General features: G+C 45.4%; 41 protein-coding genes. 23 read left to right on the top strand and 18 right to left on the bottom strand.

All coding sequences use genetic code 11. The features are described 5' to 3' along the window. Nucleotides 1–63: 63 nt before the first annotated feature. The 3 genes from BCV39_RS20300 to erpA form a co-directional block, all read right to left on the bottom strand. Nucleotides 64–3,153 carry an efflux RND transporter permease subunit gene (locus BCV39_RS20300; protein ID WP_102433059.1) on the bottom strand — a complete coding sequence of 1,030 codons (3,090 nt, stop codon included), beginning with the start codon at nt 3,151–3,153 and terminating at the stop codon, nt 64–66. Nucleotides 3,154–3,163: 10 nt separating this feature from the next. Next, nucleotides 3,164–4,288: an efflux RND transporter periplasmic adaptor subunit gene (locus BCV39_RS20295; protein WP_102433058.1), complete on the bottom strand. Its 1,125-nt coding sequence runs from the start codon at nt 4,286–4,288 to the stop codon at nt 3,164–3,166. 375 nt (nt 4,289–4,663) lie between these two features. Beyond that, nucleotides 4,664–5,005 (bottom strand): iron-sulfur cluster insertion protein ErpA, encoded by a 342-nt coding sequence (gene erpA / locus BCV39_RS20290; protein ID WP_004734539.1) that lies wholly within the window; start codon nt 5,003–5,005, stop codon nt 4,664–4,666. 296 nt (nt 5,006–5,301) lie between these two features. Here erpA and hemL point away from each other — a divergent pair, with 296 nt between their 5' ends. After that, nucleotides 5,302–6,597, top strand: coding sequence for a glutamate-1-semialdehyde 2,1-aminomutase (gene hemL, locus BCV39_RS20285; RefSeq protein ID WP_048605689.1), 1,296 nt, complete (start codon nt 5,302–5,304; stop codon nt 6,595–6,597). A 141-nt stretch (nt 6,598–6,738) separates the two neighbouring features. Here the strand turns inward: hemL and BCV39_RS23455 are convergent, their stop codons facing one another. Beyond that, on the bottom strand, nt 6,739–6,864 hold the full coding sequence (locus BCV39_RS23455) for a hypothetical protein (protein ID WP_048658168.1): 126 nt from the start codon (nt 6,862–6,864) through the stop codon (nt 6,739–6,741). A 76-nt stretch (nt 6,865–6,940) separates the two neighbouring features. Between BCV39_RS23455 and BCV39_RS20280 the strand changes: the two genes are divergently transcribed. The 13 genes from BCV39_RS20280 to BCV39_RS20220 all read left to right on the top strand — a co-directional run bounded on the left by BCV39_RS20280 (nt 6,941) and on the right by BCV39_RS20220 (nt 28,089). Further along, nucleotides 6,941–8,026 carry an AI-2E family transporter gene (locus BCV39_RS20280; RefSeq protein WP_102433057.1) on the top strand — a complete coding sequence of 362 codons (1,086 nt, stop codon included), beginning with the start codon at nt 6,941–6,943 and terminating at the stop codon, nt 8,024–8,026. A gap of 110 nt (nt 8,027–8,136) precedes the next feature. Then, nucleotides 8,137–9,159 (top strand): 16S rRNA (guanine(1207)-N(2))-methyltransferase RsmC, encoded by a 1,023-nt coding sequence (gene rsmC / locus BCV39_RS20275; RefSeq protein ID WP_102433056.1) that lies wholly within the window; start codon nt 8,137–8,139, stop codon nt 9,157–9,159. A gap of 216 nt (nt 9,160–9,375) precedes the next feature. Continuing rightward, nucleotides 9,376–12,765, top strand: a complete 3,390-nt coding sequence (locus BCV39_RS20270) for a response regulator (RefSeq protein WP_055319598.1) — start codon at nt 9,376–9,378, stop codon at nt 12,763–12,765. A gap of 712 nt (nt 12,766–13,477) precedes the next feature. Then, nucleotides 13,478–15,160 (top strand): ABC transporter substrate-binding protein, encoded by a 1,683-nt coding sequence (locus BCV39_RS20265; protein WP_017056650.1) that lies wholly within the window; start codon nt 13,478–13,480, stop codon nt 15,158–15,160. 169 nt (nt 15,161–15,329) lie between these two features. Continuing rightward, nucleotides 15,330–16,316, top strand: coding sequence for an ABC transporter permease (locus BCV39_RS20260; RefSeq protein WP_017633262.1), 987 nt, complete (start codon nt 15,330–15,332; stop codon nt 16,314–16,316). Between the two features lie 2 nt (nt 16,317–16,318). Beyond that, nucleotides 16,319–17,344 carry an ABC transporter permease gene (locus tag BCV39_RS20255; RefSeq protein WP_017056648.1) on the top strand — a complete coding sequence of 342 codons (1,026 nt, stop codon included), beginning with the start codon at nt 16,319–16,321 and terminating at the stop codon, nt 17,342–17,344. A 2-nt stretch (nt 17,345–17,346) separates the two neighbouring features. Beyond that, the gene (locus BCV39_RS20250) at nt 17,347–18,330 is read left to right on the top strand and encodes an ABC transporter ATP-binding protein (RefSeq protein WP_048605693.1); all 984 of its coding nucleotides are present in this window, start codon (nt 17,347–17,349) and stop codon (nt 18,328–18,330) included. A gap of 87 nt (nt 18,331–18,417) precedes the next feature. Continuing rightward, nucleotides 18,418–19,413: an ABC transporter ATP-binding protein gene (locus BCV39_RS20245; protein ID WP_048605696.1), complete on the top strand. Its 996-nt coding sequence runs from the start codon at nt 18,418–18,420 to the stop codon at nt 19,411–19,413. 99 nt (nt 19,414–19,512) lie between these two features. Then, entirely contained in the window at nt 19,513–21,234 is a 1,722-nt protein-coding gene (locus BCV39_RS20240; RefSeq protein ID WP_102433055.1) for a glycoside hydrolase family 9 protein, read from the top strand. Between the two features lie 2 nt (nt 21,235–21,236). After that, nucleotides 21,237–22,121, top strand: coding sequence for an N-acetylglucosamine kinase (locus tag BCV39_RS20235; protein ID WP_102433054.1), 885 nt, complete (start codon nt 21,237–21,239; stop codon nt 22,119–22,121). A 12-nt stretch (nt 22,122–22,133) separates the two neighbouring features. Beyond that, nucleotides 22,134–24,068 carry a family 20 glycosylhydrolase gene (locus tag BCV39_RS20230; RefSeq protein ID WP_102433053.1) on the top strand — a complete coding sequence of 645 codons (1,935 nt, stop codon included), beginning with the start codon at nt 22,134–22,136 and terminating at the stop codon, nt 24,066–24,068. A 128-nt stretch (nt 24,069–24,196) separates the two neighbouring features. Further along, entirely contained in the window at nt 24,197–26,602 is a 2,406-nt protein-coding gene (locus BCV39_RS20225) for a N,N'-diacetylchitobiose phosphorylase (RefSeq protein ID WP_102433052.1), read from the top strand. A gap of 74 nt (nt 26,603–26,676) precedes the next feature. Beyond that, nucleotides 26,677–28,089 (top strand): phosphoglucomutase/phosphomannomutase family protein, encoded by a 1,413-nt coding sequence (locus BCV39_RS20220; protein WP_102433051.1) that lies wholly within the window; start codon nt 26,677–26,679, stop codon nt 28,087–28,089. Nucleotides 28,090–28,262: 173 nt separating this feature from the next. Here BCV39_RS20220 and BCV39_RS20215 read toward each other — a convergent pair whose 3' ends face one another. The 10 genes from BCV39_RS20215 to hrpB form a co-directional block, all read right to left on the bottom strand. After that, the gene (locus BCV39_RS20215) at nt 28,263–29,291 is read right to left on the bottom strand and encodes an ABC transporter ATP-binding protein (protein WP_048664518.1); all 1,029 of its coding nucleotides are present in this window, start codon (nt 29,289–29,291) and stop codon (nt 28,263–28,265) included. Beyond that, a complete protein-coding gene (locus BCV39_RS20210) occupies nt 29,291–30,916 on the bottom strand; it encodes an iron ABC transporter permease (protein WP_048658179.1) in 1,626 nt (541 codons plus the stop codon). Before BCV39_RS20210 ends, BCV39_RS20215 begins: the two co-directional genes overlap by 1 nt. A gap of 244 nt (nt 30,917–31,160) precedes the next feature. Further along, entirely contained in the window at nt 31,161–32,174 is a 1,014-nt protein-coding gene (locus tag BCV39_RS20205; protein ID WP_102433050.1) for a Fe(3+) ABC transporter substrate-binding protein, read from the bottom strand. Nucleotides 32,175–32,469: 295 nt separating this feature from the next. Further along, entirely contained in the window at nt 32,470–33,699 is a 1,230-nt protein-coding gene (locus tag BCV39_RS20200; protein WP_102433049.1) for an ammonium transporter, read from the bottom strand. Nucleotides 33,700–33,726: 27 nt separating this feature from the next. Further along, nucleotides 33,727–34,065: a P-II family nitrogen regulator gene (gene glnK, locus BCV39_RS20195; RefSeq protein ID WP_004738200.1), complete on the bottom strand. Its 339-nt coding sequence runs from the start codon at nt 34,063–34,065 to the stop codon at nt 33,727–33,729. 239 nt (nt 34,066–34,304) lie between these two features. After that, entirely contained in the window at nt 34,305–34,673 is a 369-nt protein-coding gene (locus BCV39_RS20190) for a YacL family protein (RefSeq protein ID WP_076655080.1), read from the bottom strand. A gap of 267 nt (nt 34,674–34,940) precedes the next feature. Then, a complete protein-coding gene (acnB, locus tag BCV39_RS20185) occupies nt 34,941–37,529 on the bottom strand; it encodes a bifunctional aconitate hydratase 2/2-methylisocitrate dehydratase (RefSeq protein WP_057622291.1) in 2,589 nt (862 codons plus the stop codon). A 272-nt stretch (nt 37,530–37,801) separates the two neighbouring features. Next, a complete protein-coding gene (locus tag BCV39_RS20180) occupies nt 37,802–40,135 on the bottom strand; it encodes a patatin-like phospholipase family protein (RefSeq protein WP_102433048.1) in 2,334 nt (777 codons plus the stop codon). 38 nt (nt 40,136–40,173) lie between these two features. Beyond that, a complete protein-coding gene (gene mrcB, locus BCV39_RS20175) occupies nt 40,174–42,573 on the bottom strand; it encodes a penicillin-binding protein 1B (protein WP_055319610.1) in 2,400 nt (799 codons plus the stop codon). Then, complete coding sequence (gene hrpB / locus BCV39_RS20170; RefSeq protein WP_102433047.1) at nt 42,570–45,068, bottom strand: ATP-dependent helicase HrpB; 2,499 nt, start codon at nt 45,066–45,068, stop codon at nt 42,570–42,572. Before hrpB ends, mrcB begins: the two co-directional genes overlap by 4 nt. 34 nt (nt 45,069–45,102) lie before the next feature. On the opposite strand from hrpB, the gene sfsA reads away from it, so the two are divergent. From sfsA to panC, 7 genes are all read left to right on the top strand, one after another. Then, nucleotides 45,103–45,828, top strand: coding sequence for a DNA/RNA nuclease SfsA (sfsA, locus tag BCV39_RS20165; RefSeq protein WP_102433046.1), 726 nt, complete (start codon nt 45,103–45,105; stop codon nt 45,826–45,828). 135 nt (nt 45,829–45,963) lie between these two features. Continuing rightward, nucleotides 45,964–46,410 (top strand): RNA polymerase-binding protein DksA, encoded by a 447-nt coding sequence (gene dksA, locus BCV39_RS20160; RefSeq protein WP_004738189.1) that lies wholly within the window; start codon nt 45,964–45,966, stop codon nt 46,408–46,410. 146 nt (nt 46,411–46,556) lie between these two features. Further along, nucleotides 46,557–47,432 carry a tRNA glutamyl-Q(34) synthetase GluQRS gene (gene gluQRS / locus BCV39_RS20155; protein WP_048658186.1) on the top strand — a complete coding sequence of 292 codons (876 nt, stop codon included), beginning with the start codon at nt 46,557–46,559 and terminating at the stop codon, nt 47,430–47,432. Nucleotides 47,433–47,615: 183 nt separating this feature from the next. Then, nucleotides 47,616–48,971 (top strand): polynucleotide adenylyltransferase PcnB, encoded by a 1,356-nt coding sequence (gene pcnB, locus BCV39_RS20150; RefSeq protein WP_019819797.1) that lies wholly within the window; start codon nt 47,616–47,618, stop codon nt 48,969–48,971. Next, entirely contained in the window at nt 48,968–49,453 is a 486-nt protein-coding gene (gene folK / locus BCV39_RS20145; protein ID WP_004735459.1) for a 2-amino-4-hydroxy-6-hydroxymethyldihydropteridine diphosphokinase, read from the top strand. The genes pcnB and folK overlap by 4 nt, the downstream gene beginning before the upstream one ends. 22 nt (nt 49,454–49,475) lie before the next feature. Continuing rightward, nucleotides 49,476–50,270: a 3-methyl-2-oxobutanoate hydroxymethyltransferase gene (panB, locus tag BCV39_RS20140; protein ID WP_017059433.1), complete on the top strand. Its 795-nt coding sequence runs from the start codon at nt 49,476–49,478 to the stop codon at nt 50,268–50,270. Nucleotides 50,271–50,278: 8 nt separating this feature from the next. After that, nucleotides 50,279–51,169 carry a pantoate--beta-alanine ligase gene (panC, locus tag BCV39_RS20135; RefSeq protein WP_048658188.1) on the top strand — a complete coding sequence of 297 codons (891 nt, stop codon included), beginning with the start codon at nt 50,279–50,281 and terminating at the stop codon, nt 51,167–51,169. Nucleotides 51,170–51,274: 105 nt separating this feature from the next. Here the strand turns inward: panC and BCV39_RS20130 are convergent, their stop codons facing one another. The 3 genes from BCV39_RS20130 to BCV39_RS20120 all read right to left on the bottom strand — a co-directional run bounded on the left by BCV39_RS20130 (nt 51,275) and on the right by BCV39_RS20120 (nt 54,930). Beyond that, entirely contained in the window at nt 51,275–52,045 is a 771-nt protein-coding gene (locus tag BCV39_RS20130) for an ABC transporter permease (protein ID WP_010435987.1), read from the bottom strand. Between the two features lies 1 nt (nt 52,046). Continuing rightward, nucleotides 52,047–52,964 carry an ABC transporter ATP-binding protein gene (locus BCV39_RS20125; RefSeq protein ID WP_048658189.1) on the bottom strand — a complete coding sequence of 306 codons (918 nt, stop codon included), beginning with the start codon at nt 52,962–52,964 and terminating at the stop codon, nt 52,047–52,049. 334 nt (nt 52,965–53,298) lie between these two features. Continuing rightward, nucleotides 53,299–54,930, bottom strand: coding sequence for a SulP family inorganic anion transporter (locus BCV39_RS20120; RefSeq protein WP_170960822.1), 1,632 nt, complete (start codon nt 54,928–54,930; stop codon nt 53,299–53,301). 286 nt (nt 54,931–55,216) lie between these two features. Between BCV39_RS20120 and can the strand changes: the two genes are divergently transcribed. Beyond that, nucleotides 55,217–55,885, top strand: a complete 669-nt coding sequence (gene can, locus BCV39_RS20115) for a carbonate dehydratase (RefSeq protein WP_048658190.1) — start codon at nt 55,217–55,219, stop codon at nt 55,883–55,885. A 75-nt stretch (nt 55,886–55,960) separates the two neighbouring features. On the opposite strand, the gene hpt is transcribed toward can, so the two are convergent. After that, nucleotides 55,961–56,491, bottom strand: coding sequence for a hypoxanthine phosphoribosyltransferase (gene hpt, locus BCV39_RS20110; protein ID WP_060982661.1), 531 nt, complete (start codon nt 56,489–56,491; stop codon nt 55,961–55,963). A gap of 336 nt (nt 56,492–56,827) precedes the next feature. Here hpt and BCV39_RS20105 point away from each other — a divergent pair, with 336 nt between their 5' ends. Beyond that, nucleotides 56,828–57,433, top strand: a complete 606-nt coding sequence (locus BCV39_RS20105) for a LuxR/HapR/OpaR family quorum-sensing transcriptional regulator (protein ID WP_019824386.1) — start codon at nt 56,828–56,830, stop codon at nt 57,431–57,433. Nucleotides 57,434–57,450: the final 17 nt, after the last annotated feature.

Below are 57,450 nucleotides of genomic sequence, written 5' to 3'. Positions count from 1 at the left end.
TCTTAACTGATCGGCATTACCCACCAAGGCGCTCTTTTTATGTTCATCGAACCACTGTATCTACTATTTTTCCGGCTTCTTATCTCGCCCTAACATTAATAAACAAGGAGTCAGTACCAAGGTCAATACCGTGGCGAATGCTAAGCCTCCCGCAATTGCCGTAGCGAGTTGCGACCACCATTGCGTGCTCGGCGCACCAAATTCTATCTTTTGATTAATCAAGTCGATATTCATTTCTAGCACCATCGGCATCAAACCTAAAATGGTGGTGACCGTCGTGAGCATTACTGGCCTTAAACGCTGAACACCGGTTCTCAGAATCGCATCTCGCTTATCCAAGCCTCTTTTAATCAATTGGTTATAAGTATCGATCAGCACGATGTTGTTATTCACCACTATACCTGCCAGCGCAATCACCCCAATACCGGACATCACGATGCCAAACGGGCGCTGGAAGATAAGTAAACCAACGAACACACCAACCGTTGAGAACAACACTGCACTTAGAATCAAGAACGCCTGATAGAAACTATTGAACTGAGTAATCAGAATTAAAGCCATCACCGCTAGTGCCACCAAGAACGCGCTTTGTAAAAAGGCTGACGAGTTCTCTTGTTCTTCGTTTTGGCCACGGATACGAAATTCCACGCTACTCGGCAGCCCTAGCTCACTTAATGCTTGTTCGATCTTTGGTAGTTCCAGCGCAAGGTTATAGCCTTCTTCCATATCCGCCATGATGTTCACCACACGCTTACCATCGAGACGTTTAATCGTATCTTGCTTATGGTCGGGAACAATCTGAGCAAAGTTGGTGATCGGCACCAAGCCAGCTGGCGTTTTCACTCTCAGCTGGTCAAAGCGTCCAATATCCCTTTTATCATTCGGGTAACGCACCAAGATATCGACCTCTTCTGATGAATCATCAGGCAAGTAATCACCAATCTTTAATCCATTAGTGACGAACTGAACGGTATTGCCGACCAAGGTCGCGTCAGCTGCAAAACGGGCGGCATCATCGCGGCGGATATCCACCTTCCAATCGATGCCATCTTTACTCGCAGTGTCGCTGATATTGGTCAGTGCTTGATTGCCATCAGCCCAGTTTCTCACAATTTTTGCGGCCTGATTAAGTTGCTCAGGTGTTTTAGCAGAAAGCTCGATGACCAAGTCATTTTCAACCGGAGGTCCTGCATCAGGGAACTTGTATTCAATCTCGACACCAGCGTATTGATCGGTTTGCACCTTTAATTCATCAATGATCGCTTTAACACTGCGGCGGTATTGCCAATCGACGGGCGTTATCGAAATCAAACCAATCTGGTCGTCACCACCGGTTCGCGTATAAACGGTATCGAACTCATCATGATTCAGCATCATCTGTTCAATATCGCGCATGATGTCATCTTTTTCTTGAATAGAAAGATCGCCATGAGAGCGAACTTTGACATTAAAGAATGGCGGATCAACTTCAGGGAAGAATTCAGCACCGAGCCCCGCTTTTGAATACGTGAAACCAACCGCAACCGCGAGCAGTATCGCACTACAAAGAATCTTAAAGGGGTGCTTAATCGCAATAGAAAGTGTGTGGTAATACGCCTTGGTTAAGCCTGTCGCCTGTGAGAAATCCCCATTATGCAAAGCCACCATTCGAGCTTGGCTTTTAGACGATACGTATTGAGGTTTGCCAATCAAACCACCTAACACGGGCACAAACAACAGCGCCATAATCAATGAGGCAGTTAACGTTGCGATCAGAGTTAGTGGCAGGAATTTCATGAATTCGCCTGTTACATCTGGCCAAAAAAGGAGTGGAGCAAACGCCGCTAAAGTTGTAGCGGTTGATGCCGTTATTGGCCATGCCATTCGCTTAGCCGCATCTCGATAGGCTGCTTTACGCCCTTCCCCTTCTTGCATCCGCCTATCGGCAAATTCAGTTACCACAATCGCACCGTCAACCAACATCCCGACCGCCATAATCAAAGAGAACAGCACCACTATGTTAACGGTTAAGCCAAATACAGACAGAACCAATAGTCCGGTCAAGAATGAACCCGGAATTGAAATGCCGACTAACAAAGCAGTACGCACGCCAAGAATCGCGATGATTACGATCACCACCAGGATGATGGCGGATAGAATATTGTTTTGCAGATCATTAAGCATGATCTTCACATCTTTCGATTCATCCCAGGTGTATTTGACCAACAGGTTATTTGGCCATTCTGCTTGCTGCTGAGCCCCGGCCATTACAGCTTTGACTAACTCAACCGTTTCGATGATGTTCTCGCCTGCACGCTTTTTGATATCCAACACCACCGCAGATTTACCATCTAAACGCGCAAAACTCTCTGGATCTCGAAACGCTCGACGAACAGTAGCCACATCACCAAATGTCACCACTTGCTTACCATCCACTTTGATAGGTAGCTCAAGCACATCCTTTAAGGAATTAAACACCGAAGGGACTTTGACCGAAAAACGACCATAGCCCGTATCAACAAAACCCGCGGCAACCACTCGGTTGTTCAAAGCGATCAGGTTGTAGATATCCGCTTGATCTAGGCTGTAACTCTCCATCAATAGCGGGTCAACGATGATTTCAACGATATCCTCCCTATCACCCGCAATATCGACCTCTAATATCTGGCGATAGCTTTCGAGTTTATCTCCCACTTCTCGGGCAATTTGTACGATAGTACGTTCCGGTACAGTCCCGAACAGCACAACAGAAAGTACTGGCTGCTCAGAAGCGAGTGTGACTTCATTTACGGTCGGTTCATCACTGTCTTCTGGTAGCTTTGGTTTGGCGAGATCAACGGCATCACGCACATCCGCCATTGCCTTTGTTAGATCGACTCCAACGTTAAACTCCAACACCACAGAGGCGTGGCCTTCCGCTGCGGTTGCAGTCATCTCTTTTACGCCCTCAATCGACCTTAATTCTTGCTCGATAGGCCTAACCAATAAACGTTCGGCATCGGTTGGCGAGATCCCTTGGTGCCCGACTGAAACGTAGATAATCGGGATGGTAATGTCAGGGCTCGACTCTTTGGGTATCGTGATATAGGTAATGACACCTGCAACCAAGATGAGCGCCAAAAGAGAGAGCATTGTTCGAGCACGAGACAAGGCTGCATCAATAATTGAATACATCAGTTATCTCCTACTCAGTTGTTACGTTTGAGAGTTCAGCACCTTGCTCAACCGCAATCACCGAATCACCATCACGCACAAACCCTTGTCCGACGGTGATGATATCGACCCGTTGACCTAAACCTGTGAGCCACACACCATCTTGCTCTGCCTTCACTAGTTGAATACCGACAAATTTCACAACTGGTGAGTCATCGACTGAAACCAACGTTTTGACCCCAAGGTTACCCGCCTCATCCAAAGCCAACATCGCAGGTGTGACTTTGATAGCATCCCTTGTTTCGAGGTTGAGCTTCACTTCAGCGCTGACACCTGCAGGCAGTAGGCCTTCAGAGTTATCGATTTCAATTTCGATTGGAAAAGTATTAGTTGAGGCCGAAGAAATTCGAGACACATAACGCAAGCGCCCTTCCACCTCTTCTCTTCCTAGCAAGCGAACCAAGGCAGACTGGTTAACTAACAAATGCTGGATATGACGTTCACTGACATCGGCCTCAATAACCAAAGGATCAAGGTCAATCACGCCCGCAACCGGATCGCCAACCCCAACAAAGTCACCCAACTCGACCATCAAATCTTGAACCACACCCGAAAAAGGCGAGCTAATAACGGTATTCTTTAAAGCCAATTCCGCATTGCGCATCATGGCTTTTGCTTCCGTTAACGAAGCCTCTGCTGTGGTGTAGGCGATCTCACCTTGCAGACCTCTTTTCTTCAGTGATTGCGCTGCTTTGAACTCTTTCTGCTTTAAACGATACAGAGCCGTTGCACGCTCTAACTGTATTTCCAAGTCACCTTTATCAATCTGAGCAATAGCCTGCCCTGCTTTAACCGCATCGCCTTTCACAACGTTCAATCGAACAATCTTTCCCGCGACTTCCGCGCCTAATCGAGCATGCCTATCGGGTGCCGTTCGACCGTATAAATCAATGGTTTTAAAGGTGGGTGATGAGGTGAAGGTTTGAAAGGAAACTTTGGCTAACGGGATTTCTGTCGCTTTTTTCTCTGGCGACTCTTCTGCCTGCCCCACCCCTAAACCAAGCCAGATAGACAACAACATCACTAAAATCAGAGACACCAGCCACGGCTGTTTCAGTTTCTGAAAAAGTGGTGAGTTAGAAGATAGAGTGGGCATAACAAATCCTTTTGTCCGATGTGATTAAGGCGCGCTAAATGGCTTAACACTGTCATGTGCAACTTCCTGATACACATAGGTAACCTTAACAGACCAAAATCAAACGAAGTTGGACGCTATCGACAGTTTAAAAAATATGCCGTGTACTAAAAATGTCAAAATAGAGGGTTGGAATGGTTTTAAAAGCAATGACTTAATATGTCTTATCAATTTTGAAGCTGCGTGAAAAACAAGTGCCTTGTTCAGAACCGAGCTTTGTTATGAAGAGAAATTTGGGGATATAAAAACAAAAACGCCGAACATAAGTTCGGCGTTTACAACCTTATGGTGTAGCTTTCAGCTAAAGCTGTCTTTTAACTCTAGCTATCTTTCAAGCTATACGCTGAATGATGCGCCACAACCACATGTTGTTGTAGCGTTCGGGTTGTTCACAAAGAAGCGTGCGCCTTCTAGGCCTTCTGTGTAATCAACCATGCCGCCCATAAGGTATTGTAGGCTCATTGGGTCAACAACCAGCGTTACACCGCTATTTACAATCGTAGTGTCGCCATCATTTACTTTTTCATCAAATGTGAAGCCGTATTGGAAACCACTACAACCACCACCTGTAATGTATACACGTAGTTTTAGTTCTGGGTTTTCTTCTTCAGCGATTAGCGTTTGTACGCGGGTAGCTGCTGCATCAGAAAAAGACAATGGGATATTTACTTCGCTCACGACAACCTCTCTTACCTGTGTCAAAAACAACATGATACAAATCTAATTCGAGACCATAGTTGTTGAGTATTTTCTTATATTCGGGTGATTATCTAATACCTGACTGAAACGTTCAAGTATTCACCACCGGATCCTTCCTTTTACTGTTGTAAACTCGTCAATATCTGGCAATTAAAACGTGTAACAACACAAAACAACCAGATTCGGGTGATTATCTGGGCGAAAGCATTCCTAGTTGGATTAGGGATAGGTACAATGCGTGCCAATTGGTCCGACAGTCAAAAGAGGATATATCAATGACCAAATCAGCAGAGCTGTACGAAAAAGCACAGCAAACTATTCCTGGTGGCGTAAACTCTCCAGTTCGTGCATTCAATGGCGTAGGTGGTTCTCCAATCTTCGTTGAACGCGCTGATGGCCCACTTATTTTTGATGCTGATGGTAAAGCATATATCGATTACGTTGGCTCTTGGGGTCCAATGATCCTTGGTCACAACCACGTTGTTATCCGTGATGCGGTTATTGAAGCAGCTCAACGCGGCCTTAGCTTCGGTGCTCCAACCGAAACTGAAATCAAAATGGCTGAGCTTGTATCTGAGATGGTTCCATCAATGGAACAGCTACGTATGGTGAGCTCAGGTACAGAAGCAACAATGAGTGCGATTCGTCTTGCTCGTGGCTTCACTGGTCGTGACAAAATTCTTAAGTTTGAAGGCTGCTACCACGGCCACGCAGACAGCCTACTTGTAAAAGCCGGTTCTGGTGCACTGACTTTAGGTCAGCCAAGCTCACCAGGCGTTCCAGCTGATTTTGCTAAGCACACACTGACTGCAACCTTCAACAACCTAGATTCAGTACGTGAGCTGTTCGCAGCAAACAAAGGCGAGATCTCGTGCATCATCGTTGAGCCAGTTGCGGGCAACATGAACTGTATCCCACCAGTAGAGGGCTTCCACGAAGGTCTACGTGAAATCTGTGACCAAGAAGGTGCATTGCTAATCTTTGATGAAGTAATGACAGGTTTCCGCGTTGCTGAAGGCTGTGCGCAGGCTTACTACAACATCAAGCCAGATCTAACGTGTCTTGGTAAAGTTATCGGCGGCGGTATGCCTGTGGGTGCTTTTGGTGGTCGTAAGGAAGTGATGCAATACATCGCACCAACAGGCCCGGTTTACCAAGCAGGCACGCTTTCAGGTAACCCTGTTGCAATGGCTGCTGGCTACGCGTGTTTGAACCTTCTACGAGAAGAAGGCAACGAAAAACGTCTAGCTTCAAAAACTAAGCAACTGGCAAATGGCTTCAAGCAACTTGCTGACAAGCACGGTATCCCGATGCTAGTACACCAAGTTGGCGGTATGTTTGGTTTCTTCTTCACAGACCAAGAAACGGTGACGTGCTACGAAGATGTAACTAAGTGTGATGTAGAACGCTTCAAGCGCTTCTTCCACCTAATGCTGGATCACGGTGTTTACCTTGCACCTTCAGCATTCGAAGCAAGCTTTACTTCTCTTGCTCATGGTTCAAAAGAGCTAGATGCGACACTAGAAGCCGCTGACCGCTCTCTTGCGATCATTGCTGCTGAAAGCAAATAATCGAAAGCACTTTCTAAGTCGCTAACCGATTGAATTTAGGGCTGCATTAACGCAGCCCTTTTTAATGCATCAACTTAGTCAGCCTCAAGTCTTTCCGCTTGGATTACCCGTCAATTTGTTCGGAAATTTAACGAAAAGCGTCTAACGTTCCCAGAAAAGGAAAACCAACAACATCAGCGTACCAAGGAACATTCTGAACCAAGGGATCTCTTTTTTTGTTTGCTGTTGTTCGTCTTGGCATTTCTTATCTTTATCACAGCATCCCATAATCAAAACTCCTCATTGCTAACTCTCTGTTTTGCAGCCATTATAAACTCAGAACGCAAATATAGAGACCATTACCGTGTCAGAAAAAATTAAAATCAATTCCAGCCACTGGGTGATCATCATCGCCCTACTTGCGGCGGCTTATGCTTGTTACTTGCTTATTGAGCCGTACGTTAACTCAATTGTGATGGCCTTTATCATTTCACTATTGATGTTCCCAATCCATGAGTGGCTTGAAAAAAAGATACCCAATAAAGAAAACATCGTCTCTTTGCTGTCTTGTATCATCCTGACTTTCATTATTGTTATCCCTTTATTGGCAGTATTCGCAGCAATTGTTCAGCAAGGTTCCCTGCTCTCTCAGAACACTTACCAATGGGTAACACACGGCGGCATTCAAACTCTGTTCGCACACCCCTTGGTGGTCAAAGCGCTGTCATTCGTGAACAACTACCTGCCTTTCGACAATATTGAACCACAAGCCATCGCACAGAAGGTGGGTGAGTTCGCGACAAGCTTCGGCTCTAAACTGGTTGGTATCAGTGCGAAAATCTTAGGTGACGCGACCAATTTCTTAATGGACTTCTTCTTGATGTTGTTTGTTCTGTTCTTCTTATTAAGAGATCACGACAAAATCATCAGTGTGGTTCGTCATATTCTTCCGCTATCTCGTAGCCAAGAAGACAAGCTTCTAACAGAGATAGAACAAGTATCGAAATCAGCAGTAATGGGCTCATTCTTAACAGCAATCGCGCAAGGTTTTGCCGGCGGTTTAGGTATGTGGATTGCAGGTTTCCCAGGCCTATTCTGGGGCACTATGATGGGCTTTGCCTCATTCATCCCTGTAGTGGGAACAGCACTAATCTGGATCCCAGCGGCGACCTACTTGTTCCTAACTGGTGATACTACGTGGGCAATTTTCCTAACGGTTTACTGCGTGGCAATTGTTGGATCAATTGACAACCTTCTGCGTCCGCTTCTAATGCAAGGCAGCGCAGGCATGAACACCCTAATGATTTTCTTCTCACTACTGGGTGGTATTCAACTGTTTGGCCTAATTGGTCTTATCTACGGCCCACTGATTTTTGCGATTACTATCGTCCTATTCAACATCTACGATGAAGAGTTTAAGGACTTTTTAAACCAGCAAGACAAGAGTTAAACCGCTCTTCAATCACTTACTTGCCGAACGAGTATTAAACACTTCAAGCTTTGGGCGGATTATGCGAAAATCCGCCCTCATTTTTTGCTAACGATTCAATAGAGTGTCCTATGTCAGCTTATATTGCCCCAAGCCAGATTGCTGAGCGCCAACTTGCCTACTTTGAAGGCAAACATGTTTTAGTTGCCGGTGAGGCTGAAGACTTATTCCCTGTTGAATTAGCCAAGCATTGTGAATCTGTCTCTGTGTTCACCTCTAATTACAGCTACTACCGTCAGCTTGAAGGTTATAGCAGCATCCAACGTTTTTACGGTGCTGAGTTTACCGAAGAGACCAAAGCTGACTTAGTGATGCTCTACTGGCCGAAAGCCAAAGCGGAAGCGGAATTTCTGTTGGCGATGTTATTTGCCAAGCTAGGCAAAGATACCGAAATCGTCGTGGTTGGTGAGAACCGCTCAGGCGTGAAAAGCATCGAGAAGATGTTTGCGCCTTACGGCAAAGTCGTTAAATACGATTCAGCACGTCGCTGCTCTTTCTACTGGGGTCAATGCTTCGAGCAACCACAAGCGTTCAACTTACAAGACTGGTTTAAGACCTACACGGTTAACATTGATGAGCAACCTCTCACGGTAAAAAGCCTTCCAGGCGTCTTCAGTCACGGTCAATTCGATGTCGGTAGCCAACTTCTGTTGGATACTCTGCCAAAACTAAAAGGCAAGGTACTGGATTTTGGTTGTGGTGCAGGCGTCTTAGGCGCGGTAATGGCATCTCGTAACCCAGATATTGAGCTAGAAATGTGCGACATCAGTGCATTTGCCGTAGCATCAAGCCAAGCCACACTGGAAGCGAATGGTTTAACTGGTAAAGTCTTCGCGTCAGATGTCTATTCTGATACAGCACAAGACTACCAATTCATCATCAGTAACCCACCATTCCATTCAGGTTTAGACACTAGCTATAGCGCGACTGAGACCCTACTAGCTCAGGCCCCTACGCATTTGAAGCGCTCTGGTGAGATGATTATTGTCGCAAACAGTTTCTTAAAATACATCCCAATTATTGAGCAAGCGTTTGGAAAATGCGCGACTCTAAATAAGACCACCAAATTCGCGATCTACCACGCAAGTAAGTAGCCTCTCTAGCACAGCGCAGTGTCATTATCTGCGCTGTCTGTTCATATTTTTATCAAAACTCTATAAAAGTGAGCTTTTGCACACGCTTTAAATACCACTTACTTGTCAAAGTAAAAAAACTCGTTAATTTCGTTAAATTGGAAACCATTAATTCTATTCTCTGTACTTGTTTTCGCCCCTTTTAGCAGTACATCAAAGGAAAGTAGTACCCAATTTATGTTTAGATTTTATCGTAAGCAGAAGTTTAAGCGCCTTCAAAATACCCTAATGCTGGCATTTCTTGTCCTCAGTATTACCCCAGTGACACTTATCGCGATCTTTTTCCTTCAATCGCACAGTCAGGACCTTCAGGAACAAAGCACCTCACACCTTGTTTCAGTCCGTGATACTAAGCAGCAACAGATTGTCGACTACCTACAAGCTCAAGAATCCCAAGTGATGGGCTTTGTTCGCTCTGAACTAGCCAATGCCAGTGGCGGCCGATTCTATGGTTTGATCAATGCATTCCAACGTCTAGGGTTAGATATTGACGAAGCACGCAGTAATGCGCAGCAACGCTACATTCAAGGATCGGGCGATCAAATCAAAACATCGATTCTTCCTGAATCCAGTAGCTTCATTGGCAGTGAGCGTTACCGCCTACTGCACAAGCGCTACCATAACGCTTACCTAGAGTTGCTTAAACGCTCCGATTTTGACGATATTCTATTGGTTGATATCAACGGTAACGTTGCTTACTCCGTCTTTAAAAATGACGATTACGGCACTAACTTGCTGACAGGTAAATACAAAGATTCAAACCTAGGCGTTACCTTTCAACGGCTCGCTAAAGATGTCACCGATCGCCGTAAGTCTAATGAGGATTACACGCCTGTTATTGTCTCGGACTTTAAAGACGAGAACGGTAAACAGACCGCATGGCTAGGTGCACCTATCGTTCAACAGGGCTACCTACACAGTTACGCGATGTTTAGATTACCTATCAACGGCATTACTAAGCTGATTGCGGATCTCAACAAGAGTTCGAATATTCAAACACTGCTTGTAGGTGATGATCACCTGCCGCGTAGCCTTGCTCATTCACAAGAATCTATCAACTTGAGCTTAGATGTTGTCGATAAAGCATTGGCTGGCGAAACAGCGGTTGGCACCTTCGACAACACCCTAGATCAAGCGATCATCGCAGCATATACACCAATTGAGCTGAAATACGCAACATGGGCTCTTGTCGTAGAGCTGCCAGAAAAAGAGGCGTTTGCTCGTATTCATCAGTTAGAAAAGATCTTCGTGATCGTGATGCTAACGGCGATCATTCTGGTAGTCGTTGCATCGCACTATCTGTCTAACTTCATCACATCCCCACTACTCAAACTGACGTGGGCTGCCGAGAAAGTATCTGCGGGTGATCTCGATGAAACCATGATCAATACCGAGCGCAAAGATGAAATAGGCCGGCTCGCGGTGAGCTTCGAGAGAATGCAGCGCTCGATTCGTGAAAAAATGCAGCTCATCAAAAACCAAAACGATGAACTTGAAGACAACCTTAAGACAATTCAAAAGCAAAACGAAGAGTTGCAACTGGCGAACAAACTTAAAGATGAGTTCCTAGCTACTACTTCACACGAATTGAGAACACCACTGCATGGCATGGTGGGTATTGCTGAAGCACTGATATCCGGTGCGAATGGCCCCATCCCTGCTAACCAGAAGTATCAGTTGGATATCATCATCAATAGCGGTCAGCGATTAGCAACCTTGGTTGATGATCTGCTTGATTATCACAAGATGCGCTATGGCAGCTTAGACATTAAGAAATCAGCTGTTGATTTATCTGCAGCCACCAGCTTGGTCCTAGAGTTATCTCATCATCTATTGGGCAATAAACCAATCCGCATCATTAACCAAGTCCCAAGTGATTTAGGGCTAGTCTCATCGGATCCTCAACGACTTGAGCAAGTGATGTATAACTTAGTTGGCAATGCCATCAAGTACACCTCTGAAGGTAAGATTGTTATCTCTGCCAGCGTTATCGATGACAACATTCGTGTACAAGTTGTCGATACAGGCCAAGGTATACCGGCCGAGTACCTTGAGCACATCTTTGAACCATTGATTCAAGCAGGCCAAGATGCGAGTAACTACCGCCAAGGTGCAGGGCTTGGATTATCGATCAGTCGTCAGTTGATCGAGCTAATGGGCGGTTCACTGTACGTAAGTAGCCAACCAATGCTTGGCACTACGTTTAGCTTTACCCTGCCCCTAGCTACTCAAGATGAGCTGGACAGTTACAACGAATCTGGTCATTACTCGCACTTCCAAGCGCCCGATTTAATAGATAACAGCCAACAAGAAAACAGTGTTATCAGTGAAAACCCAGATGGCCCGTTACTGGTTATCGCCGATGATGAGCCGGTTAACCTGCGAGTATTAGACAGCTTCTTGAAGTTAGAAGGTTATCGAGTACGTACTGCATGTGACGGTCCGGAAACCATTGAACTGATTGAAAAAGAGAAGCCAGAGCTGCTTCTGCTCGATATCATGATGCCAGGTATGAGCGGCTATCAGGTTTGTGAAGCTCTGAGAAAGCAATATGACCATGCTCAATTGCCAATCATCATGCTAACGGCACTCAACCAGGCAGAAGACCGTGTTCGAGGTTTCGAAGCAGGTGCCAATGACTACTTGTCTAAACCGTTCAACAAACAAGAACTGGCGGCTCGAATTACAGCGCATCTATCAGCAAGTAAAGCCGAACAGAGACGCCTTGAAAATGACCAACTGCAACTCGAGCTCAAACACAGAGCTATGGTTGAAGCTAACTTGTTAGAAACTCAAGGGCGCTTATTAGAGCAACTAGAATCGGCACCTGAAGCCATCATCTGTATTCGTGATGACCAACGTATTCGCTTTGCCAACGAAGCGGCGGCAAAACTATTCAGACGCGGACAGGAACAACTTAAGCGCTCTATGGCCGACGAGATCATTGCGCCTAAATACCTCAAGGTAGAACAAGCCCACTACTGCGGTGACATTGATATCTATATAGATGACACACGTCAGCGCATACCAAGTGACATCCTTAAGCTGCCTGAAGGTTCAGGGCTCGACACCATGTATATCTTCAATGTAGGTGGTGGTGTTAACTCCAACCGAATCAATAACCTTGAAACAGCGGTTGAGGCTCTCTCTAGTTATGCCTTTGAAGGCGACAAAGATAAGTTGCAGCAACTGAAAGAGCTTGGCGGAGAATTTACTCGTCTTGCTGACAAGGCAACCGGTGAAGGTAAAAACAAGCAAGAGTTGATGCGCGAGGTGCTGGTCGATGCGATGACGAATGCCATCATCTACTGGGAATCGGTGACTGGTGAAACCAAGTTTGCTTTCGCAGAGAAAAGTGGTTTGTGGCGGGTCTACTTAGACCGCAGTACGCTACAAACGCGAACGCTAGACAAATATCTACGCGTAGAAACGCTACCGAAAACGCCTCGCTGGCGAACGGTACTGAGCTCAATCGAATTCATACTGGAACACTGTAAAGAACAGACGCCAGAAAGGACGCATATTGAGATGCTAAGAGATAAGCTGCAGAAACTACTGACCAGTTAATCCCTGAACCAACATCACGATACTTAGAGTAATGGAGCCCACCTAGCGTGGGCTTTTTTTGTACGTACTTTTCTCACTCAAAGCACAATATCGTCAATCCAAATACACTTTTTTCACTGCTTTAAACAAGCAAAATGACACGTTACTCAAGCTTAAACAATCACCAATCCAATCGCTATTTTGAGTCCTATTCTTGGCTGAATTTCACATTCCTCCGACTCTTTGTTGCAGTTTGAGAAGCGAGTCACAACAGAACGGCAGATTTAATTTTCTAGGGAAATTTAACGTAAAACTGGTAAGTGACCGAGATCTACAATTATACCAACGCATGGTAAAGCATTATAATAAAAAGCCTTTAAAGTTAGTGACCACTTACAACCAACAATTACCACAAAACCAAATGCGAGTCACATCACCTTAACAATTACGCACAAAAAACCACCAAAGCAACCCATTTTGACGTTAATGACGTGGGATTATCTAATTTTAACGTTTTTGACGGGAAACGAGTTTGATTAATTCATCGATAAGGTGTTTTCTTACTCCTGCCAAAGGCCTACAGGCCACTCTTACCACTTCTCAGAATCAACGATGAATCTGGAGCAACGAAGAAGAGGTAGGCCTTTAACCAGAGTGTGTATCTACTAAACAATTTAGCGACAGATAACATTCAATCCATTAGTGAAATGAAAGCAAATAGTAAGGAACAGCTATGCTTGCCAATATAAAAAAAACAGCAATAGCAACAGCAATTATTGCAACTGCTACAACAGGTTTTGCATCAGTAGCAACAGCTGCAGAACGCAGTGAACTGACCGTTCACCCGAAAGAGTACACTACATTCGTACGTAACTTTAACCCGTACCTTGGTGCTACTAACCTACATACTACAACTGACTTCATGTATGAGCCGCTAGTAGTATTTAACGAAATGCACGGTAACACTCCAGTGTTCCGTCTAGCTGAAAACTTCAAGATGTCAGATGATCTGATGAGCGTTGTTTTCGACATTCGTAAGGGTGTTAAATGGTCTGACGGAGAAACTTTCTCTGCTGATGATGTTGTTTTTTCTTTCAACCTTGTAAAAGAGAAGCCAGAGCTTGACCAATCTGGTATCAACTCTTGGGTAACTTCTGTAGAAAAACTGAACGACAACCAAGTTAAGTTCACCCTAACAGAAGCAAACTCAAACGTACCTTATGAGATTGCTAAAGTACCTGTAGTACCTAAGCACATCTGGAAAGACGTTAAAGATCCATCAACGTTTACCAATGAGAATCCGGTAGGTTCTGGTCCATTTACAGAAATCGATACGTTTACAGCGCAACTATACATCCAGTGTGCAAACCCAAACTACTGGGATGCAGACAACCTAGATGTTGACTGTCTACGTGTTCCACAAATTGCGAACAACGACCAATTCCTAGGTAAAGTTGTAAACAGTGAAATGGACTGGACGTCTTCTTTCGTTCCTGATATCGACCGTACATACGCAGCAGCTAGCCCTAAACACCACTACTGGTACCCGCCAGCAGGCACACAAGCATTCATCGTTAACTTCAAGCACCCTGATGCTGCGAAGCATGAAGCATTGAGCAACGTTGATTTCCGTCGTGCTTTCTCTATGGCTCTTGACCGTCAAACTATCATCGACATCGCATTCTACGGCGGCGGTACTGTGAACGATTTCGCATCAGGTCTTGGCTACGCGTTTGAAGCTTGGTCTGATGAAAAAACTCACGATAAGTACAAAGGCTTCAACACATACAACGCTGAAGGCGCGAAGAAGCTTCTTGCTGACGCTGGCTTCAAAGATGTAAACAAAGATGGTTTTGTTGACACTCCATCAGGCAAGTCTTTTGAACTAATGATTCAATCGCCAAACGGCTGGACTGACTTCAACAACACAGTTCAACTAGCGGTAGAACAGCTGAACGAAATCGGTATTAAAGCGAAAGCTCGTACACCTGACTTCTCTGTTTACAACCAAGCAATGCTTGAAGGTACATACGACGTAGCATACACAAACTACTTCCACGGTGCGGATCCATACACGTACTGGAATAGTGCTTACAACTCATCACTACAATCTGGTGATGGTATGCCTCGTTTCGCTATGCACTTCTACAAAAACGACAAGCTAGATGGTCTTCTAAACAGCTTCTACAAAACAGCTGATAAGAACGAGCAGCTAGATATTGCACACGGTATTCAGCAAATCATCGCTGCAGACCAAGTGACAATCCCTGTGATGTCTGGTGCTTACATGTACCAATACAACACAACTCGCTTCACTGGCTGGTGGAACGAAGAAAATCCAAAAGGCCGTCCAAACATTTGGGCTGGTATTCCAGAGCGTCTACTTCATGTACTGGACCTAAAACCAGTTAAATAAGTAATCGTTCAATCCTTGCGGCGTAACCTCTTACGCCGCTTATAAAAATCCCCACACTCTCAATTGAAAGTATGGCGCTAGTCGTCAGGGGATTTTTCGTTCCAAATTTCGCTAGGAGCGACCTGAATCCAGAAACAGGGAAACAATCTGGGTGAGTAAGGTGTGAGTTATGGGTTATTTTTTAAGACGTTTGTCATTTTATTTTGTCGCGCTATTAGTTGCTGCGACGTTAAACTTTATTATTCCAAGAGCAATGCCTGGTGACCCCGTTACCATGATGTTTGCGAACGCTTCTGTACAAGTTACTCCAGAGCGTATTGCTGCAATGAAAGAACTATTAGGCTTCGTTGATGGTGGCCTACTGGTTCAATACGTAGCGTACATGAAGAACATTCTTAGCTGGGAACTTGGTACATCAATTCAATTCTACCCACTTTCTGTAAACACACTGTTGGGTGGAGCATTCGGTTGGTCGCTTTTCTTAGCCGGCACCGCAGTTATTCTTTCTTTCTCGATTGGTTCGATCCTAGGTATTTTCGCAGCGTGGAAACGCGGCAGTAAATACGATGCCTTCGTAACGCCAGGGATGCTGATTCTACAAGCTGTTCCTCAAGTTGTTATCGCGATGATTGCACTATTTACCTTTGCAATTGGCTTGAAGTGGTTCCCAACCGGTTATGCCTACACCGCAGGTACCATGCCTGATTGGACAAGCTGGGCATTCATCAAAGATGTCGCTTACCACGCCTTCTTACCATTGTTCTGTGCTTCTGTTGTTCAAATTGGTGGCTTCCTAGTAAACATGCGTAACAACATGATCAACCTATTAGCCGAAGACTACATCACCATGGCGAAAGGCAAAGGCCTGAGCGAAAACCGAGTAGTATTCAACTACGCAGCTCGTAACGCGATGCTACCAAGTGTGACAGCCCTTTCAATGTCGCTAGGTATGGCAATCGGTGGTCAGTTAATTATCGAAATCATCTTTAACTATCCAGGTCTTGGCAGCGTACTTTTCAACGCAATTAACGCTCGTGACTACCAAGTACTGCAAGGTCAGCTGCTTATCATGACGCTATTCATGCTGTTCTTTAACCTAGTTGCAGACATGCTTTACGTTGTTCTTGACCCTCGTCTTCGTAAGGGTGGTAAATAATCATGAAAGACTTTCTAAAACTCATTTGGCGTAACCCGATGGCCCTAACAGGCGTCATCATCCTAAGTATTTTTATTCTTGGCGCGATTGCAGCTCCATTAATCACCAAACATGTACCAGACAAGCGTACAGGTAATCCACACGAATACCCTGGCTTCGTCGTTAAATCAGCACAAACTAACCCTGATGGCTGGGTTGCTCAAAACCTAGCAGATGACCGTCGTACATTGATTATGTCTAAAAAGGCAGACCACGTACTTGGTACAACTCGTATGGGTCGTGACGTTTGGTCTCAAGTGGTATACGGCGCACGCGTATCTCTTGCTGTAGGTTTTGGTGCGGGTCTAACCGTATGTCTATTAGCAACCGTTATTGGTGTTTCTGCAGGCTACTTCGGCGGCCGTGTCGATGACGTTCTAACCGCAGCAATGAACATCATGTTGGTTATTCCTCAATACCCATTGTTGTTCGTAGTAGCAGCCTTTATCGGTGAGGCTGGGCCACTCACCATAACCTTGGTTATCGGCTTTATGTCCTGGGCTTGGGGCGCTCGTGTTGTTCGCTCCCAGACCTTGGCACTGCGTGAAAAAGAGTTTGTAAAAGCCGCTGAAGTTTTGGGTGAATCTTCATTCCGCATCATCTTCGTAGAGATTCTGCCAAACCTTATCTCTATCGTTGGCGCAAGCTTCATCGGTTCGGTGATGTACGCAATCATGATGGAAGCAACGATCTCGTTCCTAGGTCTTGGTGACCCGAACACAATCAGCTGGGGCATCATGCTTTACAACGTTCAAACCTCTTCATCAATGCTGATTGGCGCTTGGTGGGAACTGTTGGCTCCGTGTATCGCACTGACACTACTTGTAACTGGTCTTGCTCTACTTAACTTCGCTGTCGATGAAATTGCTAACCCGCAACTGCGTTCTCACAAAGGCATGAAGCGTTGGAAGAAACTAGCAGCACAAGACAAAGAAGAACGTGAACCAGAACTACCACCACAAAATGCACTTTGGAGCGGAGATAAATAATCATGTCTGAACCACTAATTTCTATCCGCAACTTATGCGTGGATTACATCACAGAGTCTGGCGATGTTCGTGCGTGTAACAACGTAAGCTTCGACATCGCTCCAGGTGAAGTATTCGGCCTAGCTGGTGAATCTGGCTGTGGTAAATCAACGGTCGCTTTCTCTCTGATGCGTCTTCATAAGCCGCCCGCTTACATCAGTGGTGGTGAGGTTATCTTCAACGGTGAGAACATCCTTGAATACAGTGATGACCGTATGCAGTCGTTCCGTTGGAGCGAGATGTCGATGGTATTCCAGAGCGCGATGAACGCACTCAACCCAGTACTACCGATGGAAGAGCAGTTCTGTGACGTAATTATGCGTCACACCAACATGACTCGTGAGCAAGCTAAACAACGTGCTGAAGGTCTACTTGAAATTGTAGATATTCACCCAAGCCGATTGAGTGACTACCCCCACCAATTCTCTGGCGGCATGCGTCAGCGCTTGGTTATTGCTATCGCGTTAGCACTGAATCCAAAACTGATCATTATGGATGAACCGACAACCGCACTTGATGTGGTTGTGCAACGCGAAATCCTACAAAAGATCTATGCACTGAAAGAAGAGTTTGGCTTCTCTATTCTGTTCATCACCCATGACTTGTCATTGATGGTCGAGTTCTCTGACCGCATCGGCATCATGTACTCAGGTGAGCTAATCGAGGTGGCTAACTCTCAAGATATTCTAGAAAACCCTTACCACCCTTACACCAAAGGGCTGGGAAGTTCTTTCCCTCCACTGACAGGGCCAAAGACAAAGTTAGCAGGTATTCCGGGTAACCCTCTGAACCTGTTAGAGATTCCAGAAGGGTGTCGTTTCCAAGCTCGTTGTGACCGTGTACATGAAACGTGTACTAAGGTGCCAACCAAGCTGCGTTCTATCGACCCGGGACATTTGTCTAACTGCCACCTGTACGGTGACCCAATAGTACAAAGGAAGCTATAGCTTGCACGCTGACTTGGCGTGAATAACGAACAAGGCGGCTCGCCCGCCTAAAAACAAGCAAAGCGAATAAGGATTCTGGAGACAATTATGAGCAAAGATTTCGGTCAATTATTGGTAGAAGGCAAAAATGTCGTAAAAGACTTCCCAATAAGCAGTACCACCATTCAAACCCCAATGATGCGTGCGATTAACGACGTGTCATTCAAGATGTATAAAAGTCGCGGCTTAGCGGTGGTTGGTGAGTCTGGTTCAGGCAAATCAACAACGGCAAAGATGATCGCAAAAATGTACGCGCCTTCGGGCGGCACGATAGAATACAAAGGCCGTGATATCCAAGAGATCTCAAGCAGAAAAGATCTTATGCACTACCGTGAAGGCGTGCAGATGGTATGGCAAGACCCGTTTGGTTCATTGAACCCAACGCACAATATCTTCCACCACATTGCTCGACCGTTGTTAATCCACAAGAAAGTATCTCCGGGCAATAAAAGAGAACTAGAAGAACGCGTTTACGATCTTTTAGAGCAAGTTGGTCTCATTCCGCCAAAAGAGACGGCGAAGAAATACCCTCACCAACTGTCTGGCGGCCAACGTCAACGTGTCAATCTAGCACGTAACATCGCAGTTGGTGCTGAAGTTGTTCTGGCCGATGAACCAACATCAATGCTAGACGTTTCAATTCGTGCGGGTGTTTTAAACCTGATGGAAGAGATGAAGTTTGAGAAGCAAATGTCACTGCTTTACATCACTCACGACATCGCAACTGCTCGTTATATTGCTGAGGATCTTTCAGTGATGTACGTCGGTCACATGGTGGAATGGGGCGATACCGACGACGTTATTGCTAACCCTCAACACCCTTACACTCAACTGCTGGTTTCTGCCGTTCCAGATCCTAAGAAATCGATCCACGAGCAACTTGCTGGCAACAAAGGTGAGATTCCTCTTTGGACACCAGTATCAGCAGGCTGCCCATTTGCAGGCCGTTGTACTCATGCGATGGACAAGTGTAAAGAGCAGCTACCAGGGGTTACACAGCTAGCTGATAACCACTTTGTACGCTGTTACCTACACGAAAGCTAAGCATAAAAACCCAAGTTAGGGTCTGCGGGCCCTAACTATTTATATCCAAAAAAATTCAAGTACCTAGCCAATAGAAACTAGGACTGTCGGAGAATATTGATGCTGTTATTGACCAACCATATTGGCTATGAGTCCACAGGCCCCAAGCAAGCTATCTTACAAACTAAGAAAGCTCGCCTATCTAGCACAACGGCTCTACTCGTCTGTGCTGACAACCATATGACTGTCGGAAGTTTTGATGTGGTTAAACAAGGCCGCGTAGCAAATTGGCATCAAGGGCAATTCTTCACTATTGATTTCAGTTCAACCACTGAATCTGGTCGCTACTACCTGCGCTTTGATAACCTACGCTCAGAAGTTTTCGAGATTGGTAGCAACCTATTAATGAACCACACCTTTTCTGATGTGCTTCATTACTTTAAGTCTCAACGTTGTGGCGGCACTTTTGACAAGAAAGATCGACAAGCACAAATTCTTGGCACCGACAGATACGTCGATGTCCACGGTGGCTGGTACGACGCATCAGGTGATGTAAGCAAGTACTTTAGCCACTTGTCTTACGGCAACTACCTCAATCCACAACAGATTCCTATGGTTGTTTGGAACATGCTCAAAAGCGTGCGCTTAACCAGTGACAATCCAGACTTCCCTAAATTCTCCATGACTCGCCTAACAGAAGAAGCGCTATTCGGTGCTGATTTCTTAGTACGCATGCAAGACGCGGCTGGATACTTCTACATGACAGTATTCGACAAGTGGAGTAAAGATATCAACCAGCGCGATATCTGTGCTTATGCGACTCAAGAAGGTCATAAATCAACAGACTTACAAGCAGGCTACCGGCAAGGTGCAGGTGTTGCTATTGCGGCACTCGCTGCGGCTTCTGAACTTGAGGTTTCAGGCAGCTACTCTAGCCAAACCTATCTTGGTACCGCGACCAAAGGTTACTGGCACCTTAAAGAGCACAACCTCCAGTATCTAAACGATGGTGAAGAGAACATCATCGATGAGTACTGTGCCCTACTCGCAGCCAATGAGCTGTATCGAGTAACACAAGACGAACAATACCTTTCAGAAGCAAGAACTTGGGCGGCTCGCTTAATCTCTCGCCAACAGTCAGATGATTCATTTGAGCACTTCTGGTCAGCAAACTCTGATGGCTCTCGCCCATACTTTCATGCAGCTGAAGCTGGCCTTCCAGTAATTGCTTTGTGTGAGTACATCAACAATGAAACCGATACGGAGCTCAAAGAACAAGCTCGCATTGTTGTTGAACAAGCATGTCAGTTCGAAATCAACATCACCGATAAAGTAACCAACCCATTTGGCTACCCAAGACAGTACGTTAAAAATGTTGATGGTGATAAGCGCGATGCTTTCTTCGTCGCTCAGAAAAACGAAACAGGCTACTGGTGGCAAGGCGAGAACGCACGTCTTGGCTCAATCTCAACCATGGCCTACTTAGTTCAACCACACATTCAAGACAGCGAACTTCAAAAGCGTTTAATCCAACTTTCACAGAACAGCCTAGATTGGATCTTAGGCCTCAACCCATACCACATGTGCATGCTTGATGGTCATGGTCATAACAACCCTGACTACCTGCCTCAGTTTGGTTTTTTCAATGCCAAAGGCGGTATCTGTAACGGCATCACAGCAGGCTTTAAAGATGATCAAGACATTGCATTCAATCCACCAGCGCAAAAAGATGACATGCTCCAAAACTGGCGCTGGGGCGAACAATGGATCCCTCACGGCGCTTGGTTCCTATTAGCAACCGCTGCGCAATTCAATTTCCTAGCACAACGTAAGGAGCAATAATCATGACTCTTTATTACGTAGGTATTGATGGTGGAGGCACTTCTTGTCGTGCTCGTATTCGCGATGAGCAAGGCAAACTCATTGGTGAAGCGAAAAGCGGCAGCGCTAACATCCTTTTGGGTGTTGACGTTGCAATGAGCTCAATTGTTGATGCTATTACTCAAGCGGCACAGCAAGGGCAACTCGATTCAAATCATGTTTCAAATATGCATGTTGGCCTTGCTCTGGCTGGCGCTGAGCAAAAGTCGGCATGGTTCGACTTCATGGCACAACCGCACCCGTTCGCTAGCATGACGCTAAATACAGACGCTTATGGTGCTTGCATTGGTGCTCACAATGGCCAAAACGGCGCCATCATGATTGGCGGTACGGGTTCTTGCGGTATCTACCTAAAAGACGGTGAACAACATGTGGTTGGTGGGCGTGAGTTTCCAATTTCCGACCAAGGTGGTGGCGCGGTTATGGGTCTTCGCTTGATTCAACAAGTCCTGCTTGCAGAAGACGGCATTCGTAGCAAAACCCCACTGACTCAGCATGTTATGAATCACTTTAATAATGATGTCGATGCCATTGTGGAGTGGTCAAAAGGCGCGATTCCAAAGGATTACGGTCAATTCTCACCTGTTATTTTTCAACTCGCTAATGAAGGTGACGAACTGGCTATCGAGATGCTCAAGCAAACCGCCGCTGATATCGAAATGTTTGTACTAGCACTGCATCGCAAAGGTGCGGACAAGGTATGCCTGATGGGAAGTATCGCAGAGCGAATTCTCAACTGGCTATCACCACCAGTACAGCAATGGATCGTTAAACCTCAATTCGACGCTATCGAAGGCGCATTGATGTTTGCCGGGAAACCACAACACAACTTGTATCAACAGGCTTAGCAGGGAAGTTATATGAATTATCGCATCGACTTAGCTGTTCTTTCTGAACAAAAAAACAACTGCCGATTTGGCCTTACGGTACATAACTTAAGTGATCTTGACGTAACTGATTGGTCTCTGCACTTTGCATTTGATCGATTCATCCTTCCAGAAAGTTTATCGCAAGGTGAACTGACTCAAGTTGGAAGCTTTTGTTCGTTCAAACCAAGTTCGTCAGTATTAAAGGCCAATAACCATTACTACCTTGAATTCAGTATTCAAAGCGCCCCATTCCGCTTCTATTCTGATGGTCTCAATGATGCCTTTATCCAAACACATCACCAAGGCGAAACCTCGGTACTGCCAGTAGCAATATCACCGATAGTGCTGGCTTCGCCATATCGTGAACGTAGCCAAATCCCAGAAGTGAATGCGGCACAGGTAGCACTGATCCCTCAACCGAATCAATTTGAACTTAAACAAGGCAACTTCGCACTGAACAAAGAATGCAAAATTGAGGTTCAATCTCACCTTGCAGAGAAGGCCAGCGCTTGGTTACAACAAGAGTTACTGATTACGTTCGAGCTAGCGATTTCAACAGAACTCTCACCAGAAGCGAGCGGAGACATTCTACTTCGTAGCAACCCAACTTTAGATGAAGCCGAGTACAAGCTAACAATCACAACTCAACAAGTGGTCGTAGAATCAGGCAGTCAATCAGGCTTCACTCATGCAGTAGCTAGCTTAATCCAATTAGTTCAACAACAAAATGCTGAACGCTTCTCTGTGCCATGTTGCAAAATCGCCGACCAACCTCGTTTCAAATACCGCGGCATGATGTTGGACTGTGCACGTCACTTCCACTCGGTGGAGCAAGTGAAACGTTTAATCAACCAGTTGGCGCACTACAAATTCAACGTTTTTCATTGGCACCTAACCGATGATGAAGGTTGGAGGATCGAGATAAAGAGCCTACCTCAACTCACTGAAATCGGTGCTTGGCGAGGTCCTGACCATGCATTAGAGCCACAATATACCCATATTGCTGAAAACTACGGCGGCTTCTACACCCAGCAACAGATTCGCGAAGTGATTGAATACGCAGAACAACGCAGCATCACGGTTATCCCTGAGATCGATATCCCGGGACACTGCCGTGCAGCAATCAAATCACTGCCTGATATGTTGGTAGAGCAAGCAGACACTACTCAATACAAGAGCATTCAGCACTACAACGACAATGTGTTAAATCCAGGTTTACCGGGCACTTACCAGTTCTTAGATGCGGTTATTGAAGAAGTCGCAGAGCTATTCCCTAGCGAATTGATTCACATGGGCGCAGACGAAGTACCACCGGGCGTATGGACTAACAGCCCTGCAGCTCAAGCGCTGATGAAAGAACATCAATACCAAGACAGCAAAGATTTGCAAGGTCACCTATTCCGCTATGCCGAGAATAAGCTTAAGCAACTCGGCAAACGCATGGTGGGCTGGGAAGAAGCTCAGCACGGCGACAAGGTGAGCAAAGAGACCATCATCTATTCATGGCTCAGTGAAGAAGCGGCTGTGAACTGCGCTCGCCAAGGCTTTGATGTGGTATTGCAACCTGCACAATTTACCTATCTCGACATGACCCAAGATTATGCACCGGAAGAGCCGGGCGTAGATTGGGCTGCCGTTATCCCATTAGAACAAGCTTATACCTACGAAGCGCTTGCTGAGATATCCGACACCGACCCAATTCGTAAGCGGATCCGCGGAATTCAGTGTGCTCTATGGTGTGAGATCGTCACCAACCAAAAGCGTATGGATTACATGGTATTTCCAAGAATTAGCGCTTTAGCTGAAGGATGTTGGACACATAAAAACAACCGAAACTGGCTAGATTACCTGTCTCGCCTAAAGGGTCACTTGCCGCTACTCGACAGACTCAATGTTGACTATCGCAACCCTTGGAAAGCTCAATAAAACAAAACCAAAGCAACACTCACATCGAGCGCTTGCTAACTCAAATTAAGGTGCTCAGTCAGATAAGACTCAGCATCACTATTTAAAAATTAGCTGCATAGATGCAGTTTGTTAAAAAGGAAATGACAATGAAATACGGCTATTTCGATAACGACAATCGCGAATACGTCATCACTCGCCCTGATGTACCAGCACCTTGGACCAACTACCTAGGTACTGAAAAGTTTTGTACCGTGATTTCGCACAATGCGGGCGGTTACTCGTTCTACAACTCTCCGGAATACAACCGTGTTACTAAGTTCCGTCCAAACGGCACCTTTGACCGTCCTGGACACTATGTTTACTTGCGTGATGATGAGACGGGTGATTACTGGTCTATCTCTTGGCAACCAGTGGCCAAGAGCCTAGATGAAGCGAACTACGAGGTTCGTCACGGCCTGTCATACTCAAAGTTCAAATGTGAATACAGCGGCATTACCGCAACCAAAACTCTATTCGTACCTAAAGGCGAAGATGCAGAAGTTTGGGACGTTGTGCTAAAGAACAACACGGATAAGCCTCGTACTATCAGCACATTCTCATTTGTAGAGTTCTCGTTCAGCCACATCCAATCAGACAACCAAAACCACCAGATGTCTCTGTACTCTGCGGGCACGTCTTACCAAGAAGGTGTGTTGGAATACGATCTGTACTACAACACTAACGACTTTGAAGGCTTCTACTACCTAGCGTCAACCTTCTCACCAGACAGCTACGACGGTCAGCGTGACAACTTCCTTGGTATGTACCGCGATGAAGCTAACCCGATTGCGGTTGAAAACGGTCAGTGTTCGAACAGCGCTCAAACCTGTTACAACCACTGTGGTTCTCTGCATAAGCAATTTACCATTCAACCGGGTGAAGAAGTTCGCTTTGCTTACGTACTAGGTATCGGCAAAGGCAACGGTGAGCGCCTACGTGAGAAGTACCAAGACACAGCAAACGTAGATGCGGCTTTCCAAGGCATCAAAGATCACTGGGACGAGCGTTGCAACAAGTTCCAAGTTAAGTCTCCAAACGAAGGCTTAGACACCATGATCAACACTTGGACACTGTACCAAGCAGAAACCTGTGTAGTTTGGTCACGCTTTGCATCATTCATTGAAGTTGGGGGTCGTACTGGTCTTGGCTACCGTGATACTGCGCAAGATGCGATTTCAGTACCTCATGCCAACCCAAAAATGACCAAGAAACGTATTATCGACCTGCTTCGTGGCCAAGTAAAAGCGGGCTACGGTCTACACCTATTCGATCCAGACTGGTTCGATCCAGAGAAAGCAGACGTTGAGCCTTCAAAATCACCAACGGTTGTTCCAACACCGTCAGATGACGACAAGATCCACGGTATTGAAGATACTTGTTCTGATGATCACTTGTGGATCGTTCCGACCATCATCAAATACGTGATGGAAACCGGTGAACATGACTTCTTTGATGAAGTAATTCCATACGCAGACGGCGGTGAAGCGACTGTCTACGAACACATGAAAGCGGCACTGAACTTCTCTGCTGAATACGTGGGTCAAACTGGTATTTGTAAAGGTCTACGTGCTGACTGGAATGACTGTTTGAACCTAGGTGGCGGTGAATCTTCAATGGTGTCATTCCTACACTTCTGGGCGCTACAAGAATTCTTAGACCTTGCTAAGTTCCGCAATAACGATGCTGATGTTGCTAAATACACAGAAATGGCAGCGAACGTACGCGAAGCGTGTGAAACTCACCTTTGGGATGACGAGGGTGGTTGGTACATCCGTGGCCTGACTAAAAATGGCGACAAGATCGGTACTGCACAACAAGCTGAAGGCCGTGTACACCTTGAGTCAAACACGCTCGCAGTTCTGTCTGGTGCCGTTTCTCAAGAGCGCGGTGAGAAAGCGATGGACGCAGTGGATGAGAACCTATTCTCTGATTATGGCTTACACCTAAACTCTCCCTCATTTGCAACACCAAACGATGACATCGGTTTCGTGACTCGCGTTTACCAAGGCGTAAAAGAGAATGGCGCAATCTTCTCTCACCCGAATCCATGGGCTTGGGTAGCAGAAGCGAAACTTGGCCGTGGTGACCGTGCGATGAAGTTCTACGATGCACTTAACCCGTATAACCAAAACGACATGATTGAAACACGTTACGCAGAACCATACTCGTACGTGCAGTTCATCATGGGTAAAGACCACCAAGACCACGGCCGCGCAAACCACCCTTGGTTAACCGGTACCTCTGGTTGGGCTTACTTTGCGGTAACCAACTTCATTCTTGGTGTTCGTACCGGCTTTGAAGGATTAACGGTTGATCCATGTATCCCAACAGATTGGCCAGAGTTCGAGGTTACTCGTCAATGGCGTGGCGCAACTTACAACATCACAGTGCAAAACCCGAATGCAGTAAGCAAAGGCGTTGCTTCTATCACTATCAATGGTGAGTCAGTTGAAGGTGCAATCCCAGTACAAGCAGAAGGCAGTGAGAACGATGTTGTCGTTGTTCTAGGCTAGTCACTCAATTTAACGAACAGCTCTTGTCTCAAGTCTTTACAGGCTTGAGACAATGAGACTAAAAGGATTTTCTAATGATTAAATTTGGTACAGGTGGCTGGCGCGCTTTCATTGGTGAGGAGTTCACTAGAGAAAACGTCCGTTTGGTAGCGCAAGCGCTCGCTAACATCATCAACAACGAAGATGCTGCAAAGAACGGATTTGTGATCGGCTATGACCGTCGCTTCCTTTCAGATAAAGCGGCATGCTGGTTTGCAGAAGTACTTGCAGCGAACAACATCAAAGTAAGCTTCATTGATAAATTCGTTCCAACACCTATCGTGATGTTCCAAGCAAAAGAGATGGGTTGTACCTACTCGGCATGTATTACCGCATCTCACAACCCAGCGGATTACAACGGTATAAAGGTGTTCATTGAAGGTGGTCGTGATGCTGACGAGATCATCACAGAGAAGATCGAGCAGCAAATCGCAACTCTAACCAACGAAGACGTTATCCGTGTCGACTTTGAACAAGCGTTGAACGACAAAGAGATCGAGATCATCAATCCAATGAACGACTTTGTTGATTCGATCATTAACTTCATCGATATCGAGTCGATCAAGAAAGCGAATCTGCGCGTACTGATTGACCCTATGTTTGGTGTAGCAAAGAACGCTCTGCAAACGGTTCTTATCAATGGTCGTTGTGATGTCGACGTGATCAACGATGGCAAAAACCCAGATTTTGGTGGATTAATGCCATCACCAAATGCCGCAACGCTGTATCGCTTAAAGCACTTAGTAGCCGCTGAAGGTTATGACATTGGTATTGGTACTGATGGTGATGCCGACCGTTTGGGTATCATCGATGAGAAAGGTCACTTCATCCACCCTAACGAAGTGCTATTGCTGCTTTACTACTATTTATTGGAATACAAAGGCTGGAAAGGTTCTGTCGTACGCAACATCGCAACCACACACCTACTCGACAAAGTGGCGGCGGATCACGGCGAGAAGAGCTTTGAGGTTCCGGTAGGCTTTAAACATATTAGCTCGCAAATGGAAGCCGATGACTCACTGATTGGTGGCGAAAGCTCAGGTGGTTTAACCATTCGTGGTCACATCAAAGGTAAAGATGGCGTATTCGCATCAAGCCTATTGGTTGAGATGATCAGTGTGACAGGTAAGAAATTGTCTGAACTGCTTGATGAAATCTACTCTAAGTATGGCTACGCCTACACCGCTGAAGGCGATTGTAAGTTTAAGCCTTCGGAGAAAGAGGCACTCTACACTAAGATCTACGTAGAGAAACAACTGCCTGAATTTGAGTACGAAATTGAAAAAGTCAGCTATGAAGATGGTGCTAAGGTGTACTTCAAGAATGGCGGCTGGGTGATTGCTCGCTTCTCAGGAACAGAGCCGTTACTACGAATCTTCGCAGAAATGGAAGATAAAGAGACAGCAGAACGTGTTCTTCAGAAAGTGAAAGACTTCCTCTCTCTATAGGCCTATAGAGTGCAGCAGTTTTGGATGGGGTTTAACAAATCACTGCCTTGTTAAAGCCTATAGGTGAAGAACTCTTGCCCAGTACTTTAATTAAAGTGCTGGGCTTTTTTATAGCGAACTTCTATTACTTAGCCGAGTAAGATTTACTGAGTCTAGCTAGCGACTAAACTGAGTTAGAACGCAAGCACGCCTTTGGTGTCTACTTTCACAGTTACTGGCATACCGACTTCAAGCGCTTCAGAAGAGGTCGATAATAACTTCTGACCATTGGCTTCAATCACATAGCGACAGTGATCGCCCATAAATTGCTGCTCCAATACAGACAGATTACTGTCGACATCATGGCTTGCCACAATATGTTGAGGTCTTAACAACAACGCGCAATCCGCACCCACTTCAATCTCTGTTTGTGCTTTCGCTTCAATCAGACCTAGGCTGGTTTCAAACTCATTGTCTGAAATACGCTGTGCCTTTAAGTAGCTACCGCCACCCAAGAAATCAGCAACGAACTTACTCGAAGGGTGGAAATACAACTCAGATGCCGAACCATACTGTTCAATCACACCATGGTTCATCACAGCCATCTTATCTGCAAAAGCAAATGCCTCTTCGCGACTGTGAGTCACAAAAATAGCGGTCACACCCTGCTTCTTAAAGATCTTACGAATTTGAGAAATCAGCTCATGACGAACTTGAGTGTCAATGTTCGAGAATGGTTCATCTAACAGCAGTAAGTCAGGCTTGTATGCCAAAGATCGGGCAATCGCAACACGCTGCTGTTGACCACCAGAAAGTTGATGCGGGTATCGGTCACCATACTCATCTAAGTGAACCAACTCTAACATCTCTTGAACTTTCTCTTTCTTTTGCTGCTCTGAGAGTTCTTTTAGCCCAAAGCCAACGTTCTGGTTGACCGTCAGGTGCGGGAACAGAGCGTAGTCTTGGAAAATCATACCGATATTTCGTTGCTCCGGTGGCAACCAATTATCGCCATCATCGATGGTTTGACAGTTTAAACTCATTACGCCACTACTCAATGGAAGCAGGCCAGCAATCGCCTTAAGTAAGGTGGTTTTCCCGCAACCACTTGCACCAAGAAGACAAACAATTTCACCATGCTCAACTTCTAACGAGAGCGCTTCCAAGATGGTTTGCGACTCATACTTACAAGTCAGATCTTTAATTGATAATGCACAACTCATTAGTGTTTCTGCTCCAAAGAACGGTTTACGATGATCAGAGGAATTAAACCTACTAACACCAGTAATACAGCAGGCATCGCCGCCAATTCGAGGTGCTCATCTGAGGCATAGTTATAAACATAGGTCGCCAATGTTTCGAAGTTGAAAGGGCGCAGCAGCAATGCCGCATTTAGCTCTTTCATTGATTCGATAAACACCAGTAAACCGGCGATCAGCGCGCCGCGTTTAATCAAAGGTAAATGAACACGACGTAACATCTGGTTGGTATTGCAACCCATGGTTTTAGAAGCCATATCCAATGAAGGAGATACTTTACTCAAGCTACTTTCAATACTGCCAATCGCCACTGCAGAAAAACGCACCACCATTGCAAAGATCAGCGCAAACATGGAACCAGAGAAAATCAGCCCCGGGCGTCCCCACTCCATCACTTTGGCAATATCATTGACTAAGTGATCCATAAACAGCACAGGCACCATCACACCAATAGCCAACACAGTGCCTGGAACAGCATAGCCCATCGAAGCAATACGCATGTAAGCCTGATTTTTCTTACTCGGGCTGACACGTTGATTAAAGTTCACAATCATCGCAATGATAACGCCAATAATCGCCGCGACTACTGACACATAAAGACTGTTAACAGCATACTCTCTGAATTCAGGCGTCCAACTTTGTGCAAAGTATTTGTAGGCATAGATCATCAACTGACCCAGAGGGAACAAGAATGCAACGCACACTAACCCCCAGCACCAAAACAGTGCCAACCACTTCTTCCAACCGGATAGGTCGTAACGAAAGTCTTCACGACTGCTGAATTGATTCTGGAACAGTTTCTGTTTACGACGACTGTAGCGCTCTGAACTCAACAGCAGGATCACGATAACTAGCATAATTGCCGATATTTTCGCAGCAGCCGTTAAACTTGAATAACCTAACCAGGTATCGTAAACCGCTGTCGTTAAAGTGTTGACTGCAAAGTAACTCACGGTACCAAAATCACCGATAGTTTCCATCGCAACAAGCGATAGACCTACCGCCATTGATGGGCGAACAAGTGGCAACGAGATACGACGAAAGCTTTCCCAAGGTGAGCATTTTAGCAACCGAGCGGATTGCAGTAAGGAGACGTTTTGCTCCATAAATGCGGCGCGGCACAGCAAGTAAACATAAGGATAGAGAACGAGAGACAGAACAATAATAGCACCAGATAAGGTTCTAATATCCGGGAACCAATACTCACCGGGTCCCCACCCAGTAAGATCTCGCAGTAGAACTTGAACAGGCCCAGCAAAGTCGAACCAATCGGTGAATATATACCCAACAATATAGCCTGGCATTGCTAATGGCAGTACTAGCGCCCATTGCAAAACCCGCTCTCCCGGAACGCGGCACATTGCCATAATCCAAGCAGACGGAATACCAAAAACCAAAGACAGGAATAAGGTTCCCATGACTAAAACCACCGTATTGTAAGCATAGGTGGGCATTACTGTGGACATCAGATGAGAAAATAGCTCATCTGTTTCTCCAACAGCCGTCGTAAAAATCGCTAAGATCGGTAAAACCAGTAATACAGCAATAATGCCGCTACTGGTGTTCCATAAATAATTCTTTTCTTTCATCGCCTAACTACAAAGAGGCTTAATGAAACACAAATGCATTTGTAAATACATCTCATGTCCTTTTAATGGTGGGGTTATTTATACCCATATACTGTAATGACTTCAAGGTGAGATGCTAATAACTCAAGGGATCAACGGCGAGCTTTGTATCAAAAAGTGATTTTCCAAAACAAACAACCCCAAGTGACCGAAAATGGCGACTTGAGGTTGTCATTTTACTTGGGCCGAAGCCTACAGTAATAAATTAAAGATCGAACTTAACTTCGTCTAATAGTTTAATTGCTGCTGCGTGGTGGTCAGCAATTTGGTCTAGAGAAATTGTATCTGCTTTGAATTCACCCCATGAAGCAACAAGCTCAGAAGGTTTAACATCAGCTTTCACTGGGTATTCATAGTTCACTTCTGCATACATGCTTTGTGCTGTGTTACCCGATAGGAATTCCATTAGCTTAATGGCATTCTCTTCGTTTGGAGAGTATTTAGCCATTGCCATACCAGAGATATTCACGTGAGTACCCGTTGTCCCTTGGTTAGGGAAGTTAATGTAAACAGCGTCAGCCCAAGCTTTTTGCTCTTTATCGTTAACCATCTTGCCTAGGTAGTAGCTGTTACCAAGAGCAACATCACATAAGCCTTCTTTAATCGCTTTAACTTGTGCGCGATCGTTACCTTGAGGCTTGCGTGCTAGGTTAGCTTTTACGCCTTCTAGCCACTCTTTCGTTTCAGCTTCACCTTTGTGAGCGATCATCGAAGATACTAGAGAAACATTGTATGGGTGCTTACCGCTACGCGTACAGATCTTACCTTTAAATTCAGGCTTAGTTAGATCTTCGTAAGTAAACTCCTCACCTAGACGACCAACACGGTCACGAGAAGAGTAAACGCTACGTGTACGTGTTGTTAGAGCGAACCACTCATTGTTTGTATCTTGGTATTGAGCAGGAATATTCTTTTCAAGAACTTCGCTTTCAACAGACTGAACTAAACCTTGTTTAGTTAGCTCAGATAGACGACTGATGTCTACAGTTAACACTACGTCTGCAGGGCTGTATTCGCCTTCTTGAGCTAACTTTTCTGCTAAACCTTTTTTAGCAAACTTAACGTTTACTTTAATGCCAGTCTCTTTTGTGAATTCCTTGAACATTGGTTCAACTAGGAAAGGTTGACGGTAAGAGTATACGTTCACTTCTTCCGCAGCCATTGCAGCAGGGGCAATGACACTACACGCTAGAGCTGAAAGTGTTAGCAGTTTTTTCATGGTAAAATCCTTTATATCGAAATGATAATCTATATCAGTTGCGTTATTATATTCATCAGTAACACAATTACAATGATGTCCGACAAAAAAATTGTTCGCTCTGCGCCATCAGCCTCGCACTTTTGTAACAATTCATTTCAAAGCGACCACTTATGCGTGCGAAGCGTTGCCGGCTAGATCGGTTTATCTACATCAATCAAAACTACTCGACCATTAATAACAAAACCCCACAACCAATGGCTATGGGGTTTTCTTTGTCCTACCTAACCCGTTCAGATTAGACAAATACTATCGATTATTTTACTGATACAAACTCTGGGTAAGCGCCGACACCACAATCGTGCATGTCCATACCTTCTAGCTCTTCATCTTCACTAACACGAATACCGATTGTTGCTTTAAGCACTGCCCATACCGCTAGGCTAGCACCGAATACCCATGCAAAGATTACTGCTGCACCCATTAGTTGAGCACCAAACGTTGCGTCAGCATTGCTTAGTGGCACAGCCATTAGACCGAAGAAACCACACACACCGTGTACAGAGATTGCACCTACTGGATCATCAATCTTAGCTTTATCTAGAGCGATGATGCTGAATACAACCAATGCACCAGATACCGAACCAATCGCTACAGCAAATAGAGGTGATGGTGATAGAGGGTCCGCAGTGATTGCTACTAGGCCAGCTAACGCACCGTTAAGAATCATTGTTAGGTCTGCTTTACCCCAAGTCGTTTTACATACTAGTAGTGCTGCGATTGCGCCAGCTGCCGCTGCTGCGTTGGTGTTAAGGAAGATTTGACCAACTGCTGTCGCGTTCTCGAAATCTGAAACCAGCAATTGAGAACCGCCGTTGAAACCGAACCAACCAAACCAAAGAATAAATGTACCTAGTGTTGCAAGCGGCATGTTTGAACCAGGAATCGGGTAGATTTCACCGTTCTTACCGTATTTACCTTTACGAGCACCAAGTAGTAGAACACCAGCTAATGCAGCTGCTGCACCGGCCATATGTACGATACCCGAACCTGCAAAGTCACTGAAACCCGCTTCTGATAGGAAACCACCGCCCCAAGTCCAGTAACCTTCAACTGGGTAAATGAATGCTGTTAGTACTACCGAGAAGATAAGGAACGACCAAAGTTTCATACGCTCAGCAACTGCACCAGATACCACAGACATTGCAGTTGCAACGAATACTACCTGGAAGAAGAAGTCTGATTCTAGAGAGTGGTCTGCGCCTTCACCTTGAGTACCAATCAGAGTACCGAATGATGGCAACCAACCGCCTTCGCCGTTGTCGACATACATAATGTTGTAACCAACCACTAAGAACGCTGTACAAGCAATCGCGTACAAGCAGATGTTCTTAGTTAAAATTTCTGTTGTGTTCTTTGAACGAACTAGGCCAGCTTCAAGCATCGCGAAGCCTGCTGCCATCCACATTACCAACGCACCTGAAATGAGGAAGAAAAAAGTGTCTAGTGCGTAACGTAGTTCCGTTACTGTTGTTGTAAGTTCCATATTAAAGTCTCCAGTCCTTGTAATTCTTTAAAGTGCTTCAGCATCCATTTCACCAGTACGGATTCGTACGGCTTGGCTTAGGTCATACACAAAAATCTTACCGTCACCGATTTTACCTGTGTGTGCCGCTTGACTGATCGCTTCAACAACTCGGTCAACGTTTTCAGCTTGAGTAGCAATCTCTAGCTTCACTTTTGGTAGGAAGTCGACTTGGTACTCTGCACCACGGTACAATTCTGTGTGTCCTTTCTGACGACCAAAGCCCTTCACTTCAGAGACCGTCATACCTTCAATACCCACATCAGAGAGCGCTTCGCGTACATCGTCTAATTTGAATGGCTTAACAATGGCATTTATTAATTTCATATTCGTTCCTTAAATTCTTACTTAATCCGTTAATTCTCTTATAACAATCCAAGTAGCGTGCCAAAAAGTTAAGTGTTTGATTTTTAACAAAATACACATGATAGGACTATAAAAACAAAAAAGGCCGCACCAATATGGTGCGGCCTTTTCACTATCTTAATGCGTATTGCTCTTATTGCTCCAGATTTGGGCAACGGAGCCTTCAAAGCTCTGAATGACTAACAAATAGGTGTTAGAAACTAGTAACCTAAAAAATCTATCCAGCGTTCGATGAGTAGTTCAAAATCATCGATTCCACAGCTTGCTTGGCTTTCACAGTTATAGAAGTCGAACTCACTGCCCTCTTCCATTTCTTGCTCATGCGCTAACACGTTTTCTTGAATCGTGACTTCATCTTCATTGATGGCAAGGCTAATCTCTTTGCCAAGTAGCGTCACTTCATTGCTCAGGTCTTGTCGAGATTGCTCAATAAGCGCCATCACATGATCTAGTTTCTGCTTATCTTTGCCGATCTCTTCTTGTAACCAGCGGCCAACGATCTCGTGCCCCATACTGCACTTTACATAGTACTCGCCCATTAAAGTGTTTCTTGTAAATTCAAATTCCATAAAGGCTCCGCGCACTAATGACAGATAGGGTTAAAAATGAGGCGAGAGTATATAGCGAAGTCATCAAGAGATCGAGTCGCTCGTCTTCTAACATTCAGACATAAAAAAACGCCTACCGAAGTAGACGCTCTATCATTTGGGTTCCTCTAAATAGTTGGAGTGGCAGCTAGGCGACAAGTACGTTCATCCCTATGAGCATAGAAGCTCTATGTGATTAGGGTGAACGTACGCAGTCAACAACGCTGCCGCTACAAATATGACGAGGAACTAGGCTGGTTCTTGGAAAATAACCGTGTCCGCTTTTTCCGTGTACTGACCCATTTTATGGAAGTTCAGGTAACGGTATGTATCAGCAGCCGTTGCATTGATCTTATCAGCGTACTCTAGGTACTCTTCTTTCGTTGGAATACGACCTAGAATCGCACCAACCGCAGAAAGTTCAGCTGACGCTAGGTAAACATTCGCGCCTGTACCCAAACGGTTCGGGAAGTTACGAGTAGAGGTAGACATTACCGTCGCAGCATCAGCAACACGAGCTTGGTTACCCATACACAGTGAACAACCCGGAGTTTCAATACGAACCCCAGCACGACCGAAGATGCCGTAGTAGCCTTCTTCTGTCAGCTGATCTTTATCCATCTTGGTTGGCGGAGCCACCCATAGGCGAGTATTTAGCGAGCCGTTAAACTCTTCTAGCATCTTACCAGCAGCACGGAAGTGACCGATGTTCGTCATACAAGAACCGATAAACACTTCTTGAATCTCAGTACCTTGAACGTCAGAAAGAAGACGAGCATCATCTGGATCGTTTGGTGCACAAAGGATTGGTTGATCGATGTCAGCAAGATCAATCTCGATAACGTGCGCGTATTCCGCATCTGAATCAGCAGATAGCAACTCAGGGTTCGCTAACCACTCTTCCATTGCAGTGATACGACGCTCAATCGTACGAACATCACCGTAACCTTCCGCGATCATCCACTTAAGCATAACGATATTCGAGTTCAGGTACTCATCGATCGACTCTTGAGATAGCTTAACCGTACAACCTGCAGCAGAACGCTCAGCAGATGCATCAGAAAGCTCAAATGCTTGCTCAACAGATAGGTGCTCAACACCTTCAATTTCTAGTACACGACCAGAGAATTCGTTGATCTTACCTGCTTTCTCTACGGTTAGTAGGCCTTGCTTGATACCATAAAGAGGAATGGCATGTACTAGGTCACGTAGCGTGATACCCGGTTGCATTTCGCCTTTAAAGCGAACCAAGATAGATTCAGGCATATCAAGAGGCATAACGCCTGTTGCGGCAGCAAATGCTACCAAGCCAGAACCCGCAGGGAATGAAATACCTAGAGGGAAACGAGTATGCGAGTCACCACCTGTACCTACAGTATCAGGAAGAAGCATACGGTTTAGCCATGAGTGGATAACGCCATCACCCGGACGAAGTGAAACACCCGCACGGTTCATGATGAAATCAGGTAGCGTATGGTGAGTGTTTACATCAACAGGTTTCGGGTATGCAGATGTGTGACAGAAAGACTGCATTACAAGGTCTGCTGAGAAACCAAGACACGCCAGATCTTTAAGCTCATCACGAGTCATAGGACCGGTCGTATCTTGAGAACCGACTGTCGTCATTTTAGGTTCACAGTACTGACCAGCACGCACACCTTCAACACCACATGCTTTACCTACCATCTTCTGAGCTAGCGTGTAGCCTTTATCAGATGCAGATGGATCGATTGGTTTAGCAAACAGATCCGTTTCAGCTAGACCTAGAGCGTCACGAGCACGACCTGTTAGGCCACGACCAATGATCAGTGGAATACGGCCACCAGCACGCACTTCATCGAGAAGAACTTTGCTTAGCTCAAAGTTTGAAATTACAGAACCGTTCTTGTGAACAACACCTTCGTACGGGTAGATATCAATGATATCGCCCATGTTCATGTCTTGTACGTTCAGTTCAATTGGTAGTGCGCCTGAATCTTCCATTGTGTTGTAGAAGATTGGTGCAATTTTACCACCAAGACAAACACCGCCAGTACGCTTGTTTGGTACGAATGGGATATCTTCACCCATGAACCAAAGTACTGAGTTGGTTGCCGATTTACGTGAAGAACCTGTACCAACAACATCACCAACGTAAGCCAGTGGAATGCCATCTTTTTGCATTTCTTCAATTTGATTGATTGGACCAACGCTACCCTGCTCATCAGGAGTAATGCCATCACGTTCCATCTTCAGCATCGCTTTCGCGTGCACTGGGATATCAGGACGTGACCATGCATCAGGCGCTGGAGATAAGTCATCAGTGTTAGTTTCACCGGTAACTTTAAATACTTTAACGGTGATCTTTTCCGCTACTTTGTTTTTCGCTGTAAACCATTCAGCATCAGCCCAAGATTGAAGTACTTGTTGTGCAGATGCATTGCCCGCTTTCGCTTTCTCTTCTACGTCATAGAACGCATCGAACATCAGTAGAGTATGAGATAGAGCTTTAACAGCGATTGGAGCAAGCTCAGCATCGTCTAGTAGAGATACTAGAGATTCGATGTTGTAACCGCCTTGCATAGTACCAAGCAGTTCTGCAGCTTTTGCTTTGCTTACTAGTGGAGAAGCTACTTCACCTTTAGTGATAGCCGTAAGAAAGCCAGCTTTTACATAAGCAGCTTCATCTACACCCGGTGGAATGCGGTTTTCTAGTAGGTCAAGAATGATTTCTTCTTCACCTTGAGGTGGATTCTTCAGAAGTTCAACTAGGCCAGCTACCTGCTCAGCATCTAGTGGTTTTGGAACAACTCCTTCGGCAGCACGTTCTTCGACGTGTTTACGGTAGGCTTCAAGCACGACTTTTTTCCTCTCATTGCGGTTCACTTCTTCCCTTCATAATTGTTAGTAAAATAAAGAAGTGAACATCCTTGGAAACTTGGCTCTCCATTGCCATTTTTGTCATTCAATTTGTATTGATGAGCGGCGTCATAGAGGCCAAACTGTGGGCGGTAGAATAGCAAATTTAACGTTAAATTAAAATCTTATCATTTTGACCAACATAGCAAGTTAAGACGAAAGTCCCACTATTTTTGCCTAATTACGCACTTAAATGGCGACTCTACGCATGATTATTTGTAGGAAGTACCTACAATCAGATACACCGAATCGAAGTTATCTTCGGTTCGGCCATAAGCTAAAATGATCGGCCCGATGGGTGAATCGACTCCTGCGAAAACAGAACCCGCGGTGTACATTGGCGCTTCATCAATACTCAAATCATTGTTCGACCAAACACCACCATGTTCAATGGATGCCCCCACGTAGAATGGTGATTTAAAGAGACCGAAGTCATTTTCAAACCACTTATAGCGATAAATCAAACTGGTGTATGCTAAGTTTTGACCGATCAAGCTATTCCTTGGAATACCGGATAGATTGAGGAACCCTCCTAGCTCTTTCGGATCAATTGGAAAGACTGAATTTTTACTTTCTACAATGCCGTAATCGAGCTTTGCGACTAAAGTATGCTTCTCAATACTTTGTGCAGCCATGAAATTGGCTGAAAACTCATAAACCGTATCACTCTCAGACGTTAAATCCGATTCACCAACAGAGCTGTCATTATCAAAATCATCATGGGAGACAAGGTACTCCAAATCGACAAAGAAGCCCTTAGTCGGCAAGCTGAAATTATCCAAAGTATCCAGTCGATAGCCCATAAAGCCACCAATACGTTTATAGCCACCACTGCCCAATGAAGGTAAAGAAGCCACCTCAACATCCCCATCAGTATAGCGAAGGCCGAATTTCAGCTCTTGCCACAAGGTAGGTTGATAGCCTAATGCTAACTCTCCGACATACTCGCTATAAGTCATTGGAAAGTAGTCGTTCGTTACGTCTAGTGTTGGCTCTTCAATTTCGTCAATATCGACCGGGAGGTTTCTGTTCTGCTTACTGTAAACAATCGATGCTGAAGTGAACAATTTTTGGCTCGAAAAGAATGGCGAGTAGAGTTCGGCCTCAATTCGTTTATCCGTACCCATCTCGATATTGGTTCTTAACTCTGCACCGTGCGAGTTGATATCGGTAAAGTTGGCTGAAACACCGATCGAGTACTGGCTGGTAGTAGAGAAATCATCTTCAAGAAAGAAACGAAAGTTGAGGTAGTTTGGCCCCCAAGACTTTTCATCCACATTCACCGTAAGTTGCTCTTCACCGTCAACATTATCAAACTCATAAGTGACTAACTCAAATCTATCCAGTGCATAGAGGTCTTGCACTTTAGATTCAATTTCACTGGTCTTTAAGATCTTACCGGAATCTAGGTTTAAACGGTTTTCGATCAGCTTATCGGAATAGTGAGTATTGTTATTGATAACAACTCGGTCAACGACGGTCTTATCACCGTGCTTCAGCTGTCTGCGTGCTTTTTGTTTGTCCTCGATATAATGCTGATAGTCTGCGTTAGAGAGTGACAGCTTAGAAAGCTCAGAGCTATTCTGAATCGCTGCGTCATAACCGGCTTGGTAGGCACCCGGCATTTTATCGAATTCTGTCGTCTCCATTTGCCCAACATCAGGGCGTAGGAAAACATCATCATCGGTCAGTGTTTCAGCTTGCTCCTGAGTGCTGCGTTGAACCAGATAATTAGAAAGTTGGTCAGCTGCCGCTAGAAAATTCGTGAAGTCTTCTTTGCCTTTGTAATTGGTACTGATATCCACCGCAATGACAATGTCCGCTCCCATCGCTCTGGCAACGTCGACTGGCATATTATTGGTGACACCACCATCAACCAGCATTCGACCATCTAGCGAATAAGGGGGAAGCGCACCGGGTACCGACATACTGGCCATCATGGCATCGACAAGGTGACCATGATCGATGACCACTTCTTCAAGTTCGATAATGTCAGTTGCGACTGAACGGTAAGGAATAGCAAGATGGTCAAAAGAGTCGAGTGGAGAGAGGTTACCTGTGGTCTCACGTAGAATACGCAACATATTCTGACCTTGAACCACTCCTTTCCTTGCTTTGATTTCGCCCCAACCTAAACCAAGGTCAGTGTTCAGTTGGTAACGGTCTTCATACTCTTTGTCACGCACTCGGCGATCACTACGGTTAACGCGATCACGATAACCACGATTCCAATCAACCGTATAAATAAAGCTCTCGATCTCGTCTGCGCTCATCCCTGTCGCATAAAGACCACCAACGTATGAGCCCATACTGGTACCGGTAATATAATCCACCGGGATTTGCATCTCTTCTAAGGCTTTAAGTACACCAATGTGAGCTGCACCTTTGGCACCACCACCAGCAAGAACGACAGCAACGGTTGGCCTTTTATGAGCTTGTTCAGCTTGCTGAGATTGATCAACCTGTGTCGCGGTAGATGCAAACAGCTGAAAACTGATTACAGTACCCACAATGCCTAAGCCGCTCACTATCCAACGAGAAATCATTCTTTAAACTATCCTTGTCATTCTTTTCTGTTATGACTTTACCACTGAAAAAGCTTCTTTAGCCACTGTTTTGGCTGACTTTCACAGCCCTTTTTAATGTTTCCATTCTCATCCCAAACAGGCAGTTTCACCGCACCATCACAGTCAAACTCTAAAGCCCCTTCAGAAGTTCGAGTAAAACTGGCCGTCGTAATCCCATTCGGCCAAGGCAGTAATAATTGCTCCGGAGTTCTATGTTTAAGATAATCGGCATAGACACGTAACGCACCACTTGAGCCCGTTAGTTTAGTTGGCTTATTATCATCGCGCCCTAGCCAGATGGTGGTGACTTCACGGCCATCAACACCCACGAACCAACTGTCTCGACTGTCATTACTGGTGCCCGTTTTTCCAGCTAACCCCGCCCAAGCAAACTGGCCTTGTAGGAAACGACCCGTGCCTTCCGACACACCACGTTTCATCGCATAGGTTGTTAACCAAGCAGCCTGTTGGTCAACGCTTTGTGATACACGAGGAATCGACTGATACAGAACCTCGCCATCATTATCAACCACAGAACGAAGGGCGGACAAAGGTGCGATACGACCAGAGTTGGTAATGGTTTGGTACATCTGCGCTACTTGGAACGGAGTCAGTGAGAACGAACCCAAAAACATCGACGGCACTGGGCGAATCTCATTTTTATCGACACCCAGCTTTTCAATCGTATCCGAGACACTATCAATGCCTAACTGCATGCCCAAACGAACGGTAGGTACGTTGTAAGACTTAGAAAGCGCCACATACAAGGGCACATCTCCGCGGAACTTACGATCGAAGTTTCTTGGGCTCCATACGCTGCCTTTACTGCCTTTCAAGCTCAGTGGCGTGTCCTTCAGTGTTGTCGCCAACGTGTACTTTTGGGGTTGTTCTAAGGCGGTTAAGTAGATTGCAGGCTTAACCAAAGAACCAATAGGACGACTCGCATTCAAGGCACGGTTAAAACCATCGTAGCCAGTACGTTTACCACCGACCATAGCTCGGATTTCACCGGTATTTCTATCCACGGCAATAGCTGCAGCTTCCAGTTTGTTACCTGCGGTTTTCGATAAATCAGGCACCTTACGTGCAATCGACTTCTCTAACTTGTCTTGGGAAACCGGATCCAAAGAGGTAAAAACTCGAATGCCTTTTTTCGCTTCAAATCGATCGCCGACATACTTCTTAAGCTCAATATTGACTTGCTGGAAGTAAGCGGGCTGACGGCTAGCAATACGTGGGTTGTCTTGAATATCCAAATCACGACTCGCCGCTTCTTCGTATTGTCGCGGAGTTAATATGTCTTGCTGCATCAACAAGCGAAGCACCAGATCGCGTCGAGTCTTAGCACGCTCAGGATAACGAACCGGATTGTAATACGAAGGTCCCTTTACCATACCGACAAGCAGTGCTAGCTGATCAATACGGAGCTCTTGAATAGGTTGACCGAAGTACAAGCGAGACGCCAAACCGAAACCATGAATCGCTTGCCCGCCATTTTGCCCAAGGTAAACCTCGTTTAAGTAAGCCTCTAGAATACGATCTTTGCTGTAACGATGGTCTAAGATAAGCGCAATGTAGGCTTCACGAACCTTACGCCACAATGTACGTTCACTGGACAAGAACAGGTTCTTCGCCAACTGCTGAGTCAGCGTACTACCACCTTGTACCGTGCGCCCGGCTTTAACATTCACCACCATCGCACGAGCGATCGCCAATGGCGAAACCCCATCATGTTGATAGAAATTTCTGTCTTCGGTCGCCAGTAGCGCATCAACCATCACTTCTGGGAATTGGTTACGTTTTAAGAACAGTCGCTGTTCATCGTTACTTTTCTCAAGCATGCCAAGCATTTTCGGCTCAACACGCAAATACCCCATGTCGCCTTTCTTCTCTAGCGACTGAATTCGAGTTAACTCGTTACCGTTGAAATGCAGCATCACATGACGATCCGCTTCGGGTCCATCGACAAACTCGAACGGACGACGAATCATTTCAATCTTGGTTGAAGAAGAGGAGTATTCGCCCGGGTGACGAGGCGCGTTCACCTTACGATAATTAAGCACATCGAGCTCATTCTTAACCTGCACCAAACTCACTGGAGTTCCAGGAGACAGGTCTAGTACTCGCGCATAAACCACAGTTGGCAAATCAAACAGCTGACCTTCAAAACGCTGCTTGACCACAGAATCAAGATAAATACCGACAAACAACAGCAATGCCGCGAGCGCTATGCCCGCTTTCCAAGAAATACCCCACAGGATCTTCAACCAACCTCTTTGACCTGACTTCTTAGCCTTAGGTTTGGTCTTTTTCGCAGCCGCTCTTGGTTTTCTTGGCTTGGCTTTGGTCGCGGGTGACTTCTTTGTTGGCGCTTTTTTAGGTGGTGCCTTTTTTGGCGTTAACATTTTGGTCATCATCGATTCAACTGTCGTTTGGTTTTAGTGGTTGCTACATGGTTAGCAGGGTTATCCGGCCAAGGATGTTTTGGGTAACGGCCTTTCATCTCTTTTTGTACTTCTTTGTACGCGCCAGCCCAAAAGCCAGCTAAATCTTGAGTAATTTGCAGTGGTCGCTGTGCTGGAGAAAGTAGCTCAAGCACGACTTTTTTACGCCCTTGCGCAATCAATGGCGAATCTTGTTCACCAAAGACTTCCTGCATTCGCACTGAGATCACGGGTTCAGACTGACATTGATAACGAATGATCTTCTTGCTGCCTGTCGGCATCACATAGTGCGTTGGTAACCATTGGTCTATCTCTTGATTCAAAGGCCAGCCAAGATAAGCAGACAACGCCTGCTCAATCGAAACACTAGTCAGCCCTTTTGCCGACTTAATGCCATTCAGATAGGGTGATAGCCACTCATCAATATGTTCAACCAAACTCGCGTCATCCATCGCTGGCCAATCATGTTCAGGCATCCAAAGCTGAGCGCAGCGTACACGCTCAACCAGCTGTTTAGCCGAAGGTGTCCAATGTAATCGATCCAGCCCGCATCGAGCGACATAGTTGAGCAGCGCTTGGCTCGCCTGATTCGAATCGGGCTCAGGTAAAGCTTTGGTGCTGATAATCAGTTTGCCCAGAGACACTCGCTGCTCGGCAACTAAACGGCCACGCTTTTCATCCCAATCCGCATAATCTGAACAGACAAAGAGATTTGGAAACGCTTCTTCTAGCAGCGCAATATCAACCGCGGTGGCCAAGAAAATCTGACTGGCTCGCCCTGTGCTGCGCATCAAATCAATCACTACGATATAGTCATTGTTCGCCAATGGGTCATCGTCACGAACCTCGGCGCCGTGGCCATTAGCAAGACGGAAAGCACTGCTGGTCGCGCTTCTCACTTGTGCAATCCGGTCCGGGAAGGCAAAACAAAGCACTAATGGTAGCAATGATTCGTCAGCTTGTGACAAATCTAAGTGATGATTGAGTTTGCTGGCGAGACTTTTCGCTCGCTGCATCACCACGTTATTTTTCGAATGTTTTCTTTGCTTAAGTCGGTGCAACGAATGCTGAATATCTGTGACGTTGCGTTCAGGCTCTTCAAGTAAAGCGGCTGCGACAATCGCAGCATTCAGCAATGCTTGGCCGTTCTGTTGCGCTTTTATCAGCATGCTGGCGATACGTGGTTCAAGGCCTAAACGTTGAGCCAGTTTACCTAACGCCGTAAATTGACCATTGCTGTCTAATATATCAAGGCTTTGCAGCAGTTGCTTGGCTTGCTCCACTGAAGCTTGGGGCGGAATGTCTAACCATTGCAACTCGTCTGCACTCGCAGCGCCCCATTGCGTCAATTCAGACACCAACGAAGACAAATCAGAATGAAGAATCTCAGGCTCTGGTACAGCAGGTTGCTGCATTAGTTGCGTTTCGCTGTACAAACGAACGCACAAGCCCTCTTCAATTCGTCCTGCACGACCCGCTCGTTGTTCAGCAGAAGATTGTGAGATTTTCACTTGCTCGAGCTTGGTGATACCAGTTTTCAAATCAAACTTAGCGACTCTTTCAAGCCCGGAGTCCACCACTAATCGAATACCTTCGATAGTCAAAGAGGTTTCCGCGATATTGGTGGCCAATACCACCTTTCGACGCCCTTTCTCTGATGACGCGATCGCTTTCTGTTGTTGAGGAAAGCTAAGTTGCCCATAAAGAGGACACACATCGATATCACCAGCAAGCTGTTCAAGTTGAAATTCCACCTGCTTAATCGCAGAAACGCCTGGTAAAAAAGCTAGAAGTGAGCCTGACTCTTTCTCCATCAGAGAGCGAATCACGCTAGCCATTTTAGGGGCTAGATATTCATTTGCGCTAAGAGGCTGATAACGGAAATCGACCGGAAAGGTGCGACCTTGTGATTCTACGTATTTGGCATTAGGCAATAAAGACTGCAGCGCGTGTTGATCTAAGGTTGCCGACATCACAACCACCTTTAGATCGTCACGCAATGCCTCTTGGATCTCTAAGCTAAACGCCAATGCGGTATCGGCGTGGATGCTGCGCTCATGAAATTCATCGAAGATCACCATATCAACCCCAGTCAATTCAGGGTCGGTTTGGATCATTCTTGTCATGATCCCTTCAGTGACGATTTCCAAGCGAGTTGAACTGCTGGTTTTAGATTCACCACGAACTCTAAAGCCAATGCTCTCCCCGACCTTCTCTCCCAATTGGCTCGCCAAGTAAGTCGCAATATTTCTTGCCGCCAAACGCCTAGGTTCAAGCATGATTATTTTGCCTTGAACGGCATTGGTCTTAACCAGTTGTAAAGGGAAGAATGTTGACTTACCCGCACCGGGAGCGGCCTTTAGAATAAGTTGAGTGTGTGTTTCTACGCCAGCGAGCAGATCTGGCATCACAGCTTCTATGGGCAGTTGTGGCAATGGGAGAACCTTGTGGTGTAATGTTGGCAACATTGTACATAAAAACCTACCTGTCTAAATAAGTAATATGCAGTTCAATCCCCCATTAGAGCCAGCGACTCTTATTAAACGCTATAAACGCTTTCTCACTGACATCAAACTTCCAGACGGCAGCGAGCGTACTATCCACTGTGCTAACACTGGAGCGATGACAGGATGTGCGACTCCTGGCAATACGGTGTGGTACTCAACCTCCGATAATGCAAAAAGAAAGTACCCAAACAGCTGGGAGATCTCAGAAACAGACAAAGGTCATCGTATTTGTGTAAATACTGCGCGAGCAAACCAGTTGGCAGTGGAAGCAATTGAAAATAATACTATAGTTGAACTCTTAGGCTATAACGCGTTACGAACCGAAGTGAAATATGGCAGTGAGAATAGTCGCATTGATATTCTGCTTGAGGATAACGAAAAGCCGCCTTGTTATATCGAAGTAAAAAGCGTCACTTTGCTCGACGAGCAAGAAACGTCAACTAAAGGGCAAGGCTTTTTCCCTGATGCGGTCACCACCAGAGGCCAAAAACATCTGCGTGAACTCACAGAAATGGTCGAATCTGGAAATAGAGCCGTACTTTTATTCACTGTTTTACATTCAGGTATTGAAAAAGTGTCTGCGGCACACCATATAGACGCCAAATATTCGTTATTACTAAAACAAGCACAAGACGCTGGAGTTGAAGTGCTTTGCTATAAAGCAGAGCTCAGCAATACTCAAATACAACTAAAACAAGCTGTTGAATTTATCAATAGCTAAGCAAAGATGCTGAACTAATCACATTGATTGCAAGTTTGAATAAGAGTATTTGCCACCATTCGTTCTTTCTGCTATAGATACCCGCCTTAAAATTAGCTGCTTTGCAGTTGACTAGGTGTAAATAGGAGATGCTGTATGCCAGAATCTAAGAAAAAAGCGCTAGGCATCCTAGCCATCGCAGGTGTTGAACCGTACCAAGAAAAGCCAGGTGAAGAGTACATGTCACCTGAGCAAACGGAACATTTTACAAAAATTTTAGCAGCTTGGCGCAACCAGCTCAGGGAAGAAGTTGATCGTACTGTGCACCACATGCAGGACGAAGCAGCGAATTTCCCAGACCCAGTTGACCGTGCTTCTCAAGAAGAAGAATTCAGCCTAGAGTTACGTAACCGTGACCGTGAGCGTCGTCTTATCAAAAAAATTGAGAAGACATTAGACAAGATCGAAGAAGACGATTTCGGCTTCTGTGATTCTTGCGGTATCGAGATTGGCATTCGTCGCCTTGAAGCTCGTCCAACTGCTGACCTTTGTATTGACTGTAAAACACTTGCAGAAATCAAAGAGAAACAGATGCAAGGTTAATTCTTGCAGATGTAAAGAAAGGGAGCCTTGGCTCCCTTTTTTGTTGGTGAACTCAGCGTTAAAGCGCGAGTTAGAAACAATAATACGACAGTTAAACGTCTTAAGAATCGGCTACTGCGGTACCATCCAGATTAGGTTGTTCACACATGAATTATATCGGGCGCTTTGCACCATCACCGTCAGGTCCTCTTCATTTTGGCTCACTTGTTGCTGCTCTTGGTAGTTACTTCCAAGCAAAATCTAACCAAGGAAAATGGTTGGTTCGTATGGAAGACTTAGATCCACCAAGAGAAATGGCCGGCGCTGCAGACCTGATTCTTAAGACGCTTGAGGCTTACCATCTATTTTGGGATGGTGAAGTCGTTTATCAAAGCCAGCGTCACGACATGTATCAAGCTCAAATTGATCAATGGGTCGCTGATAAACAAGCCTACTACTGCCAATGTACTCGTAAGCAGATAAAGGCTTTGGGTGGCTTTTACAATGGTCACTGTCGAGATGCAGGCTTAATCGATTCAGGTGAACAAGCGGTGCGCTTACGCATGGATTTTCCTGTAGAGTCCTTTGATGATGTGCGCCACGGCACGATTCAAATCCCTAAAGCATTAGCTGAAGAAGATTTTATTATTAAACGCAGAGATGGATTGTTTGCCTATAACTTGGCCGTTGTCCTTGATGACATCGAACAAGGAGTAACGGAAGTCGTAAGAGGCGCAGACCTGATAGAGCCAACAGGCCGTCAAATCAGTTTATATAAGACGCTCAAGCAAAAAACAGTGAGCTACTTGCACTTACCATTGGCAACCGATGACTTGGGGAATAAACTGTCAAAACAGAACCATGCCACCGCAATCAATCTCGACAATCCAAAACCAACGTTACTCAACGCGATGCGATTCTTAGGTTTTGATATCCCGACAGCCCTTTGTGAGGCTTCAATGGATGAGATTTTATTGTGGGGCTGCCAACAATGGAACGTCAGTCAGTTACCTGATAGTTTACAAAAAGAGCACTGTAATTAGCTCGAAACTCACGGCAAATAGCAAAAACGACACATAAAAATGCCATAACCAACCACTGTGGTTAAGCAGACGATGTTCTCAAATGGCTCGCGCTAAGCTATTATTAGCCGCAATTAAACTCTGCACTACCACTTTGGACTAAGAGAAAAACAAAGTTGGCGATACCTACTTTGTTCTAAACTAATGAATACAAACGACAATACCCCAAGCGAACAACGCGGATTCCACGAATTAGCTCTGAATATTTATACTCGTCAAGAGCACAATATTTCACGCAAGCAGATCAGCGACAACGCACTAAAAGTGCTATATCGCCTGAATGGTGCGGGTTTTGACGCATTTCTAGTTGGTGGTGGTGTGCGCGATATCTTATTAGGCTCTCAGCCAAAAGATTTTGATATTGCGACCAACGCAACGCCAGAGCAAATCAAACACCTCTTCAGAAACTGTCGTCTTATCGGTCGCCGTTTCCGCTTGGCACATATCATGTTTGGTCGTGACATCATTGAAGTGGCAACTTTCCGTGGCCACCACCAAGAACCATCGAAAAACGTGTCTGCACAATCGAAAGAAGGCATGCTATTGCGCGATAACGTGTATGGCAGTGTTGATGAAGATGCAGAGCGTCGTGATTTCACAATCAATGCGATGTACTACAACATTGCAGACTACAGCATCCACGATTACGCGGGTGGTGTAGAAGATTTAGAAGATAAACTGATCCGCCTGATTGGCGATCCAGAAACGCGTTACCGTGAAGACCCAGTACGTATGCTACGTGCAATGCGCTTCGCCGCTAAACTGGATTTCGATATTGAAGAAGACACAGCTGACCCGATTGAAGAGTTAGCGCACCTTCTAAGAGATATCCCAGCAGCGCGTCTTTACGAAGAGTCTCTGAAATTGCTGCAATCAGGTCACGGTTTAGAAACCTACCACCTAATGCGCGAGTACAACCTCTTTCAGCAGATGTTCCCAGCTGTAGCGGAATACTTCACAGAAGATTACGACTCTCACACAGAGCAGATGCTTGATTTGGTTCTCGATTCAACCGATCTTCGCATCGAAGATGGTAAGCGAGTAAACCCAGCATTCATGTTCGCAGCGATGCTTTGGTACCCAATGAACAAGCTTGCAGACAAACTTGTCGCTGAACAGGGTATGGCGCACTATGACGCGATCATGGAAGCGAGTAACATCATTCTTGATCAGCAAGTAAAGTCTATTGCGATTCCTCGTCGTCACACCGCAACCATTCGCGAAGTTTGGCAACTGCAACTTCGACTGCCTCGTCGCAACGGTAAACGCGCTGTTCGTCTTATGGAGCTCAACAAGTTCCGTGCAGGCTACGATTTCCTAGAAATGCGTGGTGAGATTGAGGGTGGCGAAACTAAAGATCTTGCGAAATGGTGGGAGCGTTATCAAACAGCCGGTCGCAACATGCGTCAAGCGATGGCTAACGACGTTGCAGCACCATCAAAGTCAGGCCATCGTCGCCGTAAGACTTACCGAAACAAAAAGAGTAAGCAATCAGAATGATAACGGCTTACATTGCGGTCGGCAGCAACCTTGCCGACCCAGTTAGCCAAGCAAATTTGGCTATCGAAACGCTAAAAAGCCTACCGCGATCAACGTTTATTGCGACCTCTCAGCTATATAGTAGCACTCCAATGGGGCCGCAAAATCAACCGGACTACATCAACGCGGTAGTCGCTATCCAAACCGAATTAACGCCAATTGAACTGCTTGATTGCACTCAAAAGATCGAGTTAGAGCAAGGGCGCGTCCGTAAAGACGAGCGTTGGGGGCCAAGAACCTTGGACCTCGACATTGTGTTATACGGCAATGAGGTGATCGATTCAGAGCGCTTAATTGTTCCTCATTACGGAATGAAAGAACGAGAGTTTGTACTCTACCCGCTTGCTGAAATCGCACCAAGTTTACAACTCCCTGATGGGACTGAGCTGACAGAACTACTGAAAATAGTAGATAAGAACGGGCTCAATGTTTGGCAACAATAGCCAAGCGCATTAAGGAAAACCAATGAAAAAAGTAACCATTAACGACCTGATCAAATGCAAACGTGAAGGCCGTAAATTCGCGACGTCGACAGCTTATGATGCGAGCTTTGCTCAATTATTCGAAAGCCAAGAGATGCCTGTACTACTTGTCGGTGATTCACTAGGGATGGTTCTACAAGGCCATAACGATACATTACCTGTCACCGTTGAAGATATTGCTTACCATACTCGCTCAGTGCGTGCTGGTAGCCCTAATTGCCTTCTTATGGCTGACATGCCTTTCATGAGCTACGCGACTCCAGAGCAAGCTTGTGAAAGCGCAGCTACCTTGATGCGTGCTGGCGCGAATATGGTAAAAATCGAAGGCGGAAGCTGGTTGGTTGATACTGTAAAGATGCTAACAGAACGTGCAGTACCAGTATGTGCACACTTAGGCTTAACACCTCAGTCTGTGAACATTTTTGGTGGTTACAAAATTCAAGGTCGTGACGACGAGCAAGCCGACAAAATGGTTGCTGACGCGCTAGCCCTGCAAAACGCAGGCGCTCAAATCGTTCTACTTGAATGTGTGCCAGCTTCATTGGCAAAACGAATTACAGAAGCTTGTGACGTACCGGTTATCGGTATCGGCGCCGGCAATGTTACCGATGGTCAGATATTGGTTATGCATGACATGTTCGGTATTTCTGCGAACTACATGCCGAAGTTCTCTAAGAATTTCCTAGCAGAAACCGGTGATATGCGTAAGGCAGTAGCTCTATACAAAGAAGAAGTAGAGAGCGCGCGCTTCCCTGATGAAGCTCATACAATCGCTTAGGAGTAAGTATGCAAACTTTTGCTGAAATAGCGGCTCTTCGTGAGCAGATTAAACAGTTTAAGCGTGATGGACGTACGGTTGCTTTTGTACCGACAATGGGAAACCTACATGAAGGCCACCTAACTCTAGTAAAGAAAGCTCGAGAACTGGCAGACATCGTTGTGGTAAGCATCTTTGTAAACCCAATGCAGTTTGACCGCGCCGACGACCTAAACAACTACCCTCGCACGTTAGAAGCAGATTTAAGCAAACTAACTGGCGAAGGCGTTGAGCTGGTATTTACACCAACGCCAGAGGTGATGTATCCAGATGGATTAGACAAACAGACGTTTGTTGAGGTCCCTGGCATATCTCACATGCTTGAAGGTGCATCTCGTCCAGGTCATTTCCGTGGCGTAGCGACGATTGTCACCAAGCTGTTTAACATTGTTCAGCCAGACTTTGCATGCTTCGGCAAAAAAGACTTCCAGCAGCTTGCTGTTATTCGCCAGATGACCACTGACTTAGCGTTAGACATTAAAGTTGTGGGCGTTGCGACCGTTCGTGAAATGGACGGCTTGGCAATGAGCTCTCGCAATAGCAATCTAACGATTGACGAACGCCAACGAGCACCAGTTCTAGCGCGTACTATGCGCTGGATCAGCAGTGCTATTCGTGGTGGTCGCGATGACTACGCATCAGTAATTGAAGATGCAACCGACCAGCTACGCGCTGCAGATCTTCAACCAGATGAGATATTCATTTGTGATGCGAAAACGCTACAAGCGATCACTCCAGAATCCACTCAAGCTGTGATTCTTATGTCAGCTTTCCTAGGTAAGACTCGTCTTATCGACAACCAAGTTCTCGACTTGGTAACGGAAACCAAAGAAGAAGTGAAAGAAGAAACCGCTGAGTAATCGCTTTCTTCTCTAAACACAAAGCAAAAGCACAAGTGAAAGAGACAAAAAAGGTCGATGTAATATCGACCTTTTTCTTTGCCTGCAATTCTGGCTAACTAGGTATTAACTACGTAAGCCAATACCCTTTGTCACTAGGTAGTGTGCAATGCCATACAACAGCACGATAAACACGCCTAGTACGCCAAACGACGTCACGATACCCACATCAGACACACCCAGAAAGCCATATCTAAACGCGTTTACCATGTAGACAATCGGGTTCAGCTTCGACACACCCTGCCAAAACTCAGGCAACAGGCTAATTGAGTAGAACACACCACCCAGATACGTCAGCGGCGTTAAGATGAAGGTTGGGATAATAGAGATATCATCAAACGTGCGTGCGAATACCGCGTTAATCAAGCCACCCAGAGCGAACACTACCGACGTTAAAAATACTGTCGCAATGATCACCCCCCAATGGTCAACTTGTAAGTCGACAAAGAACAAAGATACGAAGGTTACGATAGTGCCCACTAACAAACCACGCACTACACCACCCATTACGAAACCGGCGATAATCACGTAGTTAGGAACCGGAGCTACAAGCAACTCTTCAATATTCTTTTGGAACTTAGCACTAAAGAATGACGAGGCCACATTCGAATATGAGTTGGTGATCACCGACATCATGATCAGGCCAGGAACAATGTATTCCATATAACTGAAGCCGTTCATTTCACCAATACGAGCACCAATCAGGTTACCGAAGATGATGAAATAAAGCGTCATGGTAATCGCTGGCGGCACCAGAGTTTGCACCCAGATACGCGTGAATCGATTGATCTCTTTCGTCAACAAACTGCAGAAAGCTGTCCAATATAGGCTGTACATATTATTTACTCCCCTCACGGACAATACTCACGAATAGCTCTTCTAAACGGTTTGCTTTGTTACGCATAGAGAGGACTTTCACCTGTTGCTCGCTCAACTGAGCGAAGATGGTATTCAAACCTAGGTTTTTATCGATTTCGATTTCTAGCGAGCCATTGAGCATGACTTGGCTATTCACACCTTCAAGCTTAGGTTCTGTCGTGCCTTCTTCCAGATCCAGAATAAAGGTCTCAGCACTCAATTTGCCCAACAGCGCTTTCATGGTTGTGTTCTCAATCAACTCACCGCGATTAATGATGCCGATGTTGCGACACAACATTTCCGCTTCTTCTAGGTAGTGCGTGGTCAAGATAATGGTAATGCCCTGCTTCTCATTGATCTCTTTTAGGAATTCCCACATTGAACGACGCAGTTCAATATCAACACCCGCCGTTGGTTCATCAAGGATCAACAAATGAGGTTCATGCATCAATGCACGCGCGATCATCAAACGACGCTTCATACCACCAGACAAGTTACGCGCACGTTCGCCACGTTTTTCCCACAAATCGAGTTGAGATAGGTACTTTTTCGCTCGCTCTTTCGCCAATGCTTTTGGCACGCCGTAATAGCCCGCCTGTTGCAACACGATCTGTTCAACGGTTTCGAACGGGTTAAAGTTGAACTCTTGGGGCACTAGACCTAAGTTCTGCTTCGCCAACTCCAGATCAGTATCAATGTCGTAACCGAACACTTTAACCTTGCCTGAAGTTTTGTTTACCAGTGAAGAGATAACACCAATGGTGGTTGATTTACCCGCACCATTTGGACCAAGTAGTGCGTAAAAGTCGCCTTTTTCTACTTGTAAACTAACGCCCTTAAGAGCCTCGAAGCCCCCAGCATAAGTTTTTCTTAATTGCTCAATTTCTAATGCATACATAGAGATAGACTGCCATTTGCTATAGATAAGATGTAGACGACCGAGCTTGAGGAAGAGAGTAATGCTTAAAACGAGCTAGCAGAAAACTAACCCAAACTTGTTTACTCGGCCATTTTGCAAACAAGTTTATCGTTGATTAACGATGAATACAAATATCGTGTGAGAGTTTATTTCAAAAAAAATAAGCGTCTTGGCTACGTGAAGACTAAATCAATGTTCAGTAAATATAAAAATGCCGCTAAGTGATTCACTTAACGGCATTAATGATCAGCCTTGAAGTGAGCGTCTATAGCTTATTCATATCAGCTCATTCATGTTCGCTTATTACTGAAAATTAAACTGACTCAAATTGATGCTCATCTCTGTCGACATAGCTTGTTGCTGCCGTCAGCGCTTCATATCTGAATCGATAAGTGTTGGATTCAGGTACTAGGTCAATCACGTGGAACTTCTCTAGTTGCTGACGAGTATTCTCATTAGGACACAGCAGGTACACCTCACACTGCGCATCCAATGCATCCTTAATCGCATTCTCTAGCGCAAGGCCAACAGTGACATCAATCATAGGGACATCTGTCAGGTCTAGAATCATCGCTTCATAGTCAGAGATACTTGAGTGCTGGCGTGAAATCGCTTTTGAAACACTGAAGATCATTGGCCCTGAAAGATAGAAGAACAGAACCTTACCATTGGCACTATCGAGTAACTGACGTTCGCTATCGGTCAATGGGATATCGTCTTCGTCATCACCATCACTGATCGCCTTAACTTGTCTGGCTTGCTCTCGGCTCAATCTTTCAATAATCAGAATATTCGAGATAAACACGCCCAGTCCGACCGCAATAATCAAGTCGACAAACACAGTCAGGAGCATCACGCCGTACATCACGCCCATGCCGGCATAGCTAACCTTGTGTGCGCGTTGGATAAAACTCCAATCCAGGATATTGAAACCAACATACATCGCGATACCAGCCAGCACTGCCATAGGAATCGGTTCTGTTAAGCCACCCGCAACCAATACCACTAGCGCAAGTACTAAAGCTCGAATAACACCTGAAAGCGGAGAACGCGCTCCTACCTGAATATTAGTCACTGTCCCCATGGTTGCCCCCGCACCAGGCAGCGCACCAAACAGACCAGAGATCATATTCGCAATGCCTTGGCCGCGAAGTTCTTTGTCTGAGTCATGCTCTTTACGAGTCAGTGAGTCTCCGATAACCGCGGTAAGAAGCGTATCAATGCAGCCAAGCGTACCTAGTACCAAGGCATCAATAACCATGGTAGTGAACTGTTCAGCGCTGATTGTAGGGATAACGAGAGAAGGCAAACCGGCTGGGATTTCACCAATGCGGCGAATAGAATCGGTATCAAAAATAATGACAGACAAGAGCGTCACAGCAACCAAAGCGACCAGTTGAGCAGGCACATACTTACGATACTTAGCGGGAAAACCGAAAAGAATGCCGAGTGTCAAAGCGCCTAAAAACAGCTCACTGATTTTAAGATTAGCCAGTGTATCTGGAAGTGCGGAAAGCGTGCCCATCACCCCTCCAGAGGGGGCTGCGTGTCCTAATAAAGGGGACAACTGCAGAATAATTAGAATAACGCCGATACCCGACATAAATCCGGAGATCACGCTATATGGCATCAAAGTAACGTATTTTCCGAGCTTTAACGTACCGAGTAGTATCTGAAATGCACCTGCCATCATTACCACGGTGAAGGTCATTGCCATTCCGGTTTCAGGATATTTAGCCACCATGCTGGTCATTACCGCCGTCATGATCACTGTCATCGGGCCGGTTGGCTCAGATATCAGGCTGCTTGAACCGCCGAACAAAGCTGCAAATAGGCCAACCATGATGGCTCCCCAAAGGCCAGCTTCCGCGCCCGCACCAGAAGCAACACCAAATGCCAATGCTAAAGGCAATGAGATGATGGCTGTAGTGACACCACCAAACATATCCCCTTTGAGATTGATATCCGTAAAACGACTTCCAAACAAAACACACCTTCCTGATGATGAAATGACAAACCTTATCACTTTAACAAATGTATCAAGTGTTCAGAAAGTGTTAATTCAATCACATTATTCATGTCTTATAACCGGATCATAGCTTCTACGCTAAGTTAATGATTTTAACAACGAGTACACGTCAGATGAGTACTATTTGACACAGTTTTTACGAGATTGAATTTGTAACATTGTGTATAGTTGAGATTCTTAATTAAGGGATGTAAGACGCAAAATGCCAGAGATTAAACAGCTTTTTGAAAACAACTCTAAATGGTCAGAAGAAATTCGCTCTCAACGACCTGAGTATTTTACAACGCTTGAAGAGGGTCAAAGCCCTGGTTTTCTATGGATTGGCTGCTCAGATAGCCGTGTTCCGGCCGAGCGTCTCACTGGTTTATATTCTGGCGAACTGTTTGTTCACCGAAATGTGGCGAACCAAGTGGTTCATACCGACTTAAACTGCCTCTCAGTTGTGCAGTACGCCGTCGATGTACTCAAAGTTAAACACATCATTGTCTGTGGTCACTACGGTTGTGGCGGTGTTAATGCGGCGATTGATAACCCTAAACTTGGCCTTATCAACAACTGGTTACTTCATATCCGTGATAACTACCTAAAATACCGTAAGCAAATCGAAGGGCTACCTCGTGAGCAATGGGGTGACAAGTTGTGCGAAATTAACGTCGCAGAACAGGTTTATAACCTAGGCAACTCAACCATTATGCAGAATGCGTGGGAGCGTGGCCAAGAAGTTGAAATCCACGGTGTGGTTTATGGTATTGGCGATGGCAAGCTGCAAGACCTTGGCGTACGTTGCTCAAGTAACGATACCCTAGAGAACAGTCACTTAGATGCATTAAACAAGATCTTAACGACGCCTCTTCTTAGTCAACAAAGCTAACCCCCTTCTGTAATAAATACAAAAAGCCCGCATCAAGCGGGCTTTTTAATGACTTCTAAACCACAAGCGCAATGATTACTCTTGAGGTACTACCTTACCGATGTACGGTAGGTGACGATATTTTTGTGCGTAGTCGATACCAACACCAACAACGAACTCATCTGGGATTTCAAAACCAATCCACTTTGTATCTACAGTCACTTCACGGCGAGAAGGTTTGTCTAGTAGCGTACAAATTTCGATAGACTTAGGGCCACGTAGGCTTAGAATCTCTTTCACCTTAGTCAGCGTGTTACCCGTATCGATAATATCTTCTACAAGTAGAACGTCTTTACCTTGAATATCATCATCAAGGTCTTTCAAAATACGAACATCACGTGAGCTTTCCATGCCGTTGCCGTAGCTAGACGCGGTCATGAAATCAACTTGGTGAGTTAAATCAATAGCACGAGCAAGATCCGCCATAAAGACAAACGATCCACGTAATAAGCCAACTAAAACCAGATCTTCACTACCTTGGTAGTGTTCCGTGATCTGTTTGCCTAGTTCGTTTACTCGATCCTGAACTTCTTGCTCAGAGATCATGACTTCAACTGTATGCTTCATACTGCTCTCATTTTGTTTGGTGATTGCGACAAGTGTAGACAGTTTTGCCATTGGTGCCGCTCAATTTGTGCGTAAGTCTAGCACTGCTCAAATACCCACACCACCTTATGGTTCCAATTTACTGTCAGATTATCAATGAAATGTGCACTTGTGCTTTGTCTGATAGTCGCCTCCTTTCACATCAATGTGGATCACGCTTTATGTATCAAGTTTGATGTAACTGTCTATTAAACAAGCTGAAAGGATTGACCATTCGCATATGCACCATTACACTCATCTTGGCTTAAATAATAATAAAATCATTAATATAAAAAAATCGTTGGCAAGGAAAATAAAATGGACTCAATCTCTAAGAGACCTAGAACTAGGCTTTCACCTTTAAAAAGAAAACTTCAGCTGATGGAAATCGCGCTTGAAGTGTTCTCTCGTCGCGGCATTGGCCGTGGTGGTCACGCTGACATTGCAGACATCGCTCAGGTATCAGTAGCAACAGTATTTAACTACTTCCCTACTCGTGAAGATCTGGTTGATGAAGTGCTTAATCATGTTGTCCGTCAATTCTCAAACTTCCTTTCAGACAATATCGATCTAGATATTCACGCAAAACAAAACCTACATAATATTGCGACTGAAATGGTGACACTAGTAGCTCAAGACAGCCACTGGTTGAACGTATGGTTCGAATGGAGCGCATCGACGCGTGATGAAGTATGGCCACTGTTCGTAACAACAAACCGCACTAACCAAATGTTGGTACAAAACATGTTTAGTAAAGCGATTGAGCGCGGCGAAGTTTGTGACGATCACGATCCTAAGCATCTAGCGAACCTATTCCACGGCATCTGCTACTCGCTATTCATCCAAGCGAAACGTGTAGAAACACCTGAAGAGCTTTCAAGCTTAACAGATAGCTACTTAAACATGCTGTGCATTTATAAATAGATTCGAGATTCGAGATT

Origin of the sequence: Vibrio sp. 10N.286.55.E10 (assembly GCF_002872555.1) — a bacterium.
Lineage (GTDB): Bacteria > Pseudomonadota > Gammaproteobacteria > Enterobacterales > Vibrionaceae > Vibrio > Vibrio crassostreae.
The sequence above is the reverse complement of the archived record's forward strand: the minus strand, read 5'-3'. Positions and strand labels throughout refer to the sequence as shown.

Bases quoted from the DNA above. Each gene is read 5' to 3' on its own strand.
- BCV39_RS20270 (WP_055319598.1), top strand. From the start codon at position 9,376: ATGTTTAGATTTTATCGTAAGCAGAAGTTTAAGCGCCTTCAAAATACC.
- BCV39_RS23455 (WP_048658168.1), bottom strand. From the start codon at position 6,864: ATGGGATGCTGTGATAAAGATAAGAAATGCCAAGACGAACAACAGCAA.
- BCV39_RS20125 (WP_048658189.1), bottom strand. From the start codon at position 52,964: ATGTATGCATTAGAAATTGAGCAATTAAGAAAAACTTATGCTGGGGGC.
- glnK (WP_004738200.1), bottom strand. From the start codon at position 34,065: ATGAAATTAATAAATGCCATTGTTAAGCCATTCAAATTAGACGATGTA.
- BCV39_RS20190 (WP_076655080.1), bottom strand. From the start codon at position 34,673: ATGGAATTTGAATTTACAAGAAACACTTTAATGGGCGAGTACTATGTA.
- BCV39_RS20230 (WP_102433053.1), top strand. From the start codon at position 22,134: ATGAATTATCGCATCGACTTAGCTGTTCTTTCTGAACAAAAAAACAAC.
- BCV39_RS20225 (WP_102433052.1), top strand. From the start codon at position 24,197: ATGAAATACGGCTATTTCGATAACGACAATCGCGAATACGTCATCACT.
- BCV39_RS20235 (WP_102433054.1), top strand. From the start codon at position 21,237: ATGACTCTTTATTACGTAGGTATTGATGGTGGAGGCACTTCTTGTCGT.
- BCV39_RS20300 (WP_102433059.1), bottom strand. From the start codon at position 3,153: ATGTATTCAATTATTGATGCAGCCTTGTCTCGTGCTCGAACAATGCTC.
- BCV39_RS20295 (WP_102433058.1), bottom strand. From the start codon at position 4,288: ATGCCCACTCTATCTTCTAACTCACCACTTTTTCAGAAACTGAAACAG.
- mrcB (WP_055319610.1), bottom strand. From the start codon at position 42,573: ATGATGACCAAAATGTTAACGCCAAAAAAGGCACCACCTAAAAAAGCG.
- BCV39_RS20265 (WP_017056650.1), top strand. From the start codon at position 13,478: ATGCTTGCCAATATAAAAAAAACAGCAATAGCAACAGCAATTATTGCA.
- BCV39_RS20260 (WP_017633262.1), top strand. From the start codon at position 15,330: ATGGGTTATTTTTTAAGACGTTTGTCATTTTATTTTGTCGCGCTATTA.
- panB (WP_017059433.1), top strand. From the start codon at position 49,476: ATGAAAAAAGTAACCATTAACGACCTGATCAAATGCAAACGTGAAGGC.
- sfsA (WP_102433046.1), top strand. From the start codon at position 45,103: ATGCAGTTCAATCCCCCATTAGAGCCAGCGACTCTTATTAAACGCTAT.
- BCV39_RS20210 (WP_048658179.1), bottom strand. From the start codon at position 30,916: ATGAAAGAAAAGAATTATTTATGGAACACCAGTAGCGGCATTATTGCT.
- BCV39_RS20200 (WP_102433049.1), bottom strand. From the start codon at position 33,699: ATGGAACTTACAACAACAGTAACGGAACTACGTTACGCACTAGACACT.
- BCV39_RS20205 (WP_102433050.1), bottom strand. From the start codon at position 32,174: ATGAAAAAACTGCTAACACTTTCAGCTCTAGCGTGTAGTGTCATTGCC.
- folK (WP_004735459.1), top strand. From the start codon at position 48,968: ATGATAACGGCTTACATTGCGGTCGGCAGCAACCTTGCCGACCCAGTT.
- dksA (WP_004738189.1), top strand. From the start codon at position 45,964: ATGCCAGAATCTAAGAAAAAAGCGCTAGGCATCCTAGCCATCGCAGGT.
- BCV39_RS20250 (WP_048605693.1), top strand. From the start codon at position 17,347: ATGTCTGAACCACTAATTTCTATCCGCAACTTATGCGTGGATTACATC.
- can (WP_048658190.1), top strand. From the start codon at position 55,217: ATGCCAGAGATTAAACAGCTTTTTGAAAACAACTCTAAATGGTCAGAA.
- BCV39_RS20245 (WP_048605696.1), top strand. From the start codon at position 18,418: ATGAGCAAAGATTTCGGTCAATTATTGGTAGAAGGCAAAAATGTCGTA.
- gluQRS (WP_048658186.1), top strand. From the start codon at position 46,557: ATGAATTATATCGGGCGCTTTGCACCATCACCGTCAGGTCCTCTTCAT.
- BCV39_RS20120 (WP_170960822.1), bottom strand. From the start codon at position 54,930: ATGTTTGGTGGTGTCACTACAGCCATCATCTCATTGCCTTTAGCATTG.
- hemL (WP_048605689.1), top strand. From the start codon at position 5,302: ATGACCAAATCAGCAGAGCTGTACGAAAAAGCACAGCAAACTATTCCT.
- pcnB (WP_019819797.1), top strand. From the start codon at position 47,616: ATGAATACAAACGACAATACCCCAAGCGAACAACGCGGATTCCACGAA.
- hpt (WP_060982661.1), bottom strand. From the start codon at position 56,491: ATGAAGCATACAGTTGAAGTCATGATCTCTGAGCAAGAAGTTCAGGAT.
- hrpB (WP_102433047.1), bottom strand. From the start codon at position 45,068: ATGTTGCCAACATTACACCACAAGGTTCTCCCATTGCCACAACTGCCC.
- BCV39_RS20255 (WP_017056648.1), top strand. From the start codon at position 16,319: ATGAAAGACTTTCTAAAACTCATTTGGCGTAACCCGATGGCCCTAACA.
- panC (WP_048658188.1), top strand. From the start codon at position 50,279: ATGCAAACTTTTGCTGAAATAGCGGCTCTTCGTGAGCAGATTAAACAG.
- rsmC (WP_102433056.1), top strand. From the start codon at position 8,137: ATGTCAGCTTATATTGCCCCAAGCCAGATTGCTGAGCGCCAACTTGCC.
- BCV39_RS20130 (WP_010435987.1), bottom strand. From the start codon at position 52,045: ATGTACAGCCTATATTGGACAGCTTTCTGCAGTTTGTTGACGAAAGAG.
- BCV39_RS20220 (WP_102433051.1), top strand. From the start codon at position 26,677: ATGATTAAATTTGGTACAGGTGGCTGGCGCGCTTTCATTGGTGAGGAG.
- BCV39_RS20180 (WP_102433048.1), bottom strand. From the start codon at position 40,135: ATGATTTCTCGTTGGATAGTGAGCGGCTTAGGCATTGTGGGTACTGTA.
- BCV39_RS20105 (WP_019824386.1), top strand. From the start codon at position 56,828: ATGGACTCAATCTCTAAGAGACCTAGAACTAGGCTTTCACCTTTAAAA.
- BCV39_RS20215 (WP_048664518.1), bottom strand. From the start codon at position 29,291: ATGAGTTGTGCATTATCAATTAAAGATCTGACTTGTAAGTATGAGTCG.
- BCV39_RS20240 (WP_102433055.1), top strand. From the start codon at position 19,513: ATGCTGTTATTGACCAACCATATTGGCTATGAGTCCACAGGCCCCAAG.